This window comes from Streptomyces incanus (genome assembly GCF_042656345.1).
Lineage (GTDB): Bacteria > Actinomycetota > Actinomycetes > Streptomycetales > Streptomycetaceae > Streptomyces > Streptomyces incanus.
The window spans coordinates 67805-125475 of the sequence record NZ_JBHSPC010000025.1 but is presented as its reverse complement, the minus strand read 5'-3'; the positions used below and the strand labels follow the sequence as shown (position 1 = coordinate 125475).

At 71.6% G+C, this 57671-nt stretch carries 47 protein-coding genes (2 of these 47 running past the window's edge); 13 read left to right on the top strand and 34 right to left on the bottom strand.

Annotation, left to right across the window (positions count from 1 at the left end; translation table 11 throughout):
• The 4 genes from ACFP2V_RS10240 to ACFP2V_RS10225 all read right to left on the bottom strand — a co-directional run.
• Nucleotides 1-448, bottom strand: the 5' portion of a protein-coding gene (locus ACFP2V_RS10240; RefSeq protein WP_381208799.1) for an AAA family ATPase. It extends 305 nt beyond the left edge of the window; 448 of the gene's 753 nt are visible here — the first part of the coding sequence; its start codon is at nucleotides 446-448; its stop codon lies off the left edge, out of view.
• 78 nt (nucleotides 449-526) lie between these two features.
• Nucleotides 527-1348, bottom strand: a complete 822-nt coding sequence (locus tag ACFP2V_RS10235) for an ABC transporter permease (RefSeq protein WP_381208796.1) — start codon at nucleotides 1346-1348, stop codon at nucleotides 527-529.
• A gap of 101 nt (nucleotides 1349-1449) precedes the next feature.
• A complete protein-coding gene (locus ACFP2V_RS10230) occupies nucleotides 1450-2424 on the bottom strand; it encodes an ABC transporter ATP-binding protein (RefSeq protein WP_381208929.1) in 975 nt (324 codons plus the stop codon).
• A gap of 305 nt (nucleotides 2425-2729) precedes the next feature.
• Nucleotides 2730-3941 carry an NYN domain-containing protein gene (locus ACFP2V_RS10225; protein WP_381208793.1) on the bottom strand — a complete coding sequence of 404 codons (1212 nt, stop codon included), beginning with the start codon at nucleotides 3939-3941 and terminating at the stop codon, nucleotides 2730-2732.
• Nucleotides 3942-4274: 333 nt separating this feature from the next.
• Between ACFP2V_RS10225 and ACFP2V_RS10220 the strand changes: the two genes are divergently transcribed.
• The gene (locus ACFP2V_RS10220; RefSeq protein WP_381208790.1) at nucleotides 4275-4439 is read left to right on the top strand and encodes a hypothetical protein; all 165 of its coding nucleotides are present in this window, start codon (nucleotides 4275-4277) and stop codon (nucleotides 4437-4439) included.
• A gap of 130 nt (nucleotides 4440-4569) precedes the next feature.
• On the opposite strand, the gene dnaE is transcribed toward ACFP2V_RS10220, so the two are convergent.
• Nucleotides 4570-8109, bottom strand: coding sequence for a DNA polymerase III subunit alpha (gene dnaE, locus ACFP2V_RS10215; RefSeq protein WP_381208788.1), 3540 nt, complete (start codon nucleotides 8107-8109; stop codon nucleotides 4570-4572).
• Nucleotides 8110-8369: 260 nt separating this feature from the next.
• Between dnaE and ACFP2V_RS10210 the strand changes: the two genes are divergently transcribed.
• The 4 genes from ACFP2V_RS10210 to ACFP2V_RS10195 all read left to right on the top strand — a co-directional run bounded on the left by ACFP2V_RS10210 (nucleotide 8370) and on the right by ACFP2V_RS10195 (nucleotide 13294).
• Entirely contained in the window at nucleotides 8370-9695 is a 1326-nt protein-coding gene (locus tag ACFP2V_RS10210) for a DUF2252 domain-containing protein (RefSeq protein ID WP_381208785.1), read from the top strand.
• 113 nt (nucleotides 9696-9808) lie between these two features.
• Nucleotides 9809-10516 (top strand): hypothetical protein, encoded by a 708-nt coding sequence (locus ACFP2V_RS10205; RefSeq protein ID WP_381208782.1) that lies wholly within the window; start codon nucleotides 9809-9811, stop codon nucleotides 10514-10516.
• 103 nt (nucleotides 10517-10619) lie between these two features.
• Nucleotides 10620-11432, top strand: coding sequence for a thioredoxin domain-containing protein (locus tag ACFP2V_RS10200; protein WP_381208779.1), 813 nt, complete (start codon nucleotides 10620-10622; stop codon nucleotides 11430-11432).
• A gap of 176 nt (nucleotides 11433-11608) precedes the next feature.
• Nucleotides 11609-13294: an alkaline phosphatase D family protein gene (locus tag ACFP2V_RS10195; RefSeq protein WP_381208776.1), complete on the top strand. Its 1686-nt coding sequence runs from the start codon at nucleotides 11609-11611 to the stop codon at nucleotides 13292-13294.
• Between the two features lie 50 nt (nucleotides 13295-13344).
• On the opposite strand, the gene ACFP2V_RS10190 is transcribed toward ACFP2V_RS10195, so the two are convergent.
• The gene (locus ACFP2V_RS10190; protein WP_381208773.1) at nucleotides 13345-13923 is read right to left on the bottom strand and encodes a dienelactone hydrolase family protein; all 579 of its coding nucleotides are present in this window, start codon (nucleotides 13921-13923) and stop codon (nucleotides 13345-13347) included.
• Between the two features lie 142 nt (nucleotides 13924-14065).
• Between ACFP2V_RS10190 and ACFP2V_RS10185 the strand changes: the two genes are divergently transcribed.
• On the top strand, nucleotides 14066-15241 hold the full coding sequence (locus ACFP2V_RS10185; protein WP_381208771.1) for a mechanosensitive ion channel family protein: 1176 nt from the start codon (nucleotides 14066-14068) through the stop codon (nucleotides 15239-15241).
• Between the two features lie 7 nt (nucleotides 15242-15248).
• Here the strand turns inward: ACFP2V_RS10185 and ACFP2V_RS10180 are convergent, their stop codons facing one another.
• From ACFP2V_RS10180 to ACFP2V_RS10155, 6 genes are all read right to left on the bottom strand, one after another.
• Nucleotides 15249-15995: an SDR family NAD(P)-dependent oxidoreductase gene (locus ACFP2V_RS10180; protein WP_381208768.1), complete on the bottom strand. Its 747-nt coding sequence runs from the start codon at nucleotides 15993-15995 to the stop codon at nucleotides 15249-15251.
• Between the two features lie 41 nt (nucleotides 15996-16036).
• Complete coding sequence (locus ACFP2V_RS10175) at nucleotides 16037-17623, bottom strand: Na+/H+ antiporter (protein WP_381208765.1); 1587 nt, start codon at nucleotides 17621-17623, stop codon at nucleotides 16037-16039.
• A gap of 184 nt (nucleotides 17624-17807) precedes the next feature.
• Entirely contained in the window at nucleotides 17808-18275 is a 468-nt protein-coding gene (locus ACFP2V_RS10170; protein WP_381208762.1) for a GNAT family N-acetyltransferase, read from the bottom strand.
• Nucleotides 18272-19216 (bottom strand): RluA family pseudouridine synthase, encoded by a 945-nt coding sequence (locus ACFP2V_RS10165; protein ID WP_381208760.1) that lies wholly within the window; start codon nucleotides 19214-19216, stop codon nucleotides 18272-18274. Before ACFP2V_RS10165 ends, ACFP2V_RS10170 begins: the two co-directional genes overlap by 4 nt.
• Before the next feature lie 55 nt (nucleotides 19217-19271).
• A complete protein-coding gene (gene lspA, locus ACFP2V_RS10160; RefSeq protein WP_381208757.1) occupies nucleotides 19272-19913 on the bottom strand; it encodes a signal peptidase II in 642 nt (213 codons plus the stop codon).
• Between the two features lie 88 nt (nucleotides 19914-20001).
• Nucleotides 20002-20931, bottom strand: a complete 930-nt coding sequence (locus tag ACFP2V_RS10155; protein ID WP_381208754.1) for a TraR/DksA family transcriptional regulator — start codon at nucleotides 20929-20931, stop codon at nucleotides 20002-20004.
• Nucleotides 20932-21558: 627 nt separating this feature from the next.
• On the opposite strand from ACFP2V_RS10155, the gene ileS reads away from it, so the two are divergent.
• A complete protein-coding gene (ileS, locus tag ACFP2V_RS10150; protein WP_381208751.1) occupies nucleotides 21559-24735 on the top strand; it encodes an isoleucine--tRNA ligase in 3177 nt (1058 codons plus the stop codon).
• Between the two features lie 783 nt (nucleotides 24736-25518).
• On the opposite strand, the gene ACFP2V_RS10145 is transcribed toward ileS, so the two are convergent.
• The 16 genes from ACFP2V_RS10145 to rsmH form a co-directional block, all read right to left on the bottom strand.
• A complete protein-coding gene (locus ACFP2V_RS10145; RefSeq protein ID WP_381208748.1) occupies nucleotides 25519-26844 on the bottom strand; it encodes a DivIVA domain-containing protein in 1326 nt (441 codons plus the stop codon).
• A 52-nt stretch (nucleotides 26845-26896) separates the two neighbouring features.
• Nucleotides 26897-27187 (bottom strand): YggT family protein, encoded by a 291-nt coding sequence (locus ACFP2V_RS10140; RefSeq protein ID WP_055593377.1) that lies wholly within the window; start codon nucleotides 27185-27187, stop codon nucleotides 26897-26899.
• 50 nt (nucleotides 27188-27237) lie between these two features.
• Nucleotides 27238-27888 (bottom strand): cell division protein SepF, encoded by a 651-nt coding sequence (locus ACFP2V_RS10135; RefSeq protein ID WP_381208744.1) that lies wholly within the window; start codon nucleotides 27886-27888, stop codon nucleotides 27238-27240.
• 130 nt (nucleotides 27889-28018) lie between these two features.
• Nucleotides 28019-28750: a YggS family pyridoxal phosphate-dependent enzyme gene (locus tag ACFP2V_RS10130; RefSeq protein WP_381208741.1), complete on the bottom strand. Its 732-nt coding sequence runs from the start codon at nucleotides 28748-28750 to the stop codon at nucleotides 28019-28021.
• Nucleotides 28751-28755: 5 nt separating this feature from the next.
• A complete protein-coding gene (pgeF, locus tag ACFP2V_RS10125) occupies nucleotides 28756-29484 on the bottom strand; it encodes a peptidoglycan editing factor PgeF (RefSeq protein ID WP_381208738.1) in 729 nt (242 codons plus the stop codon).
• Nucleotides 29481-30674: a cell division protein FtsZ gene (ftsZ, locus tag ACFP2V_RS10120; RefSeq protein ID WP_381208735.1), complete on the bottom strand. Its 1194-nt coding sequence runs from the start codon at nucleotides 30672-30674 to the stop codon at nucleotides 29481-29483. Before ftsZ ends, pgeF begins: the two co-directional genes overlap by 4 nt.
• A gap of 280 nt (nucleotides 30675-30954) precedes the next feature.
• Complete coding sequence (locus tag ACFP2V_RS10115; RefSeq protein ID WP_381208733.1) at nucleotides 30955-31752, bottom strand: cell division protein FtsQ/DivIB; 798 nt, start codon at nucleotides 31750-31752, stop codon at nucleotides 30955-30957.
• A gap of 81 nt (nucleotides 31753-31833) precedes the next feature.
• Entirely contained in the window at nucleotides 31834-32925 is a 1092-nt protein-coding gene (murG, locus tag ACFP2V_RS10110; RefSeq protein WP_381208730.1) for an undecaprenyldiphospho-muramoylpentapeptide beta-N-acetylglucosaminyltransferase, read from the bottom strand.
• Between the two features lie 6 nt (nucleotides 32926-32931).
• The gene (ftsW, locus tag ACFP2V_RS10105) at nucleotides 32932-34284 is read right to left on the bottom strand and encodes a putative lipid II flippase FtsW (RefSeq protein ID WP_381208727.1); all 1353 of its coding nucleotides are present in this window, start codon (nucleotides 34282-34284) and stop codon (nucleotides 32932-32934) included.
• 80 nt (nucleotides 34285-34364) lie between these two features.
• A complete protein-coding gene (murD, locus tag ACFP2V_RS10100; RefSeq protein WP_381208724.1) occupies nucleotides 34365-35831 on the bottom strand; it encodes a UDP-N-acetylmuramoyl-L-alanine--D-glutamate ligase in 1467 nt (488 codons plus the stop codon).
• Nucleotides 35813-36904, bottom strand: a complete 1092-nt coding sequence (mraY, locus tag ACFP2V_RS10095; protein ID WP_381208926.1) for a phospho-N-acetylmuramoyl-pentapeptide-transferase — start codon at nucleotides 36902-36904, stop codon at nucleotides 35813-35815. Before mraY ends, murD begins: the two co-directional genes overlap by 19 nt.
• Nucleotides 36904-38310 (bottom strand): UDP-N-acetylmuramoyl-tripeptide--D-alanyl-D-alanine ligase, encoded by a 1407-nt coding sequence (locus tag ACFP2V_RS10090; protein WP_381208721.1) that lies wholly within the window; start codon nucleotides 38308-38310, stop codon nucleotides 36904-36906. The genes mraY and ACFP2V_RS10090 overlap by 1 nt, the downstream gene beginning before the upstream one ends.
• 4 nt (nucleotides 38311-38314) lie before the next feature.
• Complete coding sequence (locus ACFP2V_RS10085) at nucleotides 38315-39889, bottom strand: UDP-N-acetylmuramoyl-L-alanyl-D-glutamate--2,6-diaminopimelate ligase (RefSeq protein WP_381208718.1); 1575 nt, start codon at nucleotides 39887-39889, stop codon at nucleotides 38315-38317.
• 244 nt (nucleotides 39890-40133) lie between these two features.
• Entirely contained in the window at nucleotides 40134-42110 is a 1977-nt protein-coding gene (locus ACFP2V_RS10080; RefSeq protein WP_381208715.1) for a peptidoglycan D,D-transpeptidase FtsI family protein, read from the bottom strand.
• Nucleotides 42111-42115: 5 nt separating this feature from the next.
• Nucleotides 42116-42673 (bottom strand): cell division protein FtsL, encoded by a 558-nt coding sequence (ftsL, locus tag ACFP2V_RS10075; protein WP_381208712.1) that lies wholly within the window; start codon nucleotides 42671-42673, stop codon nucleotides 42116-42118.
• Nucleotides 42674-42729: 56 nt separating this feature from the next.
• On the bottom strand, nucleotides 42730-43713 hold the full coding sequence (gene rsmH, locus ACFP2V_RS10070) for a 16S rRNA (cytosine(1402)-N(4))-methyltransferase RsmH (protein WP_381208709.1): 984 nt from the start codon (nucleotides 43711-43713) through the stop codon (nucleotides 42730-42732).
• 435 nt (nucleotides 43714-44148) lie between these two features.
• Here rsmH and ACFP2V_RS10065 point away from each other — a divergent pair, with 435 nt between their 5' ends.
• The 4 genes from ACFP2V_RS10065 to ACFP2V_RS10050 all read left to right on the top strand — a co-directional run bounded on the left by ACFP2V_RS10065 (nucleotide 44149) and on the right by ACFP2V_RS10050 (nucleotide 49817).
• Nucleotides 44149-44697 (top strand): beta-class carbonic anhydrase, encoded by a 549-nt coding sequence (locus tag ACFP2V_RS10065; protein ID WP_381208706.1) that lies wholly within the window; start codon nucleotides 44149-44151, stop codon nucleotides 44695-44697.
• A gap of 295 nt (nucleotides 44698-44992) precedes the next feature.
• Nucleotides 44993-46066: an AAA family ATPase gene (locus ACFP2V_RS10060; protein ID WP_381208703.1), complete on the top strand. Its 1074-nt coding sequence runs from the start codon at nucleotides 44993-44995 to the stop codon at nucleotides 46064-46066.
• On the top strand, nucleotides 46066-47433 hold the full coding sequence (locus ACFP2V_RS10055) for a DUF58 domain-containing protein (protein ID WP_381208700.1): 1368 nt from the start codon (nucleotides 46066-46068) through the stop codon (nucleotides 47431-47433). The genes ACFP2V_RS10060 and ACFP2V_RS10055 overlap by 1 nt, the downstream gene beginning before the upstream one ends.
• Nucleotides 47430-49817 carry a transglutaminase TgpA family protein gene (locus tag ACFP2V_RS10050; protein ID WP_381208697.1) on the top strand — a complete coding sequence of 796 codons (2388 nt, stop codon included), beginning with the start codon at nucleotides 47430-47432 and terminating at the stop codon, nucleotides 49815-49817. Before ACFP2V_RS10055 ends, ACFP2V_RS10050 begins: the two co-directional genes overlap by 4 nt.
• A 247-nt stretch (nucleotides 49818-50064) precedes the next feature.
• Here the strand turns inward: ACFP2V_RS10050 and ACFP2V_RS10045 are convergent, their stop codons facing one another.
• From ACFP2V_RS10045 to ACFP2V_RS10035, 3 genes are all read right to left on the bottom strand, one after another.
• The gene (locus ACFP2V_RS10045) at nucleotides 50065-50490 is read right to left on the bottom strand and encodes a DUF3040 domain-containing protein (RefSeq protein WP_381208694.1); all 426 of its coding nucleotides are present in this window, start codon (nucleotides 50488-50490) and stop codon (nucleotides 50065-50067) included.
• Nucleotides 50491-50781: 291 nt separating this feature from the next.
• Nucleotides 50782-51552, bottom strand: coding sequence for a methyltransferase (locus tag ACFP2V_RS10040; RefSeq protein WP_381208691.1), 771 nt, complete (start codon nucleotides 51550-51552; stop codon nucleotides 50782-50784).
• 183 nt (nucleotides 51553-51735) lie between these two features.
• Nucleotides 51736-52335 carry an SAV_6107 family HEPN domain-containing protein gene (locus ACFP2V_RS10035; protein ID WP_381208688.1) on the bottom strand — a complete coding sequence of 200 codons (600 nt, stop codon included), beginning with the start codon at nucleotides 52333-52335 and terminating at the stop codon, nucleotides 51736-51738.
• Between the two features lie 181 nt (nucleotides 52336-52516).
• On the opposite strand from ACFP2V_RS10035, the gene ACFP2V_RS10030 reads away from it, so the two are divergent.
• Both ACFP2V_RS10030 and ACFP2V_RS10025 read left to right on the top strand, forming a co-directional pair.
• A complete protein-coding gene (locus tag ACFP2V_RS10030) occupies nucleotides 52517-53146 on the top strand; it encodes a TetR/AcrR family transcriptional regulator (RefSeq protein WP_381208685.1) in 630 nt (209 codons plus the stop codon).
• A 462-nt stretch (nucleotides 53147-53608) separates the two neighbouring features.
• The gene (locus ACFP2V_RS10025; RefSeq protein ID WP_381208682.1) at nucleotides 53609-55156 is read left to right on the top strand and encodes a phytoene desaturase family protein; all 1548 of its coding nucleotides are present in this window, start codon (nucleotides 53609-53611) and stop codon (nucleotides 55154-55156) included.
• Nucleotides 55157-55217: 61 nt separating this feature from the next.
• Here ACFP2V_RS10025 and ACFP2V_RS10020 read toward each other — a convergent pair whose 3' ends face one another.
• The 3 genes from ACFP2V_RS10020 to thiE all read right to left on the bottom strand — a co-directional run.
• Nucleotides 55218-56201 carry an SCO2102 family sporulation regulator gene (locus tag ACFP2V_RS10020; RefSeq protein WP_381208679.1) on the bottom strand — a complete coding sequence of 328 codons (984 nt, stop codon included), beginning with the start codon at nucleotides 56199-56201 and terminating at the stop codon, nucleotides 55218-55220.
• Nucleotides 56202-56257: 56 nt separating this feature from the next.
• Nucleotides 56258-57181 (bottom strand): methylenetetrahydrofolate reductase [NAD(P)H], encoded by a 924-nt coding sequence (gene metF, locus ACFP2V_RS10015; RefSeq protein ID WP_381208676.1) that lies wholly within the window; start codon nucleotides 57179-57181, stop codon nucleotides 56258-56260.
• A gap of 159 nt (nucleotides 57182-57340) precedes the next feature.
• Nucleotides 57341-57671 carry the end of a thiamine phosphate synthase gene (thiE, locus tag ACFP2V_RS10010; RefSeq protein ID WP_381208673.1) on the bottom strand. The gene runs 350 nt beyond the window's last position, so the window shows 331 of its 681 coding nt (coding positions 351-681); its start codon lies off the right edge, out of view; its stop codon occupies nucleotides 57341-57343.

Here is a 57671-nt window from a genome sequence, read left to right as displayed (position 1 = left end):
CCCCGCGCCGCCGCACGAGGAACACGGCGAGCGCGCTCACCGCGCCGAACCCCAGCGCGAGCAGCGTGAACGTCCCGTCCACGCCGATGGCCTGCTCGCCCTCGGTGTCCTTGAGGTAGACGACCCAGTTGTCGCCGACGACGTCGCCCACCAGCGGAACGCGCGGCGCCAGCCACCACCACAGCACCCCGAGCAGCACCCCGCCGAGCGTCACCGCCACCGCGGTCACGGCGGCCTCACGCAGTTCCGTCTTCATCCCGGGGCCGTCCTGTTCGTACCAGCCGTACCCTGCTCGGTCACCGTGCCCGGCGGACCCGGTGACCCCGGTGTCCGAGGCGGACCCGTCGGCGGAGGCGGCGGCCACCTGCCCGGCGGACGGTGACTGCCACCCGCCGTGCGGGGAGTGTTCATGCGGAGGCGGTGGTGGTGGTGTCAGAGGTGCGCTCACCCTGACATCGTGCCAGGCCCGGCTGTGCGGCGTGACACGGACGGGTCACCGACAGGTCACCGACGGGGCACCGACGGATCAGCGGACGGCGGCCCTGCGGTACGCCCAGGTCGCCACGGCCAGCGAGAGCACGCCGACCACCCCGCACACGGCGAGGTCGCCGAGGACCAGCGCCCAGTCGGGATGCGGCGCGAAGGTCCGCGCGAAGGCCTCGACACCGTATGTCGACGGCAGCAGGTCCCGGACGACGCGTACCGCCTCCGGCAGCCGCTCCGCCGGCAGCACGCCCAGCAGCAGCGCCGCCGACATGCCGAGCTGGCCGAGCAGTGTGGCGAACTCGGGCCGCGGCGCGAGCAGCCCCAGGGCTGCCCCCAGCCCGGCGAGCGCGGCACCCGACAGCGGGATCACGGCGGCCAGCACCCACAGGTGCGCCAGCGGCAGCCCGAACAGCACGCACCCGAAGGCCGCGGTCACCACGGTCCCCGGCACGGTGAACGAGGCGTAGGCGCCGGCCGCGCCCAGCACCACCGCGGCCGGCGGGACCGGCAGCGTCGCGTAGTGGTCGAGTCCGCCGCTGGCCCGTAGCTGTCCGAAGTACTGCGCGAGCAGGTTGAGCGCGACGAAGGCGACGACCAGGACGGCCGATCCGGCCACCACCGCCCGCGCCTCCGAGCCGCCGTCCACGACCCCGCGCATCAGGATCATGATCCCGACGGACTGGAAGGTCGCCACGAACAGCAGCGGGATCCGCGCCACCCGCGCCCGGGAGAGCTGCGCCCGGTACACGGCCGCCAGCGACGGCCACAGCCGCGCCCGGGGGCCGAGCACGGCCGGTTCCGACGCGGCCTCCTCCGCGGCCAGGACGGCGCCCGGCAGGACATCGGCGGGTACGGCACTCACGTCGCGCTGCTCCCCTTCGCTCGGAGGTTCGCCCGGATCCATTTCGGCAGTCGTCCTGTTCCGTACGGGTACGGCGCCCGGTGCACTCAGGTGCCCGCCCCTCATGCCTTCACCAGCCCCTGCCGCACGGCACCGCCCAGCGCCAGGTACACGTCCTCCAGACTGGGCGTGGTGAGCGTGAAGTCGTCCAGGGCGGCGAAGGCGGCGCCGCCGGTGACGGTGGCGACGACAGCACGGGCCTCCTCCGGCCCGAGCCGCAGCGTCCAGCGGCGGCCGGACTCGACGGCGCGGTCCTGGAGCGCGGCGACCTCCGGTACGTGCAGCGGGGCCGTCTCGCGCCACACCAGGTCGACCCGGACCTCGCCCGCGACCTGCTCCTTCAGCCCGGACGGGCTGTCGCAGGCGATCACCCGGCCCCGGTCGAGCACGGCGACCCGGTCGAGCACGGTCTCGGCCTCGATGACGTTGTGGGTGACCAGCAACACGGTGGTGCCCCGCTCGGCCCGGCGCCGGTCGACGGCGGACCACACGGCGCGCCGCGCGATCGGGTCCATGCCGGCGGTGGGTTCGTCGAGTACCAGCAGGGGCCGCTCGCCGACCAGTGAGGCGGCGAAGCAGGCCAGCCGGCGCTGGCCGCCGGACAGCTTCTTCAGGGGGCGCGCGGCGATCGGGGTGAGCCCGAGTTCGTCGAGGACGTCGTCCCGCTCCGCGCACGCCCGCTTCGCGTCGAGGCCGCGCAGCCGCGCGGTGGTCTCGACGGCGAGCGACACGGTCAGCTCGTCGAGGGCGGTGGACTCCTGCCCGAGGTAGGCGAGGATCCGCGCGGCCCGCTCGGGATGGCGCACGATGTCGTGGCCGAGGATCCGAACGCTGCCGCGGTCGGGCCGCATCAGTCCGGTGAGCTGGCGTACGAGGGTGGACTTGCCGGCGCCGTTCGGCCCGAGCAGTCCGAAGATCTCACCGCGCCGGACGTCGAGCGCGACGTCGTCGGTGGCCCGGACCTCGGGGGTCGCCGGCACCCCGCGGCGTCCGCGGGCCGCCGGATAGGTCTTGGTCAGCCCGCGCACCGCGCACACGATGTCATTGTCGTGCCGGAATGCCTGTACCGCGCGCGTACTCACAAGAAACGAGACTACGGGGTCGGTGGCCCCGTTCCGCTCCCGGGGCCACCGGCCGCCGCGAATCCACCTGGTCATGGCGTGACGTCCCGCACGGGTCGCGCTGCGCCGAGACCGGCGCGGCGAGGTGCGGTGCCGGGGCCCGCGAGCCCGGCCTGATCCACACGACAGGCCCTGGCCCCGCCGCAAGGCCCCGCCCCGTCCCGGCGCGGGGCCGCACGGGCGCGGCACCGCGCTGTGCGTGCCCGGCCCGGGTGCCGAGGTCAGTCCCCGACCGGGGCGCGGTCCGTCCCCGTGCGTACGTCCAGCTCGCGCCAGAAGCCCGCACGGATGGCGTACCGGTCGCGTTCGTCGATCTGGTCGTCCTTGTGGGCGAGCAGGCCGAAGCGGGCGGCGTAGCGCAGCAGCTCGCCGTCGACGCGGTGCGGGATGCGGGGGTACATGCCGGACAGCTTCTGGATGCCTGCCTGGTCCCCCAGCCGCTCCACCCAGCGGCGGGCGAAGACCTGCCCCACCTCGAAGGGATCCCCGCCGACCGTGGTGATGTCCTCCTCACGGTCGGCCCACCGCTGCTCCGCCGTGGTCATCTGGGCGAGCGTCGGCATCGAGGCGGCCTCGGGGGGCTCGGCGACGGGCCGGTCGATCCAGCCCTTGTCGGAGGACCAGCGCAGGGTGGCGGACTGCGGCGGGTGGGGGTGGGGGACACCGGGGCCGCGCAGGGCCGCCAGGTCCTTGGGAGTGGGTACGCCCTTGGCGGCGGGCGCCCGCTCGCCGGTGCCGTTGGGTCCGGCGGCGGCCGGGTGCGGCGACTCCTGGGCGGCCGACTCCTCCTCCGGGGCGGGCGCGGACTCCGGCAGCGGGGCGGAGAGGATCGCGGCGATCTCGGGACGGGCGGCGGGGGCCGGCGCGCACACGCCGGAGTGGTCCTCCTTGGCGCGCACCGCCTTGGTGATCCAGGCACGGTCCAGCACCCGGCGTTCGTCGGCCTCGGCAACCAGGTCCTCGGACTGGTTGTAGTCGCCGTCGGCGGCCTGGACGGCCCACAGGTGGACGGCGACACCGTGCTCCTTGGCCGCCATCATGCCGGGCAGCAGGTCGCCGTCGCCGGTGACCAGGACGATGTCGGAACAGGCGCGGTTGCGGGCCAGTTCGGTCAACTCGGCGTGCATGGCGGCGTCGACGCCCTTCTGCGCCCAACGGCCGTCGCTGCGGGTGAGCGCGCCCAGCCGGACGGTGACCCTGGGCATGACCCGCAGCCGGCGGTGCTCGGGCTGCGGCACCCGGTCGGGAGCGCCGTCGAACCAGTAGATGCGCAGCAGGGGCCGGCTCGTGTCGGACTCGGCCCGGTCGCGCAGCCCTTGGATGAGGGCGGTGTGATCGACGGTGATCCGGGACCGCGAGGGCTCCCCGGCGAGGAGACTGGCGGCGGCCCCCAGCAGATACCCGGCGTCCACCAGGACGATGCAGCGGTCCACGCGATCCACCCTCTTTCCGGGAGGTTTGCTTCGGGCTTGCTTCGAGTCTGCCCGACCACGCCGGGGTTAACGGCCCGAACTCGATCTTCGGCGTGGCGTTTCCACACTTCCTTCGCCGACCAACCCTGTCACACACGGTAATTGTCCGACATGCGGTGACTCTTCCACCATGTGAGTCTGGTCCCGGTCCTGGCCCCAGGGTCTCTCGTTCGGATCAGGCTGGGCCAGGGAGCGGGACCTGGTACGTGCTCCCCCTTGGGGGTGCGTGCCAGGCCCCGCGAGCCCGGCAGGATCCGAACGAGAGACCCTACATTCCCCACAGGAGGCATCACCATGGCCAAGAACAAGAACCGTGAACGGAAGCAGCCGCAGACCGGACGCGCCCAGCAGGCAGCGCAGCATCCCTCCGCGGAGCCGCAGACCGAGCAGCACGGCCCGCAGATCACTCCCGAAGATGTCGCCCGCAAGGGCAGGGAGAAGCGCTTCGGCCACAACTGACGCCCGCGCGGCGGGCTCTTGGGCCCCGCGCACGGCATATGCAGAGGGGTGCACCCGTCACCGGGTGCACCCCTCTTGGCCGTCGGTCTCGTCGGCCTCGCCGGTCGCCCGGCCCCGTCCGCCGGGCCGGTCAGCCCGCCAGGCAGGACGGGCCGAGGAGGACCTTGAGGTCGCCGAACAGGGCGGGGTCCGGCTTCACCCGGTGCCGGTCCAAACGCAGCACCGTCGTCTTCGTCGGCCCCTGGAGCTTGATGCGGACCTCGCTGTCGCCCTTGTGGTGGCCGAGGATCTCGCCGAGGCGGCTGACCATCGGCGGGGTGACCCTGGTCGCCGGGATGGTGAGCACGACGGGCGCGTTGGTGCCCGCGTTGGACAGGTCCGGCACCTGGAGTTCCATGGCGACCAGGCGCGGCACGTCCTCGCGCTTGTCGAGCCGGCCCTTGACGAACACGACGGCGTCCTCGACGAGCTGGGTCGAGACGAGCTGGTAGGTCGCGGGGAAGAACATGCACTCGATGGACCCGGCGAGGTCCTCCACGGTGGCGATCGCCCAGGCGTTGCCCTGCTTGGTCATCTTGCGCTGGAGGCCGGAGATGATGCCGCCGATGGTGACCACCGCACCGTCACCGAAGTCGCCGCCGGTGAGCTGGGAGATGCCCGCGTCGGCCTTGTCGGACAGGACGTGCTCCAGCCCGAACAGCGGGTGGTCGGAGACGTACAGCCCGAGCATCTCCCGCTCCTGCGCGAGCAGGTAGGTCTTGTCCCACTCGTCGTCGGTGAAGGTGACGTCGAGGCCGAAGCCGGGCTCGCTGGTCTCCTCCTCGCCCATGCCGCCGAAGAGGTCGAACTGTCCCTCGGCCTCCTTGCGCTTGACCGCGACCACGTTGTCGATCATCGGCTCGTACTGGGCGGTGAGGCCCTTGCGGGTGTGCCCCATGGAGTCGAAGGCGCCCGCCTTGATCAGCGACTCGGTGGTCCGCTTGTTGCAGACGACCGCCTCGACCTTGTCGAGGTAGTCCGGGAAGGAGTCGTACTTCCCCTTGGCCTTGCGGCTCTTGATGATCGACTCGACGACGTTGGTGCCGACGTTGCGGACCGCGGACAGGCCGAAGAGGATCACGTCGTCGCCCTGCGCGGCGAAGTTCGACTCGGACTCGTTGACGTTCGGCGGGAGCACCTTGATGCCCATGCGGCGGCACTCGTTGAGGTAGACGGCCGACTTGTCCTTGTCGTCCTTGACCGAGGTGAGCAGCGCGGCCATGTACTCGGCCGGGTAGTTCGCCTTGAGGTACCCGGTCCAGTACGACACCAGTCCGTACGCGGCGGAGTGGGCCTTGTTGAACGCGTAGCCGGCGAAGGGGACCAGCACGTCCCACAGGGCCTGGATCGCCTCGTCGCTGTAGCCGTTCTTCCGGGCGCCCTCCTGGAAGAGGACGAAGTTCTTCGCCAGTTCGTCGGGCTTCTTCTTGCCCATCACGCGGCGGAGGATGTCGGCCTCGCCCAGCGAGTAGCCCGCGATGATCTGGGCGGCCTTCTGCACCTGCTCCTGATAGACGATCAGGCCGTAGGTGACCGACAGCACCTCCCGGAGCGGCTCCTCCAGTTCCTTGTGGATCGGTGTGATCTCCTGGCGGCCGTTCTTGCGCTCCGCGTAGTTGATGTGCGAGTTCATGCCCATCGGGCCCGGCCGGTAGAGGGCCGAGACGGCGGAGATGTCCTCGAAGTTGTCGGGCTGCATCTGGCGGAGCAGCGAGCGCATCGGGCCGCCGTCGAACTGGAAGACACCGAGGGTGTCACCGCGGCAGAGCAGTTCGAAGGTCTTGGGGTCGTCCAGCGGGAGGTCGAGCATCTCCAGGTCGATGCTCTTGTTGGCCTTCACCATCTTGATGGCGTCGTCCATGATCGTGAGGTTGCGCAGGCCCAGGAAGTCCATCTTCAGGAGGCCGAGCGACTCGCACTGGGGGTAGTCCCACTGTGTGATGGTCACGCCGTCGGTGTGCCGCGTCCAGAGCGGGGCGTGGTCGACGATGGGTTCGCTGGACATGATCACGCCGGCCGCGTGCACGCCCATCTGCCGCACGAGGCCCTCGACGCCCTTGGCGGTGTCGATGACCTTCTTCACGTCCGGCTCGTTCTCGTACATCGCGCGGATCTCGCCGGCCTCGTTGTAGCGCGGGTGCGAGGGGTTGGTGATGCCGTCGAGGTCGATGCCCTTGCCGAGGACGTCGGCGGGCATGGCCTTGGTGAGCCGGTCGCCCATGGCGTACGGATAGCCCAGCACGCGCGCGGAGTCCTTGATGGCGTTCTTCGCCTTGATCTTGCCGTAGGTGCCGATCATGGCGACCTTGTCGGCGCCGTACTTCTCGGTGACGTACCGGATCACCTCGACGCGCCTGCGCTCGTCGAAGTCGATGTCGACGTCGGGCATGGAGATGCGCTCGGGGTTGAGGAACCGCTCGAAGATCAGGCCGTGCGGGATCGGGTCGAGGTCGGTGATGCCGAGGGCGTAGGCGACGATCGAGCCGGCCGCGGAGCCGCGGCCGGGGCCGACCGCGATGCCCTGCTTCTTGGCCCACATGATGAAGTCGGCGACGACGAGGAAGTACCCGGGGAAGCCCATCGAGATGATGGTGTCCATCTCGTACTCGACCTGCTTCATGCGGTCGTCCGGGATGCCGCCCGGGAAGCGGCGCTCCATGCCGCGCAGGGTCTCCTCGCGGAACCAGCTGACCTCGGTGTACCCCTCGGGGATGTCGAACTTGGGCATGAGGTCGCGCTTCTCGAACATGCCCGTGGTGTCGACCATCTCGGCGATCAGCCTGGTGTTGGCGCAGCCCTGCTGCCAGGCGTCGGAGGAGTCGATGGCGTACATCTCGTCGGTGGACTTGAGGTAGTAGCCGGTGCCGTCGAACCGGAAGCGGTCCGGGTCGGAGAGGTTCTTGCCGGTCTGGATGCACAGCAGCGCGTCGTGGGCGGTCGCCTCGTTCGCGTACGTGTAGTGCGAGTCGTTGGTCACCAGGGGCGGGATGCCGAGTTTCTTCCCGATCTCCAGCAGACCGTCACGGACCCGGCGCTCGATCTCGATGCCGTGGTCCATCAGCTCCAGGAAGTACCGGTCCTTGCCGAAGATGTCCTGGTAGTCGGCGGCCGCCTTGAGCGCCTCGTCGAAGTGGCCGAGGCGCAGCCGGGTCTGGACCTCGCCGGAGGGGCAGCCGGTGGAGGCGACCAGCCCGGTGGACCACTTGGCGATGGTCTCCTTGTCCATCCGGGGCCACTTCTGCAGCCAGCCCTCGGCGTACGCGTCGGAGGAGAGCCGGAAGAGGTTGTGCAGGCCCGTGCTGTCGACCGCCCAGATGGTCTTGTGGGTGTAGCCACCCGAGCCGGAGACGTCGTCCCGCTTCTGGTGCGGCTGGCCCCACTGGATCTTGCGCTTGGTGCGCCGCGACTCGGGCGCGACATAGGCCTCGATCCCGATGATCGGGGTGACTCCGGCCTTCTGCGCGGTGTGGAAGAAGTCGTACGCGCCGTGCAGGTTGCCGTGGTCGGACATGGCGATGTGGCTCATGCCCATCTCGTTGCAGGCGTCGAACATGTCCTTCAGCCGCGCGGCACCGTCCAGCAGTGAGTACTGGGTGTGGACGTGCAGGTGCGTGAACGGCGTCTTCGACACGGTTCGGCCTCCGAGGATGAATGCTGCGGCGCGGAGCGCCCCGTCCAGGGGGGTGGTCGGGCGGCGGGTGGACACTCGGCGACGGGCAGGCGGACAGTCTGGTGGTCAGCGTCGAAGTCTATGCCCCGGCACTGACACCCGAGGCTTTCCGGGACGTACCTTCGGGCGAGCGGCGCGGGCACTCGGGTGACGTGCCGCACGTTGGCCCGGGGGACGGATCAGCCGTCCCCGGAACGTCCCGTACCAGGAGGCACTCAGCGATGTCGGTCCCGCAGCTCAACGACGAGCACCGCGGCGAGGAGATCCTCGCCGTTCTCGACACCGCCTTCGGTGAACTCCTGGCCGCCGACCCGGCCGCCTTCCGCGTGAAGTTCCGGAAGATGGCGGCCTCGGCGTTCGCGTTCTACCGGGGCACGGCGTGTCTCTTCTACCACGACCTCGACGCCGAGAAGCGCGGCGGACCGTACCTGGACGACCGGACGTCCCGGGTGTGGATCCACGGCGATCTGCACGCGGAGAACTTCGGCACGTACATGGACTCCAACGGCCGTCTGGTCTTCAATGTCAACGACTTCGACGAGGCCTACGTCGGCCCCTTCACCTGGGACCTCAAGCGCTTCGCCGCCTCCATGGCCCTGATCGGCTACGCGAAGGCGCTCAGCGACGAGCAGATCACCGAGCTGGTGCGGATCTACACGGCCGCGTACCGGGAGCGGATCCACGCCCTGGCGACCGGTGCGAAGAGCGACGAGGTGCCGCCGTTCACGCTGGACACCGCACAGGGCCCGCTGCTCGACGCGCTGCGCGACGCCCGCTCGCTGACCCGGTTCGGGCTGCTGGACTCGATGACCGTCATCCGTGACTTCGAGCGCCGCTTCGCCTCCGGCGGCGGCGCGGTCGAGCTCGACGCCGCCGCCCGCTACAAGGTCCTCGCCGCCTTCGACGGCTATCTGGAGACGCTGCCGGACGCCTCGCTGGCCCGCCCGGACTCCTACCGCGTGAAGGACGTCGTGGGCCGCCGGGGCGTGGGCATCGGCTCGGCCGGACTGCCGTCGTACAACATCCTGCTGGAGGGTCACAGCGACGCCCTGGAGAACGACGTCGTGATCTACATCAAGCAGGCCCAGACCCCGGCGGTGTCCCGGCACCTCACGGACCCGTCGATCCGGGACTACTTCCAGCACGAGGGCCACCGCACGGTGATCTCGCAGCGCGCCCTGCAGGCGCACGCCGACCCGTGGCTGGGCTGGACCGAGCTGGACGGGGCGGGGCAGCTGGTCGCGGAGGTCTCGCCGTACGCGGTGGACCTGGACTGGGGCGACATCGACGAGCCGGAGGAGATCGCCGAGGTCGTCGCCGATCTCGGCCGGGCCACGGCCACGATGCACGCGGCGGCGGACGACACGTCCGGCGAGTCCCTGGTGCCGTTCTCCACCGAGCGCGCCATCGACGCGGCGATCGCGGCCGACGAGGAGGGGCTCGAGCCCCTGCTGGTCGACTTCGCGCACGGCTACGGCGCCCGTGCGCGCGGCGACCACCAGATCTTCCTGGACCTGTTCCGCAACGGCAGGATCCCGGGACTGTGACTTTCCTCCCGCCCGGGGAAGCCCCGGGCGGGGAAATCCCGGACGGGGAAATCCCGCCAACCGGAACCCTTTAGGGATCCCTTACCGGAGCGCATGACAGACTCGGTTCCACCATGCACATATCCGGAACCCCGTTCAGAGCCGTACGCGCGGTGCTGTTCACGACCGTGGTCGTGACCCTCAGCACCGCGTCGCACGTGCTGCTGTCCGGGGCTCCCCTGCCGTTGAGCACGGTGACGGTGATCGCCGTCGCCGTGTTCGTCCTGGCGTACGCCCTCGCGGGCCGGCCGCGTTCCTTCGGGCGGATCGCCGCCCTGCTGGTCCCGCTGGAGCTGGCCGCCGATACCGTCTTCACCACCGGCCAGCACGTCTGCTACGGCCGGATGGGCGGCCCGGTCGCGGGCCCGCTGCGCTCGGTCGGCTTCGACGTGCTGTGCGGCGACGGCGTGGGCACCCCACTGACGCGGGTGGCCGGCACCGCGGCCGACGGCGGCGACCGGTTCGCCGGGCTGCTCGCCCAGGCCGACCCGGCCACCGCCTGGCTGCTGCTCGGCGCGCACATCGGCATCGGCCTGTTCGCCGCCGCCTGGCTGCACCGCGGCGAGCGGGCGCTGGCCCAGTTGGTCGGCGCGGTGACGGCGACGGCTTCGACGGCGGTCCGGCCGCTGCTGCTGGCTGTCGCCGCGGTGACGGTGCGCCGGGCCCCCGAGGTCCGTCTGCCGGCCCGCCCGGCCCACCGGGCCGCCACGGCCGTGGACCGGTTCCTCGTGCACTCCCTGGGACGGCGTGGACCGCCGTGCTCCACCGCCGCCCTCGTCTGAGGCGACCCTCCGCCCCGGCGTCGGCGACATGTCCGAGCACCTGCAGTCCCCCCGTACATATCCCGCACACACGCTGTGCGCGTCCCCAGTGGAGAGCATCACCATGAGCAAGCGGAACACCCAGACGGCGAAGACGGCGGCCCGTGAGCGCCTGCGCATCGAGCGCGAGCGCGACGCCAAGAAGGCCAAGATCAAGCGTCAGCTGGTCGTCGCCGGTTCGGTCGTCGGTGTCCTGGCGATAGCCGCCGGCATCGGCTACGCGGTCGTCCAGGGCAACAAGCCCAGCGCGTGGGAGGCCGCGGCGGACGCGAAGCTCGTCAAGCCGGCCAACACCAGCGGCGAGAACGGGACCACCGTCGTCATCGGCAAGGCCGACGCGAAGAAGACCCTGGAGCTGTACGAGGACCCGCGCTGCCCGATCTGCGCCTCGTTCGAGCAGAACGTCGGCGAGACGATCGACAAGGCCGTCGCGGACGGCAAGTACAAGATCCAGTTCATCGGTGCCGCGTTCCTCGACCGCAACCTGACCGGTGAGGGCTCCAAGAACGCCCTGAGCGCCCTGGGCGCCGCGCTGAACGTCAGCCCGGAGGCGTTCCTCGCCTACAAGTCCGCGCTCTACTCGGCCGAGTTCCACCCCGAGGAGAGCCAGGACAAGTTCAAGGACGACTCCTACCTGATCGAGGTGGCGAACTCCGTCGAGGAACTGAAGGGCAACAAGGAGTTCCAGACGGCCGTGGAGAACGGCACCTACGACAAGTGGGCGCTGGAGATGTCCGACAAGTTCGACAGCAGCGATGTCCAGGGCACCCCCACGCTGAAGATGGACGGCGAGAAGCTCACCGGGTCCGACGGGCAGAACGCGCCGATGACGGCCCCCGAGTTCACCGCGGCGATCGACAAGGCGCTCAAGGCCTGACCCGGACCCCCGACCCGGGTCGGGGATCCACGCCCCGGCCCAGGAACCTCACCCGGTCCCGAACCCAGGGGCGCGGCCGGGATTCGCTCACGGGCGGCTGACCGCATGCTGAAGAGCGGGCGAACTTTGGCGAGTTCGCCCGCTCTGGCATGTACCGATCAGTAATCTGATCGGCTGTGACCAGTCGACGCAGATCATCCGAGAGCTCCGCCTCCGCCACCGCGGACGCCAACTCCTTTTCTCCCCGCCGCCGTTCGGTCGTCAAGGCGGCCGCCGCGACCGCGGTCCTCGCCGCGCCGCTCGCCGCCGCGCTGCCCGCCCGTGCCGCCACCGCACAGGCGCCCGCCTTCCTGCACGGGGTGGCCTCCGGCGACCCGCTGCCGGACGGCGCCCTGCTGTGGACCCGCGTGACGCCGACGCCGGAGGCGATCCCCGGCTCGGGGCTGGGCCCCGACACCGAGGTCGGCTGGGCCGTCGCCCGGGACAAGGCGTTCAGCACCGTCGTCGCGAAGGGCTCGACCCGCGCCACCGCGGCCACCGACCACACCGTCAAGGCCGACGTCCGCGGTCTCGCACCGGCCACCGACTACTGGTTCCGCTTCTCCGCCGGCGGCACCGACTCCCCCGTCGGCCGCACCCGCACCGCCCCGGCCGCCGACGCCGCCGTGACCGGTCTGCGCTTCGGTGTGGTCTCCTGCTCCAACTGGGAGGCCGGTCACTTCTCGTCGTACCGCCATCTCGCGGCCCGCGGCGACCTCGACGCCTGGCTGCACCTGGGCGACTACATCTACGAGTACGGCTCGGGCGAGTACGGCACGCGCGGCCGGACCGTCCGCCCGCAGGCGCCCGCCCACGAGATCGTCACCCTCGCCGACTACCGCGTCCGGCACGCGACGTACAAGACCGACCCCGACCTCCAGGCGCTGCACGCCAAGGCGCCGGTCGTCGCGATCTGGGACGACCACGAGATCGCCAACGACGCCTGGTCGGGTGGCGCCGAGAACCACACCGAGGGCGCGGAGGGCACCTGGGCCGCGCGTCAGGCCGCCGCCAAGCAAGCCTACTTCGAGTGGATGCCGGTACGTCCCGCGCTGGCCGGCACCACCTACCGCCGGCTGCGGTTCGGCAGGCTCGCCGACCTCTCGCTGCTGGACCTACGCTCCTTCCGCTCCCAGCAGGTCTCCCCGGGCAACGGCGAGGTGGACGACCCCGACCGCACGCTCACCGGCCGCGCCCAGCTCGACTGGCTGAAGTCGGGGCTGTCCGCGTCCGACACCGCCTGGCGGCTGGTCGGCACCTCGGTGATGATCTCGCCGCTCGCGATCGGCTCGCTCCCGGCGAGTCTGCTGAAGCCGATCGCCAAGCTGCTCGGTCTGCCGCAGGAGGGCCTCGCCCTCAACACCGACCAGTGGGACGGCTACACCGACGACCGCCGGGAACTCCTCGCCCATCTACGGACCAACGCGATCCGCAACACGGTCTTCCTCGCCGGCGACATCCACATGGCGTGGGCCAACGACGTGCCGGTGAACGCGGGCACCTACCCGGCCTCCGGGTCGGCGGCCACCGAGTTCGTCGTGACCTCCGTCACCTCGGACAACCTCGACGACATCGTCAAGGTCCCCGAGGGCACCGTCTCCGCGGTCGCCTCCCCGCTGGTCAAGGCCACCAACCGGCATGTCCATTGGGTCGACACCGACCGCCACGGCTACGGCGTGCTGGACATCACGTCCGAGCGGGCGCAGATGGACTACTACGTGGTGTCCAGCCGCACCGACCCGGGTGCCACGTCCACGTGGGCGCGCTCCTACCGGACGCTCAACGGCACCCAGCGGGTCGAGCGCGCCGACCGCCCGGTCTGACCCGCGCGGTCCGGTACGCCGGTCCGGCGCGCGCCCTTCGCTTCTCTCCGTCAGTCGTCCTCCAGCGAATCGAGGAAGCCGAGCGCCACCCGCCAGGTGGCCTCGGCGGCCTCCTCGTCGTAGTCCGGCAGGCCGGGGTCGGTGTAGACGTGACCGGCCCCGGCGTACCGGTACACCTCGACGTCGGCTCCGGCGCGGCCCATCTGCAGATACCAGGCGCTCAGCCAGTCGTCGGTCTCGAACGGGTCCGGCTCGGCGACATGGAGCTGTACCGGCAGGCCGTCCACCGCCGCGTTCGCCGCGATGTCCGACGTACCGTGCAGGAGCAGCAGCCCGCGCGCCCGGCCGTCGCCGAGGGCCAGCGTCTGGGCGACGGAGGCGCCGAAGGAGAACCCGGCGTACACCAGCCCCCGCTCCGAGTAGGGCGCGGCGGCGAGCACGGCCCGCCTCAGCAACTCGTCCCTGCCGATGGACTCCTGGTGGGCCATGCCCTCCTCGACCGTGTCGAACGTACGGCCCTCGAAGAGGTCGGGCGTCCACACCTCGTGTCCGGCGGCACGCAGCCGGTCCGCGGCCGCGGACACCGCAGGCCGCGGGCCGTAGGTCGAGTGGAACAGCATGATGTTCATGACGTCCATGGTGCCAGCCGGGCCCGACAGCCGGTGCCTGCCGGTCTCACGCTCCGAGGCGCCGGACCTCGGCACCGGCCGTACCCAGGGCGCCGCGGATGTCACATGTTCACTGCGCGCGAGGCCGGTTAGGTTCGGGGACATGGAAGACGTGCTCCGCCCCCTGATCGTGTTCGGCGGCTCGGTCGTGCTCACCCTGACGCTCGGCTGGGCCACCGACCGACTGCTGCGCAAGGCCGACACCCGGCCCCCCGAGACCCCCATGTGGGAACTGCTCCGGCGCGGCCGCATCCCCTACCAGCTGCTCATCTGCGCGGCCCTGCTGAAAGGTTCGTTCAGCGAGGCGAAGCTGTTCGAGGGCCACCGGGGGGACATCGGCCGGGTGCTGACGCTGGTGCTGATCGGGTCGGCCGCCTGGCTGGTGATCCGGATCGCGGCGGCCGTCGTCGAGACCTCGTACACCCGGTACGCCAACGTGCACCGCGAGCGCGACCCGGCCAGGGTCCGCCGGGTACGCACCCAGGTGACGCTGATCCGGCGGGTCGTCTCGGCGATCGTCGGCGTGGTGGCGGTGGCCGCGATGCTGCTGACCTTCCCCGCCATGCGCGCGGCCGGCGCCTCGCTGCTGGCCTCGGCGGGCATCCTCGGCATCGTCGCCGGTGTCGCCGCCCAGTCCACGCTCAGCAACCTGTTCGCCGGGCTGCAGATCGCCTTCGGCGACATGGTGCGCATCGGCGACACGGTCGTGGTGGACGGCGAGTGGGGCACGGTCGAGGAGATCACCCTGACCTTCCTCACGGTGAACACCTGGGACGAGCGCCGGATCACCATGCCGGTGTCGTACTTCACGTCCAAGCCGTTCGAGAACTGGTCCCGCGACTCCCCGCAGATGACCGGGACGATCATCTGGCACCTCGACCACCGGGCCCCGCTGGACGCCATGCGCGACCGGCTCCGCGACATCCTGCGCGAGTGCCCGGCCTGGGACGGCCGCGCCTACAACCTGACCGTCGTGGAGACCACACCCAGCACCATCCAGGTGCGGGCCCTGGTGACGGCCAAGGACGCCGGCGACATATGGACGGTACGGGTCGAGGTCCGCGAGCAGATGATCCGCTGGCTGGCCGAGCAGCATCCCTACGCCCTGCCCCGGATCAGCACCGCCCCGGCCGACCCGGCACCGGTCCCCGACAGGAACCACCACTCCCCCGGCGGCGCCGCCGGCATCACCCGTCCCCCCGGTATCCCCGGCCCCGCCGGCCCCCCGGAGGGCGGGGCGCCCGCCCACGAGCCGCAGGGCGCGGCGCAGGATTACTGACGGCGCCTCAGTGGCCGCGTTCGGCGCCGCCGTTGACCTGGACGATCTGCGAGGTGATGTGTCCGGCGCCCGGGGAGGCCAGCCAGTGCAGGGTGGCGGCCACGTCCCCGGGCGTCCCGGCCCGCCCGTCGGCGGTCTCGGCGACCAGCTCTGCCCGCCGCTCCTCGTCGATGCCGTCGCCGAAGAACGCGGTGCCCTCGATGTAGCCGGGCGCGACCACGTTCACCGTGATGCCGTGCGGCCCCAGCTTCCGGGCGAGGTCATGGGCGTACGGATGCAGCCCGGCCTTGGCCGCCGCGTACGCGATCTGCCCGGAGCCCCGGTAGGCGGCGATGGAGCTGAGGAACAGCACCCGTCCGCCGGGCTCGGCGAGCCGGTCCTTCAGGGCCTCCGTGAGCAGGACGGCGGTCAGCAGGTTGAGCCGGAAGTTGACCGTCCAGTGGCGGGCGACGGCGTCGAGCGGATCGTCCGCCCCGGCCTTGCGTTCGAGGAGGCCGTTGCCCCCGGCGCTGTGGATCAGTACGTCGACGGCCCCGAACTCCCGGCCGACGTAGCCGGCGACGTCCCGCACGGCGACCGGATCAGCGAGGTCGGCGGCGTACACCTCGGCCCCCCGCACCTCGGCCCCGGCCCGCTCCAGGACGTCCCCGCGCCGCCCGAGCAGCAGCACCCGGTCCCCGTCGGCGGCGAAGACCCGTGCCGCCGCCAGCCCGATCCCCGTACCGCCCCCGCTGATCACCACGTTCCGCGTCATGCCCCGACCTTACGAGCGGAACGCCGTACCGCGGAGCGAACTCACCGCATACTGCGCACATCGAGGTGGCGCAGCACCCGGTCCACCACCTCGGGGTCGGCCCCCGCCTCGCTCCGCGCCGCCAGTACCTCGTGCCGTGCGGCGCTCAGCATCTCGGCCTGGATCCGCCGCACCCGCTTCACCCGCCGCGCGCGCTGCCGGTACGCCTCGCGCCGCTCGTCCTCGGCGAGGTCCGGGCTGATCCGCACCCCGATCTCGAAGGCGCTGCGCAGCATCTGCTCGGCGAGTTCCTCAGACAGTTCCTCGGCCCCCTCGATCTCGCGCAGCCTCTGTTTGGCGGCCTTGGCCGCTCGCAGCGCGAGGTCCCGTTCGAGTGCCTTCTCACGTCCGGTGTCGGCCCGCACCCCCAGCCGTTTCACCAGCCACGGCAGGGTCGTCCCCTGGACCAGCAGCGTCGCCATGATCACGCCGAACGCGATGAAGATGATCTCGCCCCGCGCCGGGAAGTCTCCCCCGGCGTCGGTCTCCAGCGGAATCGCCAGCGCCAGCGCGACGGAGGCCACTCCGCGCATCCCCGACCACCACATCACCATGGTCTCGCGCCAGCTCACCGGGATGTCCTCGCCGGTGTTCCGCGCGGCGTGCAGCCGCCGCGTCAGCCAGGTCGCCGGCAGCAGCCACAGCAGCCGGACGAGGACGACCACGCCCACGATCGCCCCGGCCCAGCCGAGCAGTTCGCCCCAGTGGCCGGACGCGGTCCGGACCGCGTTGTGCAGTTCGAGGCCGACCAGTCCGAACGCGATGCCGACGACGAGCGTGTCGACGATGTCCCAGAAGGTGTGCCCGGCCAGCCGGGTCATGACCTCGTCGGCGTCGGTGGCGTACTCGACGAGGAACAGCGCGGTGGTGAGCACGGCGAGCACCCCCGAGCCGTGCAGTTCCTCGGCCAGGACGTAGGAGAAGTACGGCACCAGCAGACTCAGCGCGATCTGCAGGGTCGCGTCCCCGAGCAGGTCCATCAGCCGGTTGGCGCCCCAGCCGAGCGCGAGCCCGACCGCGACCGCCACCACGGCCGACAGGACCAGGTCCAGGCCCGCCTTCCAGGGCGAGAAGGTGCCGCTCACGGCGGCGGCGATCGCCACGTGGTACAGGACGATGGCGGTGACGTCGTTGAACAGGCCCTCGCCCTCGAGGATCGACACCAGCCGGCGCGGCAGCCCCAGCCTCCCGGCGACGGCGGTCGCCGCGACCGGATCGGGCGGTGCGACCAACGCGCCGAGGGCGATCGCGGCGGCAAGCGGCAGGCCCGGCACGATCGCGTGGGCGACGACGGCCACGCACAGCGTGGTGACGAACACCAGCGCCACGGCCAGCAGGAGGATCGGTCTCGCGTTCGCCGCGAACTGCCGCCAGGACGTCCGGCGGACGGCGGCGTAGAGCAGGGGCGGCAGCAGCAGCGGCAGGATCAGGTCCGGCGGGACGTCCACGTTCGGGACGAACTCGAGCAGTGCGAGGACGATGCCGAAGACCGTCATCAGCACCGGCGCCGGCAGCCCCAGCCAGTCCCCCAGGGGGACGCACACCACGGCCCCCAGCAGCAGAGCGAACAGCAGGGCCAACTGATCCACGGTCGATGCTCCGGGCGGTTCGGCGGCGGGACGACGGACCTCCACCCTGCCACGCCGACGCCCGCACCCTGCGTTCGGCAGCACGGGTCACCACGCGCGCCCGGCCGCAGGACGGGTACGGCTACGCGTACGACGACCGAGCCCGGCCGGTCCCCGGACAGGTCCGGCTACAGGGCCCGGCCGGTCACAGAGCGCGCCGCATGGCCCGGTGCGGCATCCCCGCGTCCGGGAACTCCGGTCCGTACGCCACGTATCCCAGCCGCTCGTAGAACCCCAGGGCATGGGTCTGCGCGTGCAGGTCGACGGCGGTGAGAGCGCGGGCGCGGGCCGCCTCCTCGACGCCCCGCACCAGGGCGGCCCCGACGCCGAGCCCCCGCGCCTCCCGCGTCACCGCGAGGCGTCCCAGGGACCCGACCGACGCGTCACCGCCGGTCTTCGCCGCGGCGGCCCCGCCGTGCAGCAGCCGCCCGGTGCCGAGCGCCTCGCCGTCCTCACCGATCGCGAGCACATGTACGGCACCGGCGTCGTACGCGTCGTACTCCAGGTCCTCGGGCACGCCCTGCTCGGCGACGAAGACCTCCTTGCGCACCGCGAAGCACGCCTCCCGGTCGCCGGGTTCCACCGCCTCGCGGACCACGTACGGGGTACTCACGCGTAGGTCTCCTCCCGGACCAGGTCGAGCGCCTGGCGCAGGTCCTCGGGGTAGTCGCTGGTGAACTCCGCCCACAGGCCGTCCCCGGGGTGCTCGAAGCCGAGCCGCACGGCGTGCAGCCACTGACGGGTCAGGCGGAGCCGCTTGGCGAGCGTGGGGTCGGCGCCGTAGGTCAGGTCGCCGACGCAGGGGTGCCGGTGGGCGGCCATGTGGACGCGGATCTGGTGGGTGCGGCCGGTCTCCAGCTTGACGTCGAGGAGCGAGGCGGCCCGGAAGGCCTCGACGAGGTCGTAGTGCGTGACGGAGGGCTTGCCCTCGGCGGTGACCGCCCACTTGTAGTCGTGGTGCGGATGCCGGCCGATGGGCGCGTCGATGGTGCCGCTGGTCGGGTCGGGGTGGCCCTGGACCAGGGTGTGGTAGCGCTTGTCGACCGTGCGCTCCTTGAACTGGCGCTTCAGCGACGTGTACGCGTACTCCGACTTGGCGACCACCATGAGACCGGAGGTGCCGACGTCGAGGCGGTGCACGATGCCCTGGCGCTCGGCGGCACCGGAGGTCGAGACGCGGTACCCGGCGGCGGCGAGGCCACCGATCACGGTCGGTCCGCTCCAGCCCGGCGAGGGGTGGGCGGCGACTCCGACCGGCTTGACGACCACGACCACGTCGTCGTCGTCGTGCACGATCTCCATGCCCTCGACGGGCTCGGCGACCACCCGCACCGGGGCGGGCGCCTGCGGCATCTCCACCTCGAGCCAGGCACCCCCGCTCACCCGCTCCGACTTGCCGACCACCGATCCGTCGACCGTGACCTTTCCCGCGGTGGCGATTTCGGCCGCCTTGGTCCGGGAGAAGCCGAACATGCGGGAGATGGCGGCGTCGACGCGCTCGCCCTCCAGTCCGTCGGGCACGGGCAGGGTTCGGATCTCGGGAATGGTGCTCACCCGTCGAGTATGCCGGACCGGCCCGGCAACTCCGTACGCGCGCTCTCGGTCCTGCTCAGTCCTTGTGGACGGTCCCGTCCGGGTCGAGGCCCCGGAAGGACAGCAGGACGATCAGGATGCCGCCGCAGACGATCGCCGAATCCGCCAGGTTGAAGACGGCGAAGTGCTTGGGCGCGATGAAGTCGACGACCGCGCCCTGGAAGACACCCGGGGAGCGGAAGATCCTGTCCGTGAGGTTGCCGAGGGCACCGCCGAGCAGCAGGCCCAGCGCGATCGCCCAGGGCAGGCTGTACAGCTTGCGGGCCAGCCGGACGATCACCACGATCACCGCCGCCGCGATCAGTGTGAAGATCACGGTGAAGGCCTCGCCGAAGCCGAAGGCCGCGCCCGCGTTGCGGATCGCCTCGAACCTCAGCCAGTCCCCGATGATCTCGATGGGCTCGTGGTGCTCCAGCTTGGCGACCACGATCATCTTGCTGATCAGGTCGAGGGCGTAGGCGGCGACGGCGACGGCGAACAGCACGGCCACGCGCCGCTTGCCGCGGGGTGCTCCGGCCGCCGCCTCCGCGTCCTGGGCATCGGCCCGGTCGAGCCCGGTCCGGTCCTGCCCGTCACGGTCCTGCCCGTCACGGTCCTGCCCGTCCCGGTCCGCGTCCGGGGTTTCCGGCGTACCGATGATGCGCTCCGCCTCTGCCACGTGAGTCCCTCAACCTAGGTACCTGACTGAGGACGAGGGTACGGCACCCCCCACGCGGCCCTCGTGCTCAGGCGGTGTCCAACGGCGCTCAGTACCGGCGCTCCTGCTTCTGCTTGCACTCGACGCACAACGTGGCCCGGGGGAATGCCTGCATCCGGGCCTTGCCGATGGGGTTGCCGCAGCTCTCGCACAGGCCGTAGGTACCGGTGTCCAGCCGCTGCAGGGCGCGCTCGTACTGGGTGAGCATCTCGCGTGCGTTGGCGGCGAGCGCCAGTTCGTGCTCACGCGTGATGTTCTTCGTGCCGGTGTCGGCCTGGTCGTCGCCCGCCCCGTCTCCGGAGTCCCGCATCAGGCCGGCCAGCGACCGTTCGGACGAGGTGATCTCCTCGCTCAGCCGCAGCGCCTCGGCCGTCAGATCGGCCCGCGCGCCCTCGACCTCCTCCGGTGTCCAGGGCTCCTCGCCCGGACGCACCGCGAGGTCGCCGGGCTCCACTGCCGCGAGCCGCGCCTTGGGCACGGCGGTCTTCGCCGCCGTCGCCGTGCCAGGGGTCTTCTTAGCACCCACCGTCGTCGCTCCCGTCTGCGTCGCGGCCTCGGCCGCACCCGCGTCAGCGGCCGTGCCGTGCCCGGCCGTGTCCTGTGTGCCCCCGCTGGTCCTGGTGGTGCTTCCGCCCGTAGCGCCCGCGCGCGCGGCGCCCCGCCCGGCGTCGGCCTCCGCTCCCTGGGTGGCCGCCTTCTTCCGGGAACTCCTGTCCGCGGCGGCTCTGGAAGCCGTCGCCTTCGATCGCGTGGCCCCGGAGGCCGCCGTTCCCTTCTCCGCCTTCGCCTTCGTCTTCGCAGAGGCGGAGGCGCCCTTTCCGGCCCCGGTCTTCCCTGACCCGGCCTTCCCGGCCGACTGTTTCGTGGCCGCCTTTCCCGCCTGCTCCTTCGCTGTCGCCTTCGTGCCCTCCCGGGACTCCTCAGCGGGCATGGCCCTGCCGGACGCCGACTGCTGTACGGCGGTCTTCTTCGCCACCATGGCCGCGGCCCCTTTTCACAGGCTGTGATCTTGCGCGCGCATCGTGCTGGGACGATAAATCGACTCGGGTCCCGCGGCAACGGGGCGCACCGCCCGATTCGCCCGCCCCGCGGCGGACCCTCATGCGTTGTGCCCAGCTCCCCGCCGGGTATGCCACCAAGTCGGACGCCGCAGAACCCGAACACCCGTACCCCTCCATTCGGTGGTATGTCTCCCTGTCGGCGACTCGTACGGCATGTGTACGCACTCCACCCGGACCCCCTCACCGTCCGCGGAACAACCGGTCGGCCGCTGTCCGCTCCGCGCCGTACACTGGGCAGAGCGAAAAGCGTGGATGGGGACGAGTAGCGGTGTACGCAGCCCAGAGCGACCCGGGGACGGTGTGAGCCCGGGGGCGAGCGCGACGCGAAGATCACCCCGGAGCCGCCGGAAGAAAGCCGCAGCCCGACAGCAGCGGCGAGTAGAACCGGCATCGCGACCCCAATGAGGGGGCTCACCGGCGCACACGACGCACCGGGGAGCCAAGGAGGGTGGTACCGCGGGAGCGCGCCGACGGCGGCGCAGGGATCGACACAGCTCTCGTCCCTCCGGACGGAAGGCAGCAAGTCCGCCGGAGGAAGCCCGCTGATGACAACGCCGACGTACCGACAGGTTCCCGCCCAGGTCGACCTGCCCGCTCTCGAGCACGCGGTGCTCGATTTCTGGCAGGAACAGAAGATCTTCGCCAAGAGCCTGGAACAGTCCGAGGGCCGCCCCGAGTGGGTGTTCTACGAGGGCCCGCCCACCGCCAACGGCATGCCGGGCGCCCACCACATCGAGGCGCGCGTCTTCAAGGACGTCTTCCCCCGCTTCCGTACCATGCGCGGCTACCACGTGGGCCGCAAGGCCGGCTGGGACTGCCACGGCCTCCCGGTGGAACTGGCGGTGGAGAAGGAGCTCGGTTTCTCCGGCAAGCAGGACATCGAGGCGTACGGCATCGCCGAGTTCAACGCCAAGTGCCGCGAGTCGGTGACCCGCCACACCGACGCCTTCGAAGAGCTCACGACCCGTATGGGGTACTGGGCCGACCTCAAGAACCCGTACCGCACGATGGACCCGGAGTACATCGAGTCCGTCTGGTGGTCGCTGAAGGAGATCTTCGACAAGGACCTGCTGGTCCAGGACCACCGCGTGGCCCCCTGGTGCCCCCGCTGCGGCACCGGCCTGTCCGACCACGAGCTGGCGCAGGGCTACGAGACGGTCGTCGACCCGTCCGTCTACGTCCGCTTCCCTCTCACCTCCGGCCCGCTGGCCGGCGAGGCCGCGCTCCTGGTGTGGACGACCACGCCGTGGACGCTGGTGTCCAACACCGCGGTCGCCGCGCACCCCGAGGTCGCCTACGTCGTCGCGACGGACGGCGAGGAGAAGCTCGTCGTCGCCGAGCCGCTGGTCGCCAAGGCCCTCGGCGAGGGCTGGGAGACCACCGGCGAGACCTTCACCGGCGCCGAGATGGAGCGCTGGACGTACCAGCGCCCCTTCGAGCTTGTGGCGTTCCCGAGCGCCGGCGAGGGAACCGACGGGCACAGCCCCGAGTCGGCCCACTACGTGGTCAACGCCGACTACGTAACCACCGAGGACGGTACGGGTCTGGTCCACCAGTCCCCCGCCTTCGGCGAGGACGACCTCAGGGTCTGCCGCTCCTACGGCCTGCCGGTGGTGAACCCGGTCCGCCCGGACGGCACCTTCGAGGAGGACGTCCCGATGGTCGGCGGCATCTTCTTCAAGAAGGCCGACGAGAAGCTGACCGAGGACCTGGGCAACCGGGGCCTGCTGTTCAAGCACATCCCGTACGAGCACAGCTACCCGCACTGCTGGCGCTGCCACACCGCGCTGCTCTACTACGCGCAGCCCTCCTGGTACATCCGCACCACGGCCGTCAAGGACCGCCTGCTCGAGGAGAACGAGGGCACCAACTGGTTCCCGGACTCCGTCAAGCACGGCCGGTACGGCGACTGGCTGAACAACAACATCGACTGGGCGCTGTCCCGCAACCGCTACTGGGGCACCCCGCTGCCGATCTGGCGCTGCGAGGACGACCACCTCACCTGCGTCGGCTCGCTCACCGAGCTGACCGGGCTGACCGGCACCGACCAGTCGGGCCTCGACCCGCACCGCCCGTTCATCGACGCGGTCACCTTCGCCTGCCCGCAGGACGGCTGCGGGAAGACGGCCACGCGCGTGCCCGAGGTCATCGACGCCTGGTACGACTCGGGTTCGATGCCGTTCGCGCAGTGGGGCTACCCGCACAAGAACAGGGAACTGTTCGAGAGCCGGTACCCGGCGCAGTTCATCTGCGAGGCCATCGACCAGACCCGCGGCTGGTTCTACACGCTGATGGCGGTCGGCACCCTGGTCTTCGACAAGTCCTCGTACGAGAACGTCGTCTGCCTCGGCCACATCCTCGCCGAGGACGGCCGCAAGATGTCCAAGCACCTGGGCAACACCCTGGAGCCGATCCCGCTGATGGACCAGCACGGCGCGGACGCGGTCCGCTGGTTCATGGCGGCCGGCGGTTCCCCGTGGGCGGCCCGCCGGGTGGGCCACGGCGCCATCCAGGAGGTCGTCCGCAAGACGCTCCTTACCTACTGGAACACCGTCGCCTTCCAGGCGCTGTACGCGCGTACGTCCGGCTGGGCCCCGTCCGAGGCCGACCCGGCACCCGCCGACCGCCCGCTGCTGGACCGCTGGCTGCTCTCCGAACTGCACGCGCTCACCGACCAGGTGACCCGGGCGCTGGACAGCTACGACACCCAGCGCGCCGGCAAGCTGCTGTCCGCGTTCGTCGACGACCTGTCCAACTGGTACGTCCGCCGCTCCCGGCGTCGCTTCTGGCAGGGCGACAAGGCCGCGCTGCGCACGCTGCACGAGGTCGTCGAGACGGTCACCAAGCTGATGGCCCCGCTGACCCCGTTCATCACCGAGCGGGTCTGGCAGGACCTGGTCGTGCCGGTCACCCCCCACGCCCCGGAGTCCGTCCACCTGTCCTCCTGGCCCGAGGCCGACCTGACGGCGATCGACCCGGAGCTGTCGAAGCAGATGGTGCTGGTGCGCCGCCTGGTGGAGCTGGGGCGGGCCACCCGCGCGGAGTCGGGCGTCAAGACCCGCCAGCCGCTCAAGCGCGCCCTGATCGCGGCGAGCGGCTTCGGCGCCCTCCACCCCGCGCTGCACCAGCAGATCACCGAGGAGCTGAACGTCGAGTCCTTGGCGTCCCTGTCCGAGGTGGGCGGCTCGCTGGTGGACACGACGGCCAAGGCCAACTTCCGTGCGCTGGGCAAGCGGTTCGGCAAGCGCGTCCAGGACGTCGCCAAGGCCGTCGCGAACGCGGACGCCGCCGCGCTGTCCCTGGCGCTGCGCGAGGGCACCGCCTCGGTGGAGGTCGACGGCGAGACGATCACCCTCGCCCCGGACGAGGTGATCATCACGGAGACCCCGCGCGAGGGCTGGTCGGTGGCGTCCGACACCGGTGCCACGGTCGCCCTGGACCTGGAGGTCACCGAGGAGCTGCGCCGCGCCGGCCTGGCCCGGGACGCGATCCGGCTGATCCAGGAGGCCCGCAAGAACAGCGGCCTCGACGTGGCCGACCGGATCGCCCTGCGCTGGACGGCGACGGAGGACGCCACCGTCGCGGCCCTGACCGAACACGCCGGTCTCATCGCCGACGAGGTCCTCGCCGTGGACTTCGCCCGGGGCGAGGCGGACGGCACCTACGGGCAGCCGTTCACCGACGAGGGCCTGTCCCTGACGTTCCGCCTCCGCAAGGTGTGAGGTCCCGGGGGTCGTCAGCTGCTTGCCGGGGAGCGTGCACGAGGGCGGTTCAACTCGATCGTGTGATGGTCGTCGGCTTGCGGGTTTCCGGGCTTGCGGCGCCGCGGGCCGTCCGGACTCCTGAACTTACGGCGCCGTGGGCTGTCCAGACTCCCGGGCTTGCGGCGCCGTGGGCTGTCCAGACTCCCGGGCTTGCGGCGCCGTGGGCCGTCCGGGTCGACGTGATCGTGCGCTCCAGGTCGTCGGGTGCGGCGCCGGTGAGCGGGGCTCCTGCTCCACCGGTGTGATGGTTCGGGGCCTCCCCCGTCGCCTCCGGCCGTCCTCATGGGGCCGGGGCGTGCGGGGAACCGGCCTCCCGGGCCCGGACCACGCACAGGATGCGTGTCGCCGCCCCGGGGGTTGAGCACGCCGGGGACCTGGGGCACCTCCCACGCCCTTGAGGCGGTGGGGGAGCGCCCAGGACCGTTCGAGGCGGGCGGCCGAGCAGACCCGCTCCCGCCCAGCCCGGAGGAACGGTAGATCACACCAGCGCGTCCCTCGTCACCCGGCACGCCCAGGGCCCGGGTCCGCCGACAAGAATTCGGCGGACCCGGGCCCTCGGTGTTGCGTCCTACGGACAACTGCCCCGCACCCCGAACAACCACCGCAACCACCGCAAACACCGCAACCGCCGCGAAGGGGCCCCAACGCGCGTAGCACAAGGGCGGGGCCCCGGGTTCTCGAACCCGGGGCCCCGCCCTGAACACTGCCGGCCGTTACGCCGTACTCATGGCCATCAGGCCGTCAGTTGTCGTCCTCGTCGATCAGGAACCCGCGCATCGGCGAGGGCGCCTGGCCCATCGGCGACGGTCCCTGCGGACGCACCGGCGCCATGGGCTGGGTCATGGCCGGCTGCATCTGCTGCTGGCCACCACCGTAGGACGGGCCGGGCTGGCCGGGGCCGCCGCCCATCTGCTGGTTGCCGCCGTAGGACGGCGCACCGGCACCGGCCGGAGCCATCGAGGGCGCCGGAGACGGCGGCAGCGACGGGGCGGCAGGCTGACGCGGCGGGGCGAGCGAGTCGTCCGCCTGGGTCTCCAGCTGACGCAGCTGCGACTCCAGGTAGGACTTCAGCCGCGTGCGGTATTCGCGCTCGAAGCCGCGCAGGTCCTCGACCTTGCGCTCCAGCGTGGCGCGGGCGGACTCCAGGGAGCCCATCGCGACGCGGTGCTTCTCCTGCGCGTCCCGCTCCAGGGCGTCCGCCTTGGAGCGGGCGTCCCGCTCGAGACCCTCGGCACGCGAACGCGCCTCGCCGACGATCTTGTTGGCCTCGGAACGAGCCTCGGCGATCGCCTGGTCTGCGGTCTGCTGGGCCAGCGAGAGCACGCGGGCCGCGCTGTCGCCACCGGGGCCGCCCTGCTGTCCGGGGAGGCCGGGAGGACCGCCCATGGGGCCACCGTGGCCCATCTGACCCTGCATGGGACCGCCCTGGCCCATCTGACCCTGCATGGGACCGCCCTGGCCCATCTGACCCTGCATGGGGCCACCCTGGCCCATCTGACCCTGCATGGGACCGCCCTGGCCCATCTGACCCTGCATGGGGCCACCCTGGCCCATCGGGCCACCCTGACCCATCGGGCCACCCTGACCCATCGGGCCACCCTGACCCATCGGGCCACCCTGACCCATCGGGCCGGGACCCTGCGGACCGCCCTGACCGCCCTGACCGCCGGGGCCGGCGGGCAGCTGCGGTGCACCGCTCGGCAGCTGGGGCGGACCACCCATGGGGCCACCCATCTGCTGCTGCGGCGGGCCCGATATGCCGGCGGGCACCGGACCGCCGGGACCTCGCATGCCCTGCTGAGGCATCCCCTGAGGCGGCCCCTGCTGTTGCTGCTGCTGCTGCTGGTCCTGCGGTTCCGGAGGCTTGCGCATGTTCTGCTGGTTCTGGGCAGCAGCGCGCGTGGCCGCGGCCAGTTTGGCGCGCAGGTCCTCGTTCTCTCGGAGCAGGCGCGTCAGTTCGGCTTCGACCTCATCGAGGAAGGCATCGACCTCGTCCTCGTCATAGCCTTCTCGGAGGCGGACGGTCGTGAACTGCTTGTTCCGCACGTCCTCGGGGGTCAACGGCATCTCTTCACCTCAACGTAGTCATCGGCAGTCGGCAGGCCCATGTCGTCCACAGTCACCTCAGCGCACTGCCCACGAGGGAGATCAGGATGTAGACGATGATCATCAGCACGAAGAAGGACAGGTCGAGCGCCACGCCCCCGAGACGCAGCGGCGGGATGACCCGCCGCAGAAGCTTCAGCGGTGGATCGGTGACAGTGTAGGTGGCCTCCAGGACGACCACCATCGCCTTGCCGGGTTGCCACGAGCGGGCGAACTGGAAGACGTAGTCCATGACCAGCCGGAAGATGAGCACGATGAGGAACACCATCAGCGCGATGTAGATCACCTGCGCGAACACGCTCATGGTCTGGTTGTCCCTCTCCCCTGTGTCCTGCTTCTGTCCGGTCCTGCGTCTCAGCTCTGGTTGAAGAACCCGCCCTCTGCGATACGGGCCTTGTCCTCCGCCGTGACATCGACGTTAGCAGGAGACAGCAGGAACACCTTCTGCGTCACCCTCTCGATACTGCCGTGAAGACCGAACACCAAACCCGCCGCAAAGTCGACAAGTCGCTTGGCGTCCGTGTCATCCATCTCGGTCAGATTCATGATCACAGGCGTACCTTCGCGGAAGTGTTCCCCGATGGTACGGGCCTCGTTGTAGGTCCGCGGGTGAAGCGTGGTGATCCGGTAAGGCTCTCGTTCCGACACGACCTTGGGCATGATCACCGGTGCGTTCTTCTCCAGGCTGGCGCGTTCTTGTGTGATGGATGCCACGGGCGCGATACGCGCCGGGCGTGCCGATTCAGCGGGAAGCGAAGCGGACCGGGCGACCGGCTCGCGAAGTGGGGGCGATGGGGCGACTCGCACCTCTTCGTCCCTTTGGAGTTGATGTGCCCCGTGCATGCCGTGCGACTGGTGCGACGGCTCGTGCCGCCGGTGGTCCCGCTCGGGCTCCGGGTCGAGTTCGGGTTCGAAGTCGTCGTCTGGGTCAAATCCGCGGCCGTCGTACCCATCGTCCTCCACGAGGCCGAGGTAGACCGCCATCTTGCGCATCGCGCCGGCCATTCTCCGTGCCCTCCGCTCTGTGGTGGATCCGCTGACGACCGCCAAGTGCCCGCGATCCACAAGGTCCTCAAGTCCGCCCGATCAGCGGCAATGACCATATTTTCTGCTGTGGTCCGACTTCCTGGCGACGTTACCCGAGCCGGGGGCGGACTCCGAGTACCGCACTGCCTACGCGCACATGTGTCGCTCCGGCCGCAACCGCCTGTTCGAGATCCGCACTCATCCCCGCGGAGACCATGTTCGCAGCAGGATGGGCCGCGCGCAGGTCGGTCGACAGATCCATCAAGCGCTCGAACGCAGCCTGTTGACGCCCGGCGTACTCCCCGGTGAGCGGAGCGACGGTCATCAGCCCGTCCAGCCGCAGGCCTTCGGCCCCGGCGACGAGACGAGCCAACTCCGCCACGCCGCCCGGCGCCACGCCGCCGCGCTCCCCCCGGCCCCCTCCCGCCGCAGGCTCATCGGCATCGAGCGCGACCTGGATGAGGCAGCCCAGTTCGCGCCCGTTGCGCACCGCCTCTTTCGAGAGCGCCGTGACCAGTCGGGAACGATCGACGGACTGCACGAAATCGGCATAACCGGCCACAGACCGCACCTTGTTGGTCTGAAGTTGCCCGACAAAGTGCCACTTAAGGGGCAAGTCGGCGCATTCGGCGGCTTTCGGGGCGGCGTCCTGGTCGCGGTTCTCGGCGACATGGCGCACACCGAGCTCCGACAGGATCCGCACATCGCTCGCGGGGAAGGTCTTGGTGACCACGATCAGGGTCACTTCCTCCCGCCCGCGCCCGGCTGCCGCGCACGCGGCGGCGATCCGCCGCTCCACATCCGCGAGATTCGCGGCGAGTTCGTCCTTACGGTCCGTCATACCCATCAGTCCAACCACACATAGCCCGCGAGCCGCCCGGTGGCGCGGTCCCGTCGGTACGAGAAGTGATCGTCCGACTCCAGCGTGCACACCGGCGACCGCTCCCGGTCGCTCACCCCGAGCCGTTCGAGCTGGGCGTGCACGCCCCCGGCCACATCGACCGCCGGCGTGCCCCAACTCGTCTCGGCATACGCCGCCGGCTCGACGGCGGCCACCTCGGCGCGCATCTGCGACGGCACCTCGTAGCAGCGGCCACAGACGGCGGGGCCGGTGCGGGCGACGATGCGGGCCGGGTCGGCTCCGAGTTCCGTCATGGCTCGCACGGTGGCGGGGACCACCCCCGCCACCAGTCCGGGCCGGCCCGCGTGGGCCGCCGCGGCGACACCGGCGACGGGGTCGGCGAGCAGCACCGGGACGCAGTCAGCGGTGAGTACGGCGAGGGCGAGGCCCCGCCGCGCGGTGACCACCGCGTCCGCCTCGGGAACGGGACGGGCACCCCACGGCTCGTCCACCACGACCGTGTCGGCTCCGTGCACCTGGTTCATCCAGACCACCCGCGCCGGGTCGAGAGCGAGGGACTTCGCGGCCAGTTCGCGGTTGGCGCGCACCGCCCCGGAGTCGTCGCCGACCGCCCCGCCGAGATTGAGCTCCGCATACGGAGCGGCGCTCACCCCACCCCACCGGTCGGTGAGGGCGAAGTGCGCGCCGCGCACGCTTTCGCGCTGTCCTATCACTTGAGGAAGTCCGGTACGTCCAGCTCCTCGGCCGCGCTGTCCGCGTAGGTGCGGGACGGCGGGACGGGCGGGTGGGCGACCGGGATGTCGCTGACCGGCTCGGGGGCCTGCTCCAGCTCCTCCTTGGGCGTGACGCTGCCCAGGGAGCCGAAGGACGGGCGGCTCTCGGGCTGCCGCGCGGGGGCGGGCTCCTCGCGCTTGGCCGAGGACGAGCCGAGGACGTTGTCCCGCTTCGAGGGCGGCTGGCCGCCGTCGAAGCCGGCCGCGATCACCGTGACCCGGACCTCGTCGCCGAGGGCGTCGTCGATCACCGCGCCGAAGATGATGTTGGCTTCGGGGTGGGCCGCCTCACTCACCAGCTGGGCGGCCTCGTTGATCTCGAACAGGCCGAGGTCGCTGCCGCCGGAGATGGACAGCAGGACGCCCCTGGCGCCGTCGATGGAGGCTTCCAGCAGCGGTGAGGAGATCGCCATCTCGGCGGCGGCCACCGCACGGTCGTCGCCGCGGGCCGAGCCGATGCCCATGAGGGCCGAACCGGCCTCGGACATGACCGACTTGACGTCGGCGAAGTCGAGGTTGATCAGACCGGGGGTGGTGATGAGGTCGGTGATGCCCTGGACACCGGAGAGCAGGACCTGGTCCGCCGACTTGAAGGCGTCCAGGACCGAGACCTGGCGGTCCGAGATGGACAGCAGCCGGTCGTTGGGGATGACGATGAGGGTGTCGACCTCTTCGCGGAGCTCGGCGATGCCGTCCTCCGCCTGGTTGGCGCGGCGCCGGCCCTCGAAGGTGAACGGGCGGGTGACCACGCCGATGGTGAGAGCGCCGAGCGAGCGGGCGATGTTGGCCACCACGGGGGCGCCGCCGGTGCCGGTGCCGCCGCCCTCGCCGGCCGTCACGAAGACCATGTCGGCCCCCTTGAGGACCTCCTCGATCTCCTCGCGGTGATCCTCGGCCGCCTTGCGGCCGACGGCCGGGTTGGCTCCGGCGCCGAGTCCGCGGGTGAGTTCACGGCCGACGTCGAGCTTGACGTCGGCGTCGCTCATCAACAGGGCTTGCGCGTCGGTGTTGATGGCGATGAACTCGACGCCCTTGAGACCGACCTCGATCATCCGGTTGATGGCATTGACACCACCGCCGCCGACACCGATGACTTTGATGACTGCGAGGTAGTTCTGCGGTGCTGCCACGTCGAAGGCCTCTCGCCTCGAGTTACGTGTCGCCGCCTCACGGCCGTGCCGCGGTTCGACGACTGATGCCGATGTGGGACGGTCCGTATCGCCGACCCGAACCCTAACGTTGAAGTTTAGGGTTACCAGTGTGCCTGTTCTCTGGAGTCTTCTGAACAGGACACTAAGTCGACAAGTGGCGCACGTTCAACGAACACGCCGAACCTCCCGTTTTTCTTTTCACCCTATGTGATCAGCCGTGGCGCCACCCAACCAGGGGGCTGGCCTGCACTGATATGCGTCAATTCCCTGATGACGCGGGGGCGGTGGGAACACTCACGTCGAAGTGCCGTGCGTCCGGCGCCGCTTTCAGCAGAGCGGTGAGGGCACGGCCCTTCGCGGCACCCTTCTCGCCGCTTCCCCAGGCGACCGTCCTGCCGTCCGCCAGTTCCAGCGAGATGTCGTCGTAGGAACGGACCTTGACGCTCCGCGTGGTACGGGCGACGGCGTCCGGCACCTCACGGGCGACCCGTGCCGCCTCTCGCACCAGCCGGCCCTCACCGAAGCGGCGCAGGCTCGCGGCCGTGGTGCCGCTCCGGCGCACGTTCAATTCCAGCCGGGGAACACCTTTGAGCTCTTGGGAAACCGTGGCGTATCGGACACCTTCGCCGTCGACCTCAGTGAACTCCCCGCCTTTTTCGACCAGAAGAACCGGGGTGCGCTCGGTGACATTCAGCCCGATTTCGTGCGGCCAGGAACGGACCACATCAACTGTGCGGATTCGAGGCAATTTCTCGCGGAGCCGCGAGGCGACCGCGTCCGTGTCCACCGTGGCCAGCGGGCCCCCGACGGGGACATCGGCGGCCGCGCGCACTTCCCCGGAAGTCAGGACCCGGGTGCCGGACACGGACACCCGTTCCACCCGGGCCAGATCGGACCCGTACAGCAGCCAGAACGCGCCGCTGCCGAAGAAGACCAGGACGACCGCCAGGATGATGATCAGACGAAGCCGTCTCCGCCCCAGCCGCCGCCGAGCGGGCGGCGGCACGGACGACCCCCGCCGGCGTTCACCGCGCTCGGCGGTGGTCGATCCGGCCACAGCACTCCCTTTCCCGCGGCGCGGTTCACCTCCGGGACGCCGCAGTCGGCGCCGCGCCCCTTCGGCTCACTCGCCGGTGTCCTAGCGGTGACGTGCGGCGATCGCCTCGTGCACCATGGCGACGAGCAGGTCGTCGGCGTCCCGGCGGCCGAACTCGGCGGCGGCGCGGGACATCTCGTACAGCCGGTGCGGGTCGGCCAGGACGGGCAGCACGTTCTGCTGCACCCACTCCGGCGTCAGCTCCGCGTCGTCGACCAGAAGTCCGCCCCCGGCCTTGACCAGCGGCTGGGCGTTCAGCCGCTGTTCGCCGTTGCCGATGGGCAGCGGGACGTAGGCGGCCGGAAGCCCGACGGCGGAGAGTTCGGCGACGGTCATCGCGCCCGCGCGGCAGAGCATCATGTCGGCCGCGGCGTACGCGAGGTCCATCCGGTCCACGTAACCTACCGGGACATAGGGGGGCATTCCCGGCATCTGCTGCACCTGCGGCAGTTCGTTCTTCGGGCCGACCACGTGCAGGATCTGGATGCCGGCCTGCTGGAGCCACGGCGCGACCCGCTGGACGACCTCGTTCAGCCGCCGAGCGCCCTGCGAGCCGCCGGAGACCAGCAGCGTGGGCAGGTTGGGGTCGAGCCCGAACGCGGCGCGGGCCTCGGGCCGCACGGCGGCCCGGTCCAGGGTGGCGACGGAGCGGCGCAGCGGGATCCCGATGTAGCGGGCGTCGCGCAGCTTGCTGTCCGGGGTGGAGACGGCGACCCTGGCCGCGTACCGGGAGCCGATCTTGTTGGCCAGGCCGGGTCGGGCGTTGGCCTCGTGGACGACGATCGGCACACCGAGCCGCTTGGCGGCGAGGTAGCCGGGCAGGGCGACATAGCCGCCGAAGCCGACCACGGCGTCCGCCTTGGTGCGCTCCAGGATCTGCTCGGTCGCCTTGATGGTGCCGCGCAGCCGGCCCGGGACGGTGATCAGCTCGGGGGTGGGCTTGCGGGGCAGCGGCACGGCGGGGATCAGCGCCAGTTCGTACCCGCGCTCGGGTACCAGACGTGTCTCGAGACCGCGTTCCGTGCCCAGGGCCGTGATGCCCACGGACGGATCCTGCCTGCGCAGGGCATCCGCGAGGGCGAGCGCGGGCTCGATGTGGCCCGCGGTTCCTCCGCCGGCGAGTACGACATGCACCGAAATTCACCGCTCTCCGGACGAGCGTGCCGTCGTGGCGCGCCGTCGCATCGTGTTCCATCTGCGGGGTCGCTGGGAACCCCGGCCCCGCTTTCTACCAAAGCGAGGTTGCCGCATCGCAAGCGCCGCCCGCGCAGCGGGCTCGTCACGCGCGAAGGCGATCAGCAGCCCGATGGCGAACATGGTCGGCAGCAGGGCGGAGCCCCCGTAGGAGAACAGCGGGAGGGGAACGCCCGCGATCGGCAGCAGCCCGAGGACCGCACCGATGTTGATCACGGCCTGAGCCATGATCCAGGTGGTCACACCTCCCGCGGCGTACCTCACGAAGGGGTCCTCCGTGCGTCCGGCCACGCGGATACCCGCATAGCCTAGAGCCGCGAACAGGGCGAGTACCGACAGCGTCCCTGCCAGGCCCAGTTCCTCACCGGTGATGGCGAAGATGAAGTCGGTGTGGGCTTCCGGCAGTTGGCCCCATTTCTCCACACTCGCACCGAGCCCGGAACCGAAGATCCCGCCGGACGCGAGTGCGTAGATCCCGTGCACGGCCTGCCAGCAGTCGACGGGACCCGTCCGGGGTTCGGTGGCGCCGAGACAGGCCAGCCGGGCCATGCGGTTCGGGCTGGTCCTGATGAGGAGCGCGCCGATCAGCGCGGCGATGGTCAGCACGCCGGCGAACAGCCGGGTGGGCGCCCCGGCCAGCCAGAGCAGGCCGAAGAGGATCGCCGTCAGGATGATCGCCGTGCCCATGTCGCCGCCGAGCATGATCAGTCCGAGCAGCATGAAGGCGGCCGGAACGAACGGCACCAGCATGTGCTTCCACTGGGACAGCAGCCGCCTCTCCTGCTTGCGGGCGAGCAGGTCGGCGCCCCACAGCACCAGGGCGAGCTTGCCGAACTCGCTGGGCTGAAGCTGGAAGGAGCCGCCGATGCCGATCCAGTTCTGGTTGCCCTTGACCTCCATCCCTATCCCCGGCACCTGCACCAGGATCATGAGGAAGACGGCGCCCGCGAGGATGGGGTAGGCCAGCGCCCGGTGCAGCTTCACCGGCATCCGGGAGGCCGCGAGCAGCAGCACGGCCCCGATGCCGGCGGCCAGCAACTGCTTGCGGAAGAAGTACGAGCCCGGCAGCGACATCTGCAGCGCGGTGATCTGGGAGGCCGAGTAGACCATCACCAGGCCGAGCACGGTGATCAGCGCGCTGCCGCCGAGGATCAGGTAGTAGGCGGTCAGCGGCCGGTCCCAGGCCTTGTACGCCCGCGCGTGGAGGGCCCTCAGGGGGTTCTCGCGGGCCGGCCGGGGTGCGGCCGTGCGGCGGGGCGCCCGCCGCACGGGAGGCCGTCCGGTGCGGCTACCGGGCATGCCGGCCTCCGCTGTGCGCCCCATGGTGCCTCGACGGTCCCATGCGTCCCTCCCAAGGTCGCCCGGCGCAGGCGGCCGGCTCAGGCACCGAGTTCGCGCACCGCCTGTGCGAACGCCTCACCGCGCCTGTTGTAGTTGGCGAACATGTCCATCGAGGCGCAGGCCGGGGCCAGCAGCACCGTGTCGCCGGGCCGGGCGAGCCGTTTCGCTTCCTGGACAGCCTGGAGCATCGCCCCAGTGTCGGTCCGGTCGAGGTCGACCACGGGTACTTCCGGTGCGTGTCGCGCCAGGGCTTCGCGGATCAGCGCGCGGTCCGCGCCGATCAGGACGACGCCGCGCAGGCGCTTCGCCGAGCTCGCGACCAGTTCGTCGAAGGTGGCGCCCTTGGCGAGTCCGCCGGCGATCCACACGATCGACTCGTAGGCGGCCAACGAGGCCTGCGCGGCATGGGTGTTGGTCGCCTTGGAGTCGTCGACATAGGCGACCTCGTCCACGTCGGCGACATGCGCGATGCGGTGGGCGTCCGGAGTGAAGGCGCGCAGCCCGTCCCGTACGGCCGCCGCCGGCACCCCGTAGGCGCGCGCGAGGGCGGCGGCGGCAAGGGCGTTGGCGATGTTGTGCGGGGCGGGCGGGTCGACGTCAGTGACCTCGGCGAGCTCCTGGGCGCTGCCCTGCCGGTCCTCGACGAAGGCGCGGTCGACCAGGATGCCGTCGACGACGCCGACTTGGGAGGGGCCGGGGGTGCCGAGGGTGAAGCCGACGGCGCGGCAGCCCTCCTCGACGTCGGCCTCGCGGACCAGGTCCTCGGTGGACGGCTTGTCGGTGGCGTCGGCGTTGTAGACGCAGGCGATCCGGTTGCCCTCGTAGACGCGGCCCTTGTCGGCGGCGTACGCCTCCATGGAGCCGTGCCAGTCGAGGTGGTCGGGGGCGAGGTTCAGCACCGCCGCCGAGTGCGCGCGCAGGGAGGAGGACCAGTGGAGCTGGTAGCTGGACAGTTCCACGGCGAGCACGTCGTACTGCTCGTCGCCGAGCACCGCGTCGAGGAGCGAGACGCCGATGTTGCCGACGGCCGCGGTGCGCAGGCCCGCCGCCTCGAGGATCGAGGCGAGCATGCGGACGGTGGTGGTCTTGCCGTTGGTGCCGGTGACCGCGAGCCAGGGCGGGGCGCCGGGGCCGCGCAGCCGCCAGGCCAGTTCGACGTCGCCCCAGATCGGGACGCCGGCCTGTGCGGCGGCGGCGAACAGCGGCTTGCCGGGGTTCCAGCCGGGGGCGGTGACGACGAGTTCGGTGCCCTCGGGGAGGGTGCTCGCGGCCTGCTCGCCGAGGCGGACGGTGATGCCGAGCCGTTCCAGTTCGGCCGCCTGGGTCCGGGCGCGGTCGTCGTCGCCGTCGTTGACGACCGTGACGTGCGCGCCGAGGCCGTGCAGCGCCCTGGCCGCCGGGACGCCGGAGACGCCGAGCCCGGCGACGGTGATGTGCCTGCCCCGGAACCGGTAGGGCTCCGGGGGCTGCGATGCCACTGGTGCGGTCACTTGTCCGCTGCCCATCCCGCGTAGAAGATGCCGAGTCCGACGATCACGCAGATGCCCTGGATGATCCAGAAGCGGACCACGACAAGGACTTCGGACCACCCCTTGAGTTCGAAGTGGTGTTGGAGCGGTGCCATCCGGAAGACGCGTTTCCCGGTGAGCTTGAAGGAGCCGACCTGGATGACCACCGACATGGTGATGAGGACGAACAGACCGCCCAGGATAGCGACCAGCAGCTCGGTGCGGGAGCAGATCGCGAGGCCCGCGAGGACGCCGCCGAGCGCGAGCGAACCGGTGTCGCCCATGAAGATCTTGGCCGGCGAGGTGTTCCACCACAGGAAGCCGAGGCAGGAGCCCATCAGCGCGGAGGCGACCACCGCGAGGTCGAGGGGGTCTCTCACCTCGTAACAGGCACCCGGGTTGGTCAGGGTCTGCGCGTTGGCGCAGGACTCCTGGTACTGCCAGACGCCGATGAAGGTGTAGGCGCCGAAGACCAGGACGGAGGCGCCGGTGGCCAGGCCGTCCAGGCCGTCCGTCAGGTTCACGCCGTTCGACATGGCGAGGATCATGAACAGCGCCCAGATGACGAACAGCACCGGGCCGATGGTCCAGCCGAAGTCGGTGATGAACGACAGCTTGGTGGACGCCGGGGTGTTGCCGCGGTTGTCCGCGAACTGCAGGGCGAGCACGGCGAAGGTGATACCGACGATCAGCTGGCCGGACATCTTCGCCTTGGCCCGCAGGCCCAGCGAACGCCGTTTGACGATCTTGATGTAGTCGTCCAGGAAGCCGACCAGGCCCATGCCCACCATCAGGCCGAGCACCAGCAGACCCGAGAAGGTCGGCGCCGCGTCGGCTTTCGGGTCCGCGTAGCCCGTGACCAGTTTCGCCAGGAAGTACGCGGCGACCGTCGCCAGGATGAAGGCGATACCGCCCATCGTCGGCGTACCGCGCTTGCTGGCGTGCTCGCGCGGGCCGTCGTCGCGGATGTACTGCCCGTACCCCTTGCGTGCGAGCAGCTTGATCAGCAGCGGGGTGCCGATCAGCGTCAGGAAGAGGCCAATGACTCCTGCGAACAGGATCTGCTTCATCATCGGGCGACGACCTCACCCTCGGTACCGGTCGCGAGCAGCGCCTGCGCCACGCTCTCGAGACCGACCGACCGGGACGCCTTCACGAGAACGACGTCTCCCTGGCGCAATTCGCTGCGCAACAGGTCGACAGCCGCCTGTGCGTCGGACACGTGCACCGACTCCTCACCCCACGAACCCTCGTTATATGCGCCCAGTTGCAGCCAGGCGGCTTCCCTGCCCCCGACCGCGACGAGCTTGCTGACGTTGAGCCGGACGGCGAGCCGTCCGACCGCGTCGTGCTCGGCGAGCGCCTCGTCCCCGAGCTCGGCCATCTTGCCGAGCACCGCCCACGTACGACGTCCGTTGCCCATGGCCGCGAGCGCGCGCAGGGCGGCTCGCATGGACTCGGGGTTCGCGTTGTAGGCGTCGTTGACGACCGTCACGCCGTCCGGGCGCTCGGTGACCTCCATCCGCCAGCGGGAGAGGGAGCCCGCTTCGGAGAGCGCGAGTGCGATCTCGTCTGCGGACATGCCCAACTCGTGGGCGACGGCGGCCGCGGCGAGCGCGTTCGACACGTGATGCTCACCGTACAGGCGCATGGTCACATCGCTTGCACCGGAGGGTGTGTGAAGCCTGAACGAGGGCTGTCCACTGTCCATGAGTCGCACGTTCTCGGCCCGAACGTCCGCTTCGTCGCTCTCTCCGAAGAGGAGCACTTTCGCCTTCGTGCGGGACGCCATGGCGCGTACGAGCGGGTCGTCCGCGTTGAGGACCGCGGTGCCGTCCTCGGGGAGGGCCTCGACGAGTTCGCCCTTGGCCAGGGCGATCTGCTCCCGGCCGCCGAACTCGCCGATGTGCGCGGTGCCCACGTTGAGCACGAGGCCGATCTTCGGCGGGGTGAGGCCGGTGAGGTAGCGGATGTGGCCGATCCCGCGGGCGCCCATCTCCAGCACGAGGAACCGGGTTTCCTCGGTGGCGGTGAGCGCGGTCAGCGGCAGCCCGATCTCGTTGTTGAGGGAGCCGGGGGTGAAGACGGTCGGCGCCTTGCGCCGCAGCACCTGTGCGATGAGGTCCTTGGTGCTGGTCTTGCCGGCCGAGCCGGTCAGTGCGACGAGAGTGGCGCCGAGACGCCGCACGACGTGCCGGGCGAGGGCACCCAGCGCGCTCTGGACGTCCTCGACGACGATCGCGGGTACCCCCACGGGCCGGGAGGCGAGCACGGCGGCCGCGCCGGCCTCTACGACCGCGGCCGCGAAGTCGTGGCCGTCCGCGCGTTCACCGGCGAAGGCGACGAACAGGCTGCCCGGCACCACCTCCCGCGAGTCCCGGACCACCGGCCCGGTGACCGGGGCGGACGGATCCGGTATGTCGTACGTCTGCCCGCCGACGACTTCTGCGATCTCGGCGAGGGAGAGGGCGATCACAAGTTCATCCCTGGGTCTGCTGGATAGCTTCGCGAAGCACCTGGCGGTCGTCGAAGGGACGCACCACCCCGGCGATGTCCTGGCCCTGCTCGTGGCCCTTGCCGGCGACCAGCACGGCGTCGCCGGGCTGTGCGCGGGCGACGACGGCGGCGATCGCCGCGGCCCGGTCCTCGAAGACCTGCACCTCGCCGCGCTCGTGGGCGGGCACGGAGGCCGCGCCCTCGAGCATGGTGGCGAGGATCGCGAGGGGGTCCTCGGAGCGGGGGTTGTCGGAGGTCAGTACGGCGGTGTCGGCGAGCCGGGCCACCGCGGCGCCCATCGGCCGGCGCTTGGTGATGTCCCGGTCTCCGCCGCAGCCGAGCACCACGTGGACCTTGCCCTCGGTGACCTTGCGCAGGGCGCGCAGCACCGATTCGACGGCGTCGGTCTTGTGTGCGTAGTCGACGACCGCGAGGTACGGCTGGCCCGCGTCCACGCGCTCCAGCCGCCCGGGTACGCCGGGGACGGCGGCGACACCGTCGGCGGCGGCCTGCGGGTCCAGTCCGGCGGCGGCGAGGGCGACGATCGCGGCGAGGGTGTTGGCCACGTTGAAGGGGCCCGGCAGCGGCGAGCGGGCGGCGATCCGCTCGTTCTCGGGGCCGATCACGGTGAACGTGGAGTCGGTGGGGCCGACCTCGACGTCCTCGGCGCGCCAGTCGGCGTCGGGGTGGCCCTCGGCGGAGTAGGTGATGACGGGGACGCCGGCCTCCTTGGTGAGGCGGCGGCCGTACTCGTCGTCGGCGTTGACCACGGCGAGCCGACTGCGCAGCGGGGTGAAGAGTTGCGCCTTGGCCCCGAAGTAGTCCTCCATGTCGGAGTGGAACTCCATGTGTTCCGGGCTCAGGTTGGTGAAGACGGCGATGTCGAAGACGCAGCCGTCCACCCGGCCCAGTACCAGGGCGTGGCTGGAGACCTCCATGGCGACCGCGTCGACACCGCGCTCGCGCATGACGGCGAACAGAGCCTGGAGGTCGGTGGCCTCCGGCGTGGTGCGTTCGGACTTGATGCGCTCGTCGCCGATGCGCGTCTCGACGGTGCCGATCAGCCCCACCCGTCCACCACCGTCCTCGACCGACGGCGCTTCGCGCCGGTCCTCCTCGTCCGTACCGCGGGCGGTCTTCAGGCCGCCCTCGACGAGATAGGCGGTGGTGGTCTTGCCGGAGGTGCCGGTGATGCCGATCTGGAGCAGGTCACGGCCCGGGTGGCCGTAGATCGTGGCCGCCAGTTCGCCCATGCCCGCGCGGGGGTCGTCGACCACCAGGGCGGGGAGTCCGGCCGCGGCGACGCGTTCGGCGCCGCTCGGGTCGGTGAGCACGGCGACCGCGCCGAGGCCCGCGGCCTGGTTGACGAAGTCGGCGCCGTGCACGCGGGCGCCGGGGAGGGCGGCGTACAGGTCGCCGGGGCGCACCGCGCGCGAGTCATGGGTGATGCCCGTGACGTCGGCGGTCCGCTGCGGCACGGTGGTACCCAGTTGACCGGCGAGTTCCGCGAGGGGTGTGGCGGTGACCCGCGCCGGCCGGGGCGGCCCGGGAAATGTCACGGGTTGACCCTTCTGAGTGGTTTGGGACTGATCAGCGTGTGGCACGGCGGTGAGCGTACCGGGCGCACCCGCCGTGGAGCGAAAGAGGGGGCCGCGCGCGGTGCCGTCCGGCGGGGAGCTGTGCGGGGCGGCGGGGTCCGGTACGGAGCGGGGGGTGTTCCGGTTCCCGGGGTCGGGGGTGATCGTTGTCACGGGCTGTTCCTGGGTGGTTCCGTGCCGGCCGGGCGCGAGGGTTCGCGACCGGTCAGCGCTTGAAGGTGACCGGGAGGTTGGCCGGTTCGGCACCGGTCGGCGGCACCTGGAGGGACTTGAGGGCGAACTCCATGACCTGCTTGTAGACGGGTCCGCAGATCTGACCGCCGAAGTAACTGCCCTCGGTGGCGTTCTGGATGACGCAGGAGACGGTGACTCGGGGCTGGTCGGCGGGCGCGAATCCGGCGAAGGAGGAGGTGTAGCCGTGGTACTTGCCGGTGGCCGGATCCACGCGGTTGGCCGTACCCGTCTTCCCCGCCACCCGGTAGCCGGGGATGCGCGCCTTGGTGCCGGTGCCCTCCTCGTCGTCCACGACCGACTCCAGCATCCGGGCGAGTGTCTTCGCCGTCTTCCCGCTGACGACCCGTGTCTTCTCGGGCTTCGGGGCGGCGGTGAAGCTTCCGTCGGGTCCCTTGGTGCCGCGCACCAGTGCGGGTTCGACGCGTACGCCGCCGTTGGCGATGGTGGAGTAGACGGACGCGGCCTGCATGGCATTGACGGACACGCCCTGACCGAAAGGAATCGTGTACTGCTGGGAGGTCGACCAGGCATCGGGCGGGGCGAGGATGCCCTTGGTCTCGCCGGGGAAGCCGAGCCCGGTGTGGCTGCCTAGACCGAACGCGCGCAGGTAGTCGTAGAGCACCTTGTTGGCGGCGGCCTGGGTCTTGCCGAGCTGGCCGGCGGCCAGAATGGTGCCGATGTTGCTGGACTTGGCGAGTACCCCGTTGAGTGTGAGGTGCCAGGTCGGGTGGTCGACGTCGTCCTTGAACAGGCGGTCGCCGCGGTGCAGCCGGTTCGGCACGACGACACGCGTCTGCGGGGTGGCCGCTCCCTCCTCCAGTACGGCCGCCATGGACAGGACCTTGGCGGTGGATCCGGGCTCGAAGGCGTCCTGGAGGGCCGCGTTGCCGAGGGCCGCCGGATCGGCCGCGGAGAGGTCATTGGGGTCAAAGCCGGGCGCGTTCGCCATGGCGAGGACCTCGCCGGTGCGGGTGTCCTGGACGATGACGTAGCCGCGGTCGGCCTTCGACTTCTCCACCTGCTCGCTGATGGCGTTCTGCGCGGCCCACTGGATGTCGCGGTCGATGGTGAGCTCGACATCGCTGCCGGGGACGGCCGGCGTCTCGCTGGAGCCCACGGTCGGCACCAGGCGGCCGCCGGACTGGGCGTAGCGGATCTTGCCGTCCTCGCCGGCGAGCTGCTTGTCCAGCTGGAGTTCGATGCCGCCGCCGCCCTTGCCCTCGGCGTTGACCCAGCCCAGTATCCCGGCGGCGAGTTCGTTGTTGGGGTACACCCGCTTGCTGGTGGGTACGGACAGCACGCCTGCGAGGACGTTGACGGAGGACGTGTCGGTCTCCGCCTTCTTGGCCAGCGCGGACTTCAGGTCCTTGATCTGCTGCCACACCTGGGGGGTCCGGCGGCTCGCGAGCTTGACGTAGCGCAGGGCCTTGTTGTCCGGCCGCAGCTTCTCGACCAGCTGGTCCTGGTCCTGGCCGAGGATCGGGGCGAGGAGGGCGGCGGCCCGTTCGGGGCCGTCGGCGATCTCCAGTTGGCCGGGAGTGAACAGCGTGGGGTCGGCGGTGATGTCGTAGGCGTCCTCGCTGGTTGCCAGGGCGACGCCGTTGCGGTCGGTGATCTTGCCCCGCTCGGCGTCCAGCACCTGGCCGACGTAGAGGTTCTGTCCGGCCTTCGCGGCATAGGTGTCGGCCTTGACGGCCTGCACCTGGAGCAGGCGTACGACGAAGACGCTCAGGACCAGGGCCAGCGCCAGGCCGACCAGGCGCAGCCGGGGGCGCGGGCTGCCCAGCCGGATGACCTTCCCGGCCGCCGGGCCCGGCGGCCGGGAGCGCGGGGCCGGGCGGGGGGCACGGGCCTGCCGGGCGCCGGGTCCGGGGCGCTGCCCGGCGCCCGGGCGGGCCGGCCGGGCGGGGCCGGGCACGCGGCGACGGGGCGGTTCCCTGTCGGACACTTCCGTCACCTGCCGGGAGTCGATGCGGGGATGGACGCGGGGGCGGGCGTGGGGGTTGGCGTGGGAGCGGCCTCGGAGGCGGTGGAGGCGACCGTGGGGTCTGCTGCCGCGCCCGGTGCTGTGCCGGGCGCCGTGCCCGGGAGCGGGGCCGTCACGGTGGCCGGCGCCTCGGGGGCGAGCACCAGGGGGGCGCGGGAGGCGGTGGCGGGGCTGGGGACACCCTTGACCTTGCCGTCGGGGTCCAGGAAGGCGGGGTCGCCGCCGGGCACCATGCCGAGTTCACGGGCCCGGCGCTGGAGGGCGTCCGGGGCGGAGTAGGCGTCGATGTCCCGCTGGAGGGCCTGTTCCTCGTCGGTGAGGCTCTTCGTCTCCCGCTTGAGGTCGTCGAGCCGGAACGCGCCCTCGCTGAGGGCCGAGTTCAGCAGCAGGAGCCCGATCAGACCGCCGCCCAGGAGAAGGACGACCAGCACCACGAAGGGGGTACGGGCCGCCTGGGCCCGCCCCGTGGGGAGGAGCCGCGCGAGACGGGCCGCCCTCCCCTTCAGTTCGGGTTTCCTGCTCACTCACGCTCCCCTGGGTTCGCCCGAAGCCTGCCTTCCGCACCCGAGTGCCCCGCACGTCATTCGAGGTGCTCCCTGATGCGCTGGGCGCCCCGGAGCCGCGCGGGTGCCGCTCGCCGGTTCTCGGCGATCTCCTCCTCGGTGGGAAGTTCGGCACCGCGGGTGAGCAGCTTGAGCCGGGGCTGGTAGCGCTCGGGGACGACCGGCAGCCCGGGGGGCGCGGTGATGGCGGCGCCCGCCGCGAGCACCTGCTTGACCAGCCGGTCCTCCAGGGAGTGGTACGACAGCACGGCGATCCGGCCGCCGACGTCGAGCGCCTGCACCGCGGCCGGGATCGCCCGCTCCAGCACGGAGAGCTCGCCGTTGACCTCGATGCGCAGGGCCTGGAAGGTGCGCTTGGCCGGGTTGCCGCCGGTGCGCTTGGCGGCCTGCGGCAGCGCGTCCCGGATCAGCTCGACCAGGCGTGCACTGGTGGTGAACGGCCTTTTCTCCCGCTCGCGCACCACCGCGGCCACGATCCGCTTGGCCTGTTTCTCCTCGCCGTAGGCGCGCAGGATGCGGACGAGGTCGCCGGGCGGGTAGGTGTTGAGGACCTCGGCGGCGCTGATGCCGGCCGACTGGTCCATGCGCATGTCGAGCGGGGCGTCCTGGGCGTAGGCGAAGCCGCGGTCGGCCTCGTCGAGCTGCATGGAGGACACGCCCAGGTCGAACAGGACGCCCTGCACGCGCGGGACGCCGAGCCGGGCGAGCACGTCGGGGAGTTCGTCGTAGACGGCGTGGACCAGGGTGGCGCGCTCGCCGAAGGGGGCGAGTCGTTCGCCGGACAGGCGCAGCGCCTCCTTGTCCCGGTCCAGGGCGATCAGCCGCGCCTCGGGGAACCGTGTCAGCAGGGCCTCGCTGTGGCCGCCGAGGCCGAGGGTGCAGTCGACGACCACGGCTCCCGGTTGTTCCAGAGCGGGCGCCAGCAGGTCCAGGCACCGCCGGAGCATCACCGGGACGTGCCGGGTCTGCCCGCCCGTGTTCGCATGCGCTTCGCGCCCCATGGGTTCTGGGCCCTCTTCTCAAGGTCCGGCGCGGCCGTGACGCACCGCCGGGTCCCCGCCCCTCCCCCGGATGTGGACGGGGCGGCCTGCCGGCGCCGGAGGCGACAGCCGGCCGGGAACGGGAGGAGGCCGAGCCGTACGTACGCGCAGCGCACGCGGGGAGATCTCCGGGACGCTGCCCGGTTCTCCGGGGAAATCAGTGCAGCGGGGAGTGTCGCCTCCCGCTTCGCGTCACTTTAGTCCACGGTATCGCCCGGTCAATCAACCGGCCTGCGCGGCGCGGCCCTCGGCGCGAGGACAACCGCATCACGGGGAAACCACCCGTACGAGAGGGCTCACGCCCCCTTGTGGGTCATCTCACACCAAAGGAGGATGACGTTCTTTGTCCTGTCTCACAGCGGGCCCGGACGGCAGGTGGCCAGTACCGTCATGACTATGACGACTTCTGCATCGGTTCCCGCGGGCTCAGGAAGCGCGACAGTCGACCGGGATACGGTCACCGACCGCTTGGTGGATGCGAACGAGCAGTACGCCAACGCCTTCGTCGATCCCGGGATGGACGCTCGGCCCGTCCTCCGTGTCGCCGTGGTGGCCTGCATGGACGCCCGGCTCGACCTGCACGCCGCGCTCGGTCTCGAGCTCGGCGACTGTCACACCGTCCGCAACGCCGGAGGTGTCGTCACCGACGACGTGATCCGGTCGCTGACCGTCAGCCAGCGGGCACTCGGCACCCGCAGCGTGGTGCTCATCCACCACACCAACTGCGGTCTGGAGTCCCTCACCGAGGAGTTCCGGCACGAACTGGAGATGGAGGTCGGCCAGCGGCCCGCTTGGGCCGTGGAGGCATTCCGGGACGTGGACCAGGACGTACGCCAGTCGATGCAGCGGGTGCGCACTTCGCCGTTCCTGCCGCACACCGACGACGTGCGCGGTTTCGTCTTCGACGTGAAGACCGGTCTGCTGCGCGAGATCGACCCCGCCTGACCCGCCGGCCCGTCCCTAGGACATCCTTCCCGGGAGCCACGCGCCCGTTCTCCGGATTCCACCGGGCCGTACGACCTTCACAAAAGTCGTACGGCCTGCCATAACGCCGCCAGTTGTCCACCGGCGAGTGACACGAATCGGTAACGGCGGCAAGAATGCGGGAGTGGTGCCGTGCGGAACCTTTCCCGCGCGGTGTCCGTGATTCGGGGTGGGCCGCTCCACACAACAAGGCGTCGGCCCGGACATGTGGGGCCCTCGTTCCTTCGGAACGGGGGCAAAGGCCGAGGAGGGCCGGGTGACGACCTATGAGGATCGTGCGAGCCATGGGGGCGCCCCCGACCGAGCGTATTCGCGGGTGGGGGATGACCTGACCGCCGTGGTCGAGCGCGTGCGGGGGTCGGTGGAGAGCGTGATCGAGGGCAAGCCCGAGGTCGTACGGCTCTCGCTGACCGTGCTGCTCGCCGAGGGACATCTGCTCATCGAGGATGTCCCGGGTGTCGGCAAGACAATGCTGGCCAAGGCGCTGGCGCGGTCCATCGACTGCTCGGTGCAGCGCATCCAGTTCACACCGGACCTGCTGCCGTCGGACATCACCGGTGTGTCCATCTGGGACCAGCAGCGCCGTGACTTCGAGTTCAAGCCGGGTGCCATCTTCGCGCAGGTGGTGATCGGCGACGAGATCAACCGCGCGTCGCCGAAGACACAGTCCGCGCTCCTGGAGTCGATGGAGGAGCGCCAGGTCACCATCGACGGCACGACCTACGAGCTGCCCAGTCCCTTCATGGTGGTGGCGACGCAGAACCCGGTCGAGATGGAGGGCACCTACCCGCTGCCGGAGGCCCAGCGCGACCGATTCATGGCCCGCGTCTCGGTCGGCTATCCGAGCGCCGAGGCCGAGCTGCAGATGCTGGACGTGCACGGCGGCGTCTCCCCGCTGGAGGACCTCCAGCCGGTGGCGCACGCGCACGAGATCCTGAAGCTGATCGAGGCGGTGCGCGCCGTCTATGTGGCCGAGCCGATCCGCCGGTACGTGGTGGAGCTGGTCGCCGCCACCCGCACGCACCCCGATCTCAGACTCGGCGCCTCCCCGCGCGCGACGCTGCACCTGCTGCGCGCCGCGAAGGCGTCCGCGGCGCTCAACGGCAGGGATTACGTGCTGCCGGACGACGTGCAGGCACTCGCCGTGGCCGTCCTGGCGCACCGGCTGCTGCCCACCGCCCAGGCCCAGCTCAACCGCCGCACGGCCGAGCAGGTGGTGCAGGAGATCCTGCAGCGTACGCCGGTGCCGGCCGAGGCCCCGCGGCAGACCGGCATCGGCGTGGGCCGTGGCGGCCCCCGGTACGGCCGGCAGCAGCCGCGGAGCCTGTGATGACGACCGCGGGCTCGGCCCGCGCGGAGGGCGACCACGGGGGTGGCCGGGGCGGCCTGCGTACGGCTCTGGCCGGGCTGACCACCCGCGGGCGCTCCTTCCTGGCCGCCGGTGCGGCCGCCGCGGTCTGCGCCTATGTGCTCGGGCAGAGCGATCTGCTGCGGGTCGGGCTGCTGCTGGCGGTGCTGCCGCTGGTGTGCGCGGGCGTGCTCCACCGGACCCGCTACCGGGTCGCCGGCAGCCGCAGGCTCACCCCCTCGCGGGTACCGGCCGGCTCCGAGGCGCGGGTGCATCTGCGGATGGACAACGTCTCCCGGCTGCCCACGGGCCTGCTGATGCTCCAGGACCGGGTGCCTTACGTGCTCGGGCCGCGGCCCCGGTTCGTGCTGGACCGGGTGGAGGCGGGCGGGCGCCGCGAGGTGTCCTACCGGGTCCGCTCCGACCTGCGCGGCCGCTATCCGCTGGGCCCGCTGCAACTGCGGCTCTCCGACCCGTTCGGGATGTGCGAGCTGACCCGGTCCTTCTCCGCGCACGACACACTGACGGTGATCCCGCGCGTGGAGCCGCTGCCGCCGGTGCGGCTGAGCGGTGAGGCCAAGGGGTACGGCGACGGGCGGCAGCGTTCGCTGGCGCTGGCCGGCGACGACGACGTGATCCCGCGCGGCTACCGTCACGGCGACGATCTGCGCCGGGTGCACTGGCGTTCCACCGCGCGCTACGGCGAGCTGATGGTGCGTCGCGAGGAGCAGCCGCAGCGGGCCCGGTGCTCGGTGCTGCTGGACACCCGCGTCGTCGCCTACGACGGCGCGGGTCCGGACTCCGCGTTCGAGTGGGCGGTGTCGGGTGCGGCGTCCGTGCTGACGCACATGCTGGAGCGGGGTTTCTCGGTGCGGCTGCTGACCGACACCGGCACGTCGGTGCCGGGCGAGGGCTCCGACGGGTTCGTGGGCGCGAGCCAGGATTCGGCGGACGCGGCCGGGCTGATGATGGACACCCTCGCGGTGGTCGACCAGTCCGACGGGGAGGGTCTGTCCCGGGCGTACGACCTGGTCCGCGGCGGGGGCGAGGGGCTGCTGGTCGCCTTCCTCGGTGATCTCGACGAGGAGCAGGCGACGGTGCTCGCCCGGATGCGGCAGCGCAGCCAGGGCGCGGTCGCCTTCCTCCTGGACAGCGGGGTCTGGCTGCGGGAACCGTCGGACGTGTCCGGTCCGTTGGGCGGTGGCGGGGAGCGGTCGCGGATGCTGCGCGAGGCGGGCTGGACGGTGGTGAGCGTGCCACGGGGCGCCTCCCTGGAGGAGCAGTGGCGGCTGGCGGACCGGGAGCGTTCCGGTCTGGCGGCGGTGAGCGGTGGGGAGGGAGCAGGGTGAGTGGACGACTGCGGCTGACGCTGGCCTCGTGGGCGGCCACGCTGCTGACCGCGTGCGCGCTGCTGCCGCTGGTCGAGCCGCCCTCCTGGATCGTGCTGGCGGCCTTTCTGCTGGCGGTGCAGTCGGGCGTGGGCGCGGTGGCCCGGCGGGTGCCGCTGGCACGCCCGCTGACGGTGGCGGTGCAGGCCCTTGCCGCGCTCGTGCTGCTGACGCTGGTCTTCGCGCGTGAGCACGCGTTCGCCGGCCTGCTGCCGGGACCGGACGCGTTCCGCTTCTTCGCCGGACTGCTCGACCAGGGTGGGACGGACGTCGGCCGTTATGCGATACCGGCGCCGCTGTCCGAGGGCATCCGGCTGATGCTGATCGGCGGCGTCCTGGTGATCGGGCTGCTGGTGGACGCCCTCGCGGTGACCTTCCGCAGCGCGGCTCCGGCCGGGCTTCCGCTGCTCGCGCTGTACTCCGTCGCCGCGGGTCTGTCCGACAGCGGGGCCGCCTGGCTGTGGTTCCTGCTGGCGGCGGCCGGTTACCTGATGCTGCTGCTCGTGGAGGGGCGTGACCGGCTCTCCCAGTGGGGGCGGGTCTTCGGCGGGGCGTCGCAGGGCTCGCCCGGCGAGCCGGACGGGGCCCGCGTCCCGATGCGCACCGGCCGGCGGATCGGAGTGCTCTCGGTGGGCATCGCCCTGGTGGCGCCGCTCGCTCTGCCCACCATGAACGGCGGCCTGCTGGACCCGGCGGGTTCGGGTGTCGGCTCGGGCTCCGGCGGGGGCGGCACGATCTCCGCGGTGAATCCGCTGGTGTCACTGCGCGACTCGTTGAACGTGGACGAGGACCGCCAGGTCATGTCGGTGCGCTCCGAGGCGGAGAACGTCTCGGACCTGTATCTGCGGATCGTCTCCCTGGACGACTTCGACGGCACCACCTGGAAGCCGTCCAAGCGGTCCATCACCACGGTGCCCGACGGCGCCTTCCCCACCCCGGCCGGCCTCGGCCCGGACATCGAGCGTGAGGAGATCGGCACGACGATCTCGACCGCCGACTGGTACGGGCAGGACTGGCTGCCGATGCCGTATCCGCCGAGCGGCGTGGACATCAGGGGCAACTGGCGCTACGAACCGGTCGGGATGACGCTGGTCGGCGACCACGGCCAGAACACCCGGGGGCTGACCTATCAGGTACGCAGCCTGGACGTGCGGCCCACGGCGGAGCAGCTGGCCGACGCGTCGGCGCCGCCGGCCGCCCTGGAGCGGGACTACACCGAGCTGCCCGACTCGCTGCCCGCGATGGTGTCCCGGACCGCCCGCGAGGTCACCGAGGGGGCGACCAACGCGTACGACCAAGCGGTCATGCTCCAGGACTACTTCACCCTGACGGGCGGCTTCGAGTACGACACCGAGGTCGACGTCGGCAGCGGCTCGGAGGCGATCGCCCGCTTCCTGCGGGAGAAGGAGGGCTTCTGCGTCCACTTCTCCTTCGCCATGGCGTCGATGGCCCGGTCCCTGGACATACCCGCCCGGGTCGCGGTGGGCTTCGCGCCCGGCACCCCGCAGGCGAACGGCACGGTGGCGGTGGGGCTGCGGGACGCACACGCCTGGCCCGAGCTGTACTTCGAGGGCGTGGGCTGGACCCGTTTCGAGCCGACACCCACGCGCGGTTCGGTGCCGGAGTACACCGTGCCGGAGACCCCGGACAGCGCGCTGCCCGACCCGGCCCGGCCGTCCGCGGCGGAGCCCTCGGAGCCCTCTGCCGCCCCGTCGGAGAGTGAGAGCTGCTCGGTGCAGCAGCGGCTGCTGGACGGCTGCGCGAGCGAAGCACCCCTGGCGACGCTGCCCACGGGCGGCGACGGGCCGAAGTGGTACGCGGTCCTGGGGTGGGTGCTGGGCGGTCTCGCCGTCCTGGTGCTGCCGCTGGCACCGATGCTGTGGCGGCTGCGGACCCGTTCGGTGCGCCTGGGCGCGCACGGCCGGTCCGAGGCGGACACGGCATCGCACGCCCTGGCCGTCTGGGACGAGCTGACGGACACGGCGTGGGACGTCGGCATCTCCCCGGACGAGTCGCTGACTCCACGCAGGGCGGCGGCCCGGATCGTCCGGCTCGGCCGGCTGGACCCGGAGGCCGCGGCCTCGGTGCACCGGGTGGCGGATGCCGTGGAGCAGGTCCTCTACGCGCCGCAGCCGCGCCCGATGGCGGGCCTCACGGACGACGTGCGCCGGGTGGCGGCCGGACTGATGTCCGGGGCCGTCCGGGGCATGCGGCTGCGCGCGCTGTTCCTGCCGCGTTCCGCGGTGCGGGTGGTGTGGGCGGTGCCGGCCCGGTGGGCCGCCGTCCGGGACCACGCCCTTGTCCTGCGGCCGACATGGCGCAGGCCCTCGCGGCAGCAGGGGTGACGGGGCGAGTCCGGGCCGGTCGGCGCCGGGCAGGTGCCCCCGGCGGAACGGGTCCACGGTGAGGGGCGGGACGGCCGGAAATCGTCCTGCCCCCACCCTCGTCCTGCCCCACCCTTCGTACCGCCCCTTGCCATGACCGGCGCCCGGCGTCGACCCGGGTGCGGACACGTGTCAGGGGGTGACCACCGGCTCGGTGGTCACCCCCTGACACGTGTCTTTGCGCAGGTCCTGGAGTGGTGTGGGGGAGCTACTGCCCGCCGCCCTGCTCGTCGCGGCGGCGCTGCCAGCGCTCTTCTATGCGGCCCATCACGGAGCGCCGCTGCCTGCCCTGCTGCCGGCCGGACTGCGGCACGCCGGGGGAGCCAGCGGCACCGGCGGCGTCGGCCACCTGCTCACCGGGCTTGGGCGCCTTGCGCCAGCCGGTCACCGCGAGAACCGCGCAGCCCAGCATGACGAGGAATCCCACCACACTGAGCCAGACCTGCTGGGCGACCATTCCGGCCATGAGGAGCGCAATACCTACGAGGAAGCCCACGATCGCCTGGTAGACCCGCCGACGGGTGTACGTACGCAGGCCGCTTCCCTCGAGCGCCGACGCGAACTTGGGATCTTCGGCGTACAGCGCTCGCTCCATTTGCTCGAGCATGCGCTGCTCGTGCTCCGAGAGCGGCACGGCGTCCTCCTCATCGTGCAGTCGCCGGGGCGACCCGGGGGGTCCCTTCAGGATAGGCAGGGATTCGCCCCCATGAAACCCGCCCCTCTGCGCCAATTGGCCAACCGGCTCCCGTCATGGGCGTCCCGGCCCGCTCGAGGCTTCTCATTCCCCGATGGCCAGGCCGTCATGCCGGACGGTCTCCCTCGATCATACGGTGCCCAGCCGCCATTCGGGGGGCCTGTGGCGGACTCCATGCGCGGTGCGGCAGACGGACGCGTCGCTGATCAGCGACGCGTCGCAGGCGGCTGCTCAGGCCCCTTCGGCCCCCGGCGCCTCACCGAGCACATGGAGCTGGGTGGCCACGGAGTGGAAGGCGGCGAGTTCGGCCGCCGCGGCCTCCAGCTTCAGCAGTTCGTCGAGGGCTCCGGGCTCGGTGTCCACCAGCCCGCCGGGGACGAGGTCGGCGAAGACCCGCACACCGTGCACGGCGCCGACCCGCAGACCCGCTCCCTCGACCAGAGCGGTGAGCTGACCCGCGGTGAAACGGCGCGGCACGGGGTCGCCCGCGCCCCATCGGCCGTTCGGGTCGTCGAGCGCCTGCCGGGCCTCCTTGAAATGACCGGCGAGGGCGCGGGAGAGCACGGCGCCACCGAGGCCGGCGGCGAGCAGGCTGAGGACGCCCTCGGGACGCAGGGCGGCCACCGTGTTGCGCACCCCCTCGGCCGGGTCGTCGACGTACTCCAGGACTCCGTGGCACAGCACCACGTCGTAGCCGCCGCGCTCGGCGACGTCGAAGAGGCCGTGGGCGTCGCCCTGGACGCCGCGGACCCGGTCGGCGACGTCGGCCTCGGCGGCGCGGCGCTCCAGGGCGAACAGCGCGTTGGGGCTGGGGTCGACGACGGTGACCCGGTGGCCGAGGCGGGCCACGGGCACGGCGAAGTTGCCGCTGCCGCCGCCGGTGTCGAGGACGTTCAGCGCCGGCCGTCCCGTCGCCTTGGCCCGGCGTTCCAGGGCGTCCTGGAGGACCTCCCAGACCACGGCGGTACGGAGGGCGGCGCGGGGGCGCAGGGTGTCCGGCACGGTAGTTGACTCCTCGGCGCGGCACCGCCTCGTTCACGGCGGAGCGATCGGGCTGCCTCCCCGGCCCGGACAGGGGACGCGGAGGCTTCAGGCGTCTTCCACCCTATTGCCTGCGCCGCATTGCCCGCGCCGCGCTGCCCCGCCACCGCCGGGCGGGAGCGGGGCGGGGACCGGGAGGAGCGCTCAGCCCGCGTCGGGCGTCTCGCGGGCCATGCCGCCGTCCGGGCCGTGGTCGCCCGGGGTGCGGCCGTCGGGGTGGTCGCAGGGATCCACGTCCGTGCGGGACTGCGGGAGGACGGGCTGGAGGGCGAACATCCGCTCGACCAGGCGCAGGAACATCGTCGCGTCCCGTATCAGGTCGTCGGCGTCCCGGCCGCCGGCCGCGCCCCGGATGCCCGCCTCGGCGCGGGCGCGGCGCCGGGCGCCCGAGGCGAACAGGGCACTCCATTCGGTGAGTTCGGGCGCGATCTCGGGGAGCACTTCCCAGGCGCTCCGGATTTTGCTCCGGGCCCTGGGCGAGGCCTCGGGCCGTCCCCGTGCGGCGAGCACGGCGGCGGCGGTGCGCAGGGCGGCGAGGTGGGCCGTCGCGTAGCGCTCGTTGGGGGTGTCGAGGGCGGTGGCCTCGTCGAGTCCGGCACGGGCCTGGGCGAGCAGGTCGAGGGTGGCGGGCGGGGCGGTGGCGCGGCGCAGCACGGGGTGGACATCGCTCGCGGGGCCGGTCAGTGAGGGGGCAGGGCCGGTGGCGCGGCGCCGGTGGGCGGCGGCTGCGGACGAGTGGGCCATGACGAACCTCCTGTCGTCTTCGTGACGGCTCTGTGGCCGTATGTGTTCATCGTGAGGTATGCCACTGACAATCCGTTCCGACCTGGGGTTTCGCTTCGATCGACTGTTCGGTTCCGGGCGGGCCGGCCGCGGGGCCGAGCCTGTGGAGGGGCGGGCCGGCGGTGCTGTGAGAATCAGGGGCATGGAACGCAGCAGTGCCACGTCGGGCGGCAGCACCCGCCGCGAGGCCACCCGGCAGAAGCTCTACGAGGCAGCCGTCACGCTCATCGCGGAGCAGGGCTTCTCCGCCACCACCGTGGACGAGATCGCCGAGCGGGCGGGGGTCGCGAAGGGCACGGTCTACTACAACTTCGCGAGCAAGTCGGTCCTCTTCGAGGAACTGCTGCGGCACGGGGTCGGGCTCCTCACCGCCTCTCTGCGGGAGGCGGCCGAGCGGACGGCCGGGGCGGGCGGCGGCAAGGTCGACGCCCTGGACGCGATGGTCCGGGCGGGGCTGGTCTTCATCGACCGCTACCCGGCCTTCACCCAGCTGTACGTGGCCGAGCTGTGGCGCACCAACCGAGTCTGGCAGTCCACGCTGCTGGTGGTCCGGCAGCAGGCCGTGGCGGTCGTCGAGGACGTGCTGCGCGCGGGCGTGGACAACGAGGAGTTCGGTGCGGAGATCGATATTCCGCTGACGGCGGCGGCGCTGGTCGGCATGGTGCTGGTGGCCGCGCTGGACTGGCAGGCGTTCCAGCCGGAGCGTTCTCTGGACGACGTGCACTCGGCGCTGTCCCGGCTGCTGCAGGGACGTGTGAGCGGCCCCTGCTGAGGCGGCGGGCGACCGCACCCGGCGACCGGCGGCGGTCGCCGACCGGCCCGGGACGCGAGAAGTGCCGGTCCGACGGTGGCTGCGTCCCCCGCGAGCCACTGCCGGACCGGCGCCTTCCTTGCTCCCTGTGCGTCCCCCCGTGGAACCCCCGTTGCGGTCGTCCCCCGGTTCCCCCGTGCCTCGCTCCCGCCGACACGGCCGGCGGAAGGAGCGGATCGCGGGCCCGGACCGTTCCGGCGCCCCGTGTCGCCGGTTCCGGAGCCGTGCCCCTCTCCGTGGTCTCCACTCTCTCGTTTTCGCAGGTCGTGGCCCATCCGCGCGCGTACTCATCTCGGGGACTAGGTACGGATACTCACTCCTGCGCATCCGGCCCCACACGGCCCGGCCGCCTGCTGGTCACCGGGGCGTGGGCGATGGTAGTCGGGTCCGAGGATGTCCGTGGGGGCGGATAAAGTCCCTGACATGGCACGGATTGCGGTGATCGGCGCCGGGCTGGGCTCGATGGCGGCCGCTGCCCGGCTGGCCGTCGCGGGCCACCGGGTGGCGGTGTACGAGCGGACGGACACGTACGGCGGCGCGCTGCGCCGGCTGGAGCGGGAGGGCTTCGCCTTCGACACCGGCCCCGGGCTGCTCCCGCTGCCGGCGGTCTACCGCGATCTGTTCCTGAAGACGGGCAAGGAGCCGTTGGAGGCCCGCGTCGAGCTGGTCCAGGTCGACCCGTCGTCGCACCACGTGTTCGCGGACGGTACGCGCGTCCCGCTGCCGAACGCGTCCCGCGCGGGTGTCGTCTCCGCCCTGGACGCGGCCCTCGGCCCTGCCGCCGCCAACCGCTGGGGCGACTTCCTGGTACGGGCCCGCGAGACCTGGGACAGGACCCGCAGGCCGCTCCTGGAGGAGCCGTTGTGGCCCGACTGGCAGGTGCTGGCCGGGCGCGAGCCCTACCCGGCCGTCCCCCACAGGAAGCTGCTGCGCACGCGCACGGCGGGCACACTCTCCGAGGTCGCCGCCTGGGAGCTGCGCGATCCCCGGCTGGCCTCCCTGCTGGAGGGGTACGCGCTCGAGCACGGGCTGGACCCCCGGTCCACGCCGGCGAGTGCGGCGGTGCTGCCGTACATGGAGCACGCCTTCGGCACCTGGTACGTCCGCGGCGGCATGCGGGAGCTGGCCCGCGCGGTGTACGAGCGGTGCCTGGCCCGCAGGGTGGAGTTCCATTTCGGTGCCGAGGTCACCGGGGTGCTGGAGAAGGACGGCCGGGTGGCGGGCGTGGAGTTCACCGGGGGCGCTTCCCCGGACCCCGGCTCCGGCTCCGGCGGCGGGAGCGGGAGCGGGGCGGTGGCCGAGGCGGATCATGTGATCGCCGGGGTGATGCCCGGCGTGCTGGACCGGCTGACCCGGGGGACGCGGGTGCGGGGTGAGGGCGAGGTGGTGGGCCGTTTCGGGACAGCGAGCCGTCTGACGGTGCTGCTGGCGCTGCGCGGCGGACGTCCCGAGGGGACACCGCACCGGACGGTCGTGCACACCCTGGACCGGGAGGCCGAGCTGGAGTCCCTGTTCGGCTCCCCCGCGGGCCTGCCCGCACACCCCACGGTCACGGTCCTGCGCCCCGACGACCCGGCCCTGGTCCCCGACGCGGACCATGAGGCGGTCACCCTCACCTCGGCGGTGCCCGCGGGCTCCGCCGGACCGGGCCTGGACGAGCACGCTCGGAACATGATCACCGCCGCCGAGCGGGCCGTGCCCGGCCTGCGCGGCCGTCTCCTGCACAGCGAGGTCCGCACCCCGGACGACATCGCGGAGGCGACGGGCGCGGAGGGCGGAGCGGTGCCCGTCCCGGCGCTCGCCGCGGCGGGCGGGCGCCTGCTGCACCCGTCCAACAGCACCGGCATACCGGGGCTGTTGACGGTGGGCGGCTGGTCGCACCCCGGCGGGGGCCTCCCGCACGCCGGGATGTCGGGCGCGCTGGTCGCGGGCCTGATCGTGGAGGGACCGGAGTTCCGCGGGTCCCAGTGAGCGGCGGTGGACCGGGGCGGCTCACCGTCCGGGACGGACGGCCGCGGCGGGCCGGGCCGGGTCAGTAACGGTACTGCTGCTCGTCGTACCCGTTGCCGTCCCCGTTGCCCGGGGTCTGGCCCTGCCGGCCGTTGTCCTGGTACGGGTACGGCTGCTCCTGCGGGAGTTCGCCGCCGTACGGGTCGTCGGTGTTGCGCTGCTGCGGGACCCACAGGCCGCCTGCCGGGGTCTCGCCGCCGTAGCCGCCGCCGTACTGGTCCTGGCCGTAGCCCTGCTGACCGTACTGCTGCTGCGGGTCGGTGTATCCGGTGTCGTACGAGGTCCCGTCGTAGGTCGGGTTGCCGATGTACGGGTCGGAGTAGGCGGCGTACTGCTGCTGTTGGCCCGTGGTGTCGTAGGACTGCTGCTGGCCGTAACCGGAGTAGCCGTAGGCGTAGTTCTGGCCGGTGTCGTAGCCCTGGTCGGCGCTCTGGGCGGTGGCCGCGTACTGGTCCTGGGCGGGGGTGCCGTACCCGTTGTCGCCGTAGACGCCGTACGAGCCGGTGTCGTCGGGCATGGGCTGCGGCTCGTAGACGGCGGTGGTCTCGGCGTCCGCCTGCTGCTCGCCGCGCACGGGCGTGAACACGTCGTCGCGGTCGTAGTCGTCGTCGGCTCCGTAGGAGGCCCGGTCGCGGCGCTGCTCGGCGCCCTCGTCACCGTACCTGTCGCCGATGGCCTCCAGGTCGGAGACCTCCAGGGTCGGCTCCTCCCGCCCGCGCTCACCACGGCCGCCCTTGACGGCGGACAGGAGTGGGGCGTTGACCGCCCAGCCGGCCTCGAAGCCGCGGCGGAACGACAGCGTGACGTAGGTCTGGCCGATCGCGAAGGCGATGGCGCCCAGGCCGATCACGACGACGGACGGGATCAGCACACCGAACACGACGCCCACAAAGCCCGCGAAGGCGAGCAGCCGCCAGCGCAGACGTGCCTTGTACTGCAGCAGCACCTCACCGAGCAGCCACAACGCGACAACACCGAACGCGATGTAGAGGACCGTCCAGCCCATGTACGCCCCTCTCCCAGTGGCCGCTACGCAGTGTGTCGTACACCGCTGCGACCGGTCTAGGCCCGCAGTGGGTGATGCAGGCCCAGGTTCTCGTAGATTTCCAGCGTCGCCGTGGAGTTGTTCAGCGTGATGAAGTGCAGTCCGGGCACTCCCTCGGCCAGCAGCCGTGCGCAGAACTCCGTGGCGAACTCGATACCGATGGAGCGTACCGCCGCCGGATCGTCCGCCGCTGCGAGGATCCGCTCTTTCAGGGCATCCGGGAACGACGCGTTACTGAGCTGCGGCAACCTCTCCAACATCTTCACACTGGTCACCGGCATGATCTCCGGAATCACCGGTGTCCCGCAGCCCGCCGCGTCGACCCGATCGCGCAGGCGCAGATAGGACTCGGGCTGGAAGAACATCTGGGTGATCGCGTAGTCGGCGCCGGCCCGGCACTTGTCGACGAAGCGTGCGACGTCCGTGTCCCAGTCGGACGACCTCGGGTGCATCTCCGGGAAGGCGGCGACACCCACGCAGAAGTCACCCGACTCCTTGATGAGCCGGACGAGTTCGGCGGCGTAGGTCAGGCCCTGCGGATGCGGGATCCAGTCGGCCATCGGGTCGCCGGGCGGGTCGCCCCGCACGGCGAGCATGTTGCGGATCCCGGCGTCGGCGTACTGGCCGATGATGTTGCGCAGTTCGGCGACGGAGTGGTTGACCGCGGTGAGGTGGGCGACCGGGGTGAGGGTGGTGTCGGCGACGATCTGCTCGGTCTCGTGGACCGTGCCCGCGCGGGTGGACCCTCCGGCGCCGTACGTGACGGAGACGAAGTCCGGGGCGACCGCCTCGACCCTGCGCAGCGCACTCCAGAGGTTCCGCTGGCCCTTGGGCGTCTTCGGCGCCGAGAACTCGAACGAGTACGTCGTCTTTCCGGCAGCGAGCATGTCACGCACAGTGCGCGCGTGATCAGTCCTGACGGATGCTGTTCCGAGGGCCATACCCGCAGGTTAGCCAGGGGGCGCCGGTCCCCCAACCGGATGCGGGTGATTTGCCGGAATTGCCGACTTGTTGTCCACCCTTTGGACACGCGGTGACGAGTGGGGCGGCAGGGCGGCGGGGGCGGCCCCGGCGGCGGGTGACGGGCGGCGGCAGGGGCGTCAGCGGCGGGTGCCCGGTGCCGCCTGCCGCAGCCGCCTCGTGAACTCGGCCGCCGCCGCGCCCGGGTCGTCCGCCTCGGTGATGGCCCGTACGACGACGACCCGGCGGGCGCCGGCCTCCAGGACCTCGTCGAGGTTGCCGAGGTCGATGCCGCCGATGGCGAACCAGGGGCGGTCGGTGCCGAGGGCGGCGGCATACCGGACCAGGCCGAGGCCGGGGGCGTGGCGGCCGGGCTTGGTGGGGGTGGGCCAGCAGGGACCGGTGCAGAAGTAGTCCACGCCGTCCTGCACGGCGGCCGCGGCGGCCTCGGACCCGGCGTGCGTGGAGCGG

Bases quoted from the DNA above. Each gene is read 5' to 3' on its own strand.
- ACFP2V_RS10220 (WP_381208790.1), top strand. From the start codon at position 4,275: ATGGCCAAGAACAAGAACCGTGAACGGAAGCAGCCGCAGACCGGACGC.
- ACFP2V_RS10210 (WP_381208785.1), top strand. From the start codon at position 8,370: ATGTCGGTCCCGCAGCTCAACGACGAGCACCGCGGCGAGGAGATCCTC.
- ACFP2V_RS10205 (WP_381208782.1), top strand. From the start codon at position 9,809: ATGCACATATCCGGAACCCCGTTCAGAGCCGTACGCGCGGTGCTGTTC.
- ACFP2V_RS10200 (WP_381208779.1), top strand. From the start codon at position 10,620: ATGAGCAAGCGGAACACCCAGACGGCGAAGACGGCGGCCCGTGAGCGC.
- ACFP2V_RS10190 (WP_381208773.1), bottom strand. From the start codon at position 13,923: ATGAACATCATGCTGTTCCACTCGACCTACGGCCCGCGGCCTGCGGTG.
- ACFP2V_RS10185 (WP_381208771.1), top strand. From the start codon at position 14,066: ATGGAAGACGTGCTCCGCCCCCTGATCGTGTTCGGCGGCTCGGTCGTG.
- ACFP2V_RS10180 (WP_381208768.1), bottom strand. From the start codon at position 15,995: ATGACGCGGAACGTGGTGATCAGCGGGGGCGGTACGGGGATCGGGCTG.
- ACFP2V_RS10155 (WP_381208754.1), bottom strand. From the start codon at position 20,931: ATGGTGGCGAAGAAGACCGCCGTACAGCAGTCGGCGTCCGGCAGGGCC.
- ileS (WP_381208751.1), top strand. From the start codon at position 21,559: ATGACAACGCCGACGTACCGACAGGTTCCCGCCCAGGTCGACCTGCCC.
- ACFP2V_RS10145 (WP_381208748.1), bottom strand. From the start codon at position 26,844: ATGCCGTTGACCCCCGAGGACGTGCGGAACAAGCAGTTCACGACCGTC.
- ACFP2V_RS10140 (WP_055593377.1), bottom strand. From the start codon at position 27,187: ATGAGCGTGTTCGCGCAGGTGATCTACATCGCGCTGATGGTGTTCCTC.
- ACFP2V_RS10135 (WP_381208744.1), bottom strand. From the start codon at position 27,888: ATGGCCGGCGCGATGCGCAAGATGGCGGTCTACCTCGGCCTCGTGGAG.
- ACFP2V_RS10130 (WP_381208741.1), bottom strand. From the start codon at position 28,750: ATGACGGACCGTAAGGACGAACTCGCCGCGAATCTCGCGGATGTGGAG.
- ftsW (WP_381208727.1), bottom strand. From the start codon at position 34,284: ATGCCCGGTAGCCGCACCGGACGGCCTCCCGTGCGGCGGGCGCCCCGC.
- murD (WP_381208724.1), bottom strand. From the start codon at position 35,831: ATGGGCAGCGGACAAGTGACCGCACCAGTGGCATCGCAGCCCCCGGAG.
- mraY (WP_381208926.1), bottom strand. From the start codon at position 36,904: ATGAAGCAGATCCTGTTCGCAGGAGTCATTGGCCTCTTCCTGACGCTG.
- rsmH (WP_381208709.1), bottom strand. From the start codon at position 43,713: ATGGGGCGCGAAGCGCATGCGAACACGGGCGGGCAGACCCGGCACGTC.
- ACFP2V_RS10065 (WP_381208706.1), top strand. From the start codon at position 44,149: ATGACGACTTCTGCATCGGTTCCCGCGGGCTCAGGAAGCGCGACAGTC.
- ACFP2V_RS10055 (WP_381208700.1), top strand. From the start codon at position 46,066: ATGACGACCGCGGGCTCGGCCCGCGCGGAGGGCGACCACGGGGGTGGC.
- ACFP2V_RS10035 (WP_381208688.1), bottom strand. From the start codon at position 52,335: ATGGCCCACTCGTCCGCAGCCGCCGCCCACCGGCGCCGCGCCACCGGC.
- ACFP2V_RS10030 (WP_381208685.1), top strand. From the start codon at position 52,517: ATGGAACGCAGCAGTGCCACGTCGGGCGGCAGCACCCGCCGCGAGGCC.
- ACFP2V_RS10025 (WP_381208682.1), top strand. From the start codon at position 53,609: ATGGCACGGATTGCGGTGATCGGCGCCGGGCTGGGCTCGATGGCGGCC.
- ACFP2V_RS10020 (WP_381208679.1), bottom strand. From the start codon at position 56,201: ATGGGCTGGACGGTCCTCTACATCGCGTTCGGTGTTGTCGCGTTGTGG.
- metF (WP_381208676.1), bottom strand. From the start codon at position 57,181: ATGGCCCTCGGAACAGCATCCGTCAGGACTGATCACGCGCGCACTGTG.